The 55,796-nt window shown below is 59.6% G+C and carries 60 protein-coding genes, 1 tRNA gene and 1 pseudogene (2 of these 62 running past the window's edge); 52 read left to right on the top strand and 10 right to left on the bottom strand.

Going from position 1 to position 55,796, the window contains the following annotated elements; all coding sequences use genetic code 11:
* The 38 genes from rplJ to bfr all read left to right on the top strand — a co-directional run.
* On the top strand, nt 1-4 hold the final stretch of the coding sequence (rplJ, locus tag DMX11_RS15340) for a 50S ribosomal protein L10 (protein ID WP_003255497.1). 497 nt of this gene lie to the left of the window's left edge; only the last 4 of its 501 coding nucleotides appear in the window; its start codon lies beyond the left edge, outside the window; it ends in the stop codon at nt 2-4.
* 76 nt (nt 5-80) lie between these two features.
* Nucleotides 81-446 carry a 50S ribosomal protein L7/L12 gene (gene rplL / locus DMX11_RS15335; protein WP_003255496.1) on the top strand — a complete coding sequence of 122 codons (366 nt, stop codon included), beginning with the start codon at nt 81-83 and terminating at the stop codon, nt 444-446.
* Between the two features lie 219 nt (nt 447-665).
* Nucleotides 666-4,739, top strand: coding sequence for a DNA-directed RNA polymerase subunit beta (rpoB, locus tag DMX11_RS15330; protein WP_110745261.1), 4,074 nt, complete (start codon nt 666-668; stop codon nt 4,737-4,739).
* Between the two features lie 64 nt (nt 4,740-4,803).
* Complete coding sequence (gene rpoC / locus DMX11_RS15325) at nt 4,804-9,003, top strand: DNA-directed RNA polymerase subunit beta' (protein ID WP_110745260.1); 4,200 nt, start codon at nt 4,804-4,806, stop codon at nt 9,001-9,003.
* 211 nt (nt 9,004-9,214) lie between these two features.
* Nucleotides 9,215-9,586, top strand: coding sequence for a 30S ribosomal protein S12 (rpsL, locus tag DMX11_RS15320; RefSeq protein WP_003255492.1), 372 nt, complete (start codon nt 9,215-9,217; stop codon nt 9,584-9,586).
* 106 nt (nt 9,587-9,692) lie between these two features.
* Nucleotides 9,693-10,163, top strand: coding sequence for a 30S ribosomal protein S7 (gene rpsG, locus DMX11_RS15315; protein ID WP_003246741.1), 471 nt, complete (start codon nt 9,693-9,695; stop codon nt 10,161-10,163).
* 30 nt (nt 10,164-10,193) lie between these two features.
* Nucleotides 10,194-12,338 (top strand): elongation factor G, encoded by a 2,145-nt coding sequence (gene fusA, locus DMX11_RS15310; protein ID WP_110745259.1) that lies wholly within the window; start codon nt 10,194-10,196, stop codon nt 12,336-12,338.
* A 27-nt stretch (nt 12,339-12,365) separates the two neighbouring features.
* Entirely contained in the window at nt 12,366-13,559 is a 1,194-nt protein-coding gene (gene tuf, locus DMX11_RS15305; protein WP_003255489.1) for an elongation factor Tu, read from the top strand.
* Nucleotides 13,560-13,700: 141 nt separating this feature from the next.
* Nucleotides 13,701-14,012 carry a 30S ribosomal protein S10 gene (rpsJ, locus tag DMX11_RS15300; RefSeq protein ID WP_003186070.1) on the top strand — a complete coding sequence of 104 codons (312 nt, stop codon included), beginning with the start codon at nt 13,701-13,703 and terminating at the stop codon, nt 14,010-14,012.
* Between the two features lie 80 nt (nt 14,013-14,092).
* Complete coding sequence (rplC, locus tag DMX11_RS15295; protein WP_003255486.1) at nt 14,093-14,728, top strand: 50S ribosomal protein L3; 636 nt, start codon at nt 14,093-14,095, stop codon at nt 14,726-14,728.
* 12 nt (nt 14,729-14,740) lie between these two features.
* Complete coding sequence (rplD, locus tag DMX11_RS15290) at nt 14,741-15,343, top strand: 50S ribosomal protein L4 (protein WP_003255485.1); 603 nt, start codon at nt 14,741-14,743, stop codon at nt 15,341-15,343.
* Nucleotides 15,340-15,639 carry a 50S ribosomal protein L23 gene (gene rplW / locus DMX11_RS15285; RefSeq protein ID WP_003255484.1) on the top strand — a complete coding sequence of 100 codons (300 nt, stop codon included), beginning with the start codon at nt 15,340-15,342 and terminating at the stop codon, nt 15,637-15,639. The genes rplD and rplW overlap by 4 nt, the downstream gene beginning before the upstream one ends.
* Before the next feature lie 14 nt (nt 15,640-15,653).
* Entirely contained in the window at nt 15,654-16,478 is an 825-nt protein-coding gene (gene rplB / locus DMX11_RS15280) for a 50S ribosomal protein L2 (protein ID WP_003255483.1), read from the top strand.
* Between the two features lie 16 nt (nt 16,479-16,494).
* Nucleotides 16,495-16,770, top strand: a complete 276-nt coding sequence (gene rpsS, locus DMX11_RS15275) for a 30S ribosomal protein S19 (protein ID WP_003255482.1) — start codon at nt 16,495-16,497, stop codon at nt 16,768-16,770.
* An 11-nt stretch (nt 16,771-16,781) separates the two neighbouring features.
* The gene (gene rplV / locus DMX11_RS15270; RefSeq protein WP_003103908.1) at nt 16,782-17,114 is read left to right on the top strand and encodes a 50S ribosomal protein L22; all 333 of its coding nucleotides are present in this window, start codon (nt 16,782-16,784) and stop codon (nt 17,112-17,114) included.
* Nucleotides 17,115-17,127: 13 nt separating this feature from the next.
* Entirely contained in the window at nt 17,128-17,814 is a 687-nt protein-coding gene (gene rpsC, locus DMX11_RS15265) for a 30S ribosomal protein S3 (RefSeq protein ID WP_003255481.1), read from the top strand.
* A gap of 12 nt (nt 17,815-17,826) precedes the next feature.
* A complete protein-coding gene (gene rplP / locus DMX11_RS15260) occupies nt 17,827-18,240 on the top strand; it encodes a 50S ribosomal protein L16 (protein ID WP_003255479.1) in 414 nt (137 codons plus the stop codon).
* Complete coding sequence (gene rpmC, locus DMX11_RS15255; protein ID WP_002555481.1) at nt 18,240-18,431, top strand: 50S ribosomal protein L29; 192 nt, start codon at nt 18,240-18,242, stop codon at nt 18,429-18,431. The genes rplP and rpmC overlap by 1 nt, the downstream gene beginning before the upstream one ends.
* A 2-nt stretch (nt 18,432-18,433) precedes the next feature.
* Nucleotides 18,434-18,700 (top strand): 30S ribosomal protein S17, encoded by a 267-nt coding sequence (gene rpsQ, locus DMX11_RS15250; RefSeq protein WP_003255478.1) that lies wholly within the window; start codon nt 18,434-18,436, stop codon nt 18,698-18,700.
* A gap of 23 nt (nt 18,701-18,723) precedes the next feature.
* Nucleotides 18,724-19,092, top strand: a complete 369-nt coding sequence (gene rplN / locus DMX11_RS15245) for a 50S ribosomal protein L14 (protein WP_002555479.1) — start codon at nt 18,724-18,726, stop codon at nt 19,090-19,092.
* 11 nt (nt 19,093-19,103) lie between these two features.
* Nucleotides 19,104-19,418, top strand: coding sequence for a 50S ribosomal protein L24 (gene rplX, locus DMX11_RS15240; protein WP_003255476.1), 315 nt, complete (start codon nt 19,104-19,106; stop codon nt 19,416-19,418).
* A gap of 20 nt (nt 19,419-19,438) precedes the next feature.
* The gene (gene rplE, locus DMX11_RS15235; RefSeq protein WP_003255474.1) at nt 19,439-19,978 is read left to right on the top strand and encodes a 50S ribosomal protein L5; all 540 of its coding nucleotides are present in this window, start codon (nt 19,439-19,441) and stop codon (nt 19,976-19,978) included.
* Between the two features lie 13 nt (nt 19,979-19,991).
* Nucleotides 19,992-20,297, top strand: a complete 306-nt coding sequence (gene rpsN / locus DMX11_RS15230; RefSeq protein ID WP_009681970.1) for a 30S ribosomal protein S14 — start codon at nt 19,992-19,994, stop codon at nt 20,295-20,297.
* 209 nt (nt 20,298-20,506) lie between these two features.
* On the top strand, nt 20,507-20,899 hold the full coding sequence (gene rpsH / locus DMX11_RS15225) for a 30S ribosomal protein S8 (protein ID WP_019097628.1): 393 nt from the start codon (nt 20,507-20,509) through the stop codon (nt 20,897-20,899).
* A 12-nt stretch (nt 20,900-20,911) separates the two neighbouring features.
* Nucleotides 20,912-21,445 (top strand): 50S ribosomal protein L6, encoded by a 534-nt coding sequence (gene rplF, locus DMX11_RS15220; RefSeq protein ID WP_003255469.1) that lies wholly within the window; start codon nt 20,912-20,914, stop codon nt 21,443-21,445.
* A gap of 10 nt (nt 21,446-21,455) precedes the next feature.
* The gene (gene rplR / locus DMX11_RS15215) at nt 21,456-21,806 is read left to right on the top strand and encodes a 50S ribosomal protein L18 (RefSeq protein WP_003255467.1); all 351 of its coding nucleotides are present in this window, start codon (nt 21,456-21,458) and stop codon (nt 21,804-21,806) included.
* Nucleotides 21,807-21,809: 3 nt separating this feature from the next.
* Entirely contained in the window at nt 21,810-22,310 is a 501-nt protein-coding gene (gene rpsE / locus DMX11_RS15210) for a 30S ribosomal protein S5 (protein ID WP_003255465.1), read from the top strand.
* Between the two features lie 2 nt (nt 22,311-22,312).
* Nucleotides 22,313-22,489 carry a 50S ribosomal protein L30 gene (gene rpmD, locus DMX11_RS15205; RefSeq protein ID WP_003255463.1) on the top strand — a complete coding sequence of 59 codons (177 nt, stop codon included), beginning with the start codon at nt 22,313-22,315 and terminating at the stop codon, nt 22,487-22,489.
* Nucleotides 22,490-22,492: 3 nt separating this feature from the next.
* A complete protein-coding gene (gene rplO, locus DMX11_RS15200; protein WP_003255461.1) occupies nt 22,493-22,927 on the top strand; it encodes a 50S ribosomal protein L15 in 435 nt (144 codons plus the stop codon).
* Nucleotides 22,928-24,259, top strand: a complete 1,332-nt coding sequence (gene secY / locus DMX11_RS15195) for a preprotein translocase subunit SecY (protein WP_003257108.1) — start codon at nt 22,928-22,930, stop codon at nt 24,257-24,259.
* A 28-nt stretch (nt 24,260-24,287) separates the two neighbouring features.
* On the top strand, nt 24,288-24,404 hold the full coding sequence (gene rpmJ / locus DMX11_RS15190) for a 50S ribosomal protein L36 (protein WP_002555468.1): 117 nt from the start codon (nt 24,288-24,290) through the stop codon (nt 24,402-24,404).
* Nucleotides 24,405-24,535: 131 nt separating this feature from the next.
* Entirely contained in the window at nt 24,536-24,892 is a 357-nt protein-coding gene (rpsM, locus tag DMX11_RS15185) for a 30S ribosomal protein S13 (RefSeq protein ID WP_003255457.1), read from the top strand.
* Nucleotides 24,893-24,910: 18 nt separating this feature from the next.
* A complete protein-coding gene (rpsK, locus tag DMX11_RS15180) occupies nt 24,911-25,300 on the top strand; it encodes a 30S ribosomal protein S11 (protein WP_003255454.1) in 390 nt (129 codons plus the stop codon).
* A 15-nt stretch (nt 25,301-25,315) separates the two neighbouring features.
* On the top strand, nt 25,316-25,936 hold the full coding sequence (gene rpsD, locus DMX11_RS15175) for a 30S ribosomal protein S4 (protein WP_009681977.1): 621 nt from the start codon (nt 25,316-25,318) through the stop codon (nt 25,934-25,936).
* 22 nt (nt 25,937-25,958) lie between these two features.
* Complete coding sequence (gene rpoA / locus DMX11_RS15170) at nt 25,959-26,960, top strand: DNA-directed RNA polymerase subunit alpha (RefSeq protein ID WP_003255452.1); 1,002 nt, start codon at nt 25,959-25,961, stop codon at nt 26,958-26,960.
* 42 nt (nt 26,961-27,002) lie between these two features.
* Nucleotides 27,003-27,389: a 50S ribosomal protein L17 gene (rplQ, locus tag DMX11_RS15165; protein WP_003255451.1), complete on the top strand. Its 387-nt coding sequence runs from the start codon at nt 27,003-27,005 to the stop codon at nt 27,387-27,389.
* A gap of 172 nt (nt 27,390-27,561) precedes the next feature.
* A complete protein-coding gene (locus DMX11_RS15160; protein ID WP_110745258.1) occupies nt 27,562-29,001 on the top strand; it encodes a catalase in 1,440 nt (479 codons plus the stop codon).
* A 163-nt stretch (nt 29,002-29,164) separates the two neighbouring features.
* Nucleotides 29,165-29,629: a bacterioferritin gene (gene bfr / locus DMX11_RS15155; RefSeq protein WP_003255449.1), complete on the top strand. Its 465-nt coding sequence runs from the start codon at nt 29,165-29,167 to the stop codon at nt 29,627-29,629.
* Nucleotides 29,630-29,701: 72 nt separating this feature from the next.
* Here the strand turns inward: bfr and uvrA are convergent, their stop codons facing one another.
* Complete coding sequence (uvrA, locus tag DMX11_RS15150; RefSeq protein WP_177410748.1) at nt 29,702-32,536, bottom strand: excinuclease ABC subunit UvrA; 2,835 nt, start codon at nt 32,534-32,536, stop codon at nt 29,702-29,704.
* Nucleotides 32,537-32,665: 129 nt separating this feature from the next.
* Between uvrA and DMX11_RS15145 the strand changes: the two genes are divergently transcribed.
* From DMX11_RS15145 to DMX11_RS15100, 9 genes are all read left to right on the top strand, one after another.
* Nucleotides 32,666-34,060, top strand: a complete 1,395-nt coding sequence (locus DMX11_RS15145) for an MFS transporter (RefSeq protein WP_110745257.1) — start codon at nt 32,666-32,668, stop codon at nt 34,058-34,060.
* 9 nt (nt 34,061-34,069) lie between these two features.
* Entirely contained in the window at nt 34,070-34,618 is a 549-nt protein-coding gene (locus DMX11_RS15140; protein WP_110745256.1) for a single-stranded DNA-binding protein, read from the top strand.
* Nucleotides 34,619-34,985: 367 nt separating this feature from the next.
* Nucleotides 34,986-38,054 carry a formate dehydrogenase-N subunit alpha gene (fdnG, locus tag DMX11_RS15130; protein WP_146230363.1) on the top strand — a complete coding sequence of 1,023 codons (3,069 nt, stop codon included), beginning with the start codon at nt 34,986-34,988 and terminating at the stop codon, nt 38,052-38,054.
* Nucleotides 38,054-39,004, top strand: a complete 951-nt coding sequence (fdxH, locus tag DMX11_RS15125; protein ID WP_110745253.1) for a formate dehydrogenase subunit beta — start codon at nt 38,054-38,056, stop codon at nt 39,002-39,004. The genes fdnG and fdxH overlap by 1 nt, the downstream gene beginning before the upstream one ends.
* Nucleotides 39,001-39,657 (top strand): formate dehydrogenase subunit gamma, encoded by a 657-nt coding sequence (locus DMX11_RS15120; protein WP_110745252.1) that lies wholly within the window; start codon nt 39,001-39,003, stop codon nt 39,655-39,657. The genes fdxH and DMX11_RS15120 overlap by 4 nt, the downstream gene beginning before the upstream one ends.
* Nucleotides 39,658-39,661: 4 nt before the next feature.
* Nucleotides 39,662-40,582, top strand: coding sequence for a formate dehydrogenase accessory protein FdhE (gene fdhE / locus DMX11_RS15115; protein ID WP_110745251.1), 921 nt, complete (start codon nt 39,662-39,664; stop codon nt 40,580-40,582).
* Nucleotides 40,583-40,742: 160 nt separating this feature from the next.
* A complete protein-coding gene (gene selA, locus DMX11_RS15110; protein ID WP_110745250.1) occupies nt 40,743-42,170 on the top strand; it encodes an L-seryl-tRNA(Sec) selenium transferase in 1,428 nt (475 codons plus the stop codon).
* The gene (selB, locus tag DMX11_RS15105) at nt 42,167-44,089 is read left to right on the top strand and encodes a selenocysteine-specific translation elongation factor (protein ID WP_110745266.1); all 1,923 of its coding nucleotides are present in this window, start codon (nt 42,167-42,169) and stop codon (nt 44,087-44,089) included. Before selA ends, selB begins: the two co-directional genes overlap by 4 nt.
* Before the next feature lie 6 nt (nt 44,090-44,095).
* A tRNA-Sec gene (locus tag DMX11_RS15100) sits at nt 44,096-44,191 on the top strand.
* Between the two features lie 34 nt (nt 44,192-44,225).
* Here DMX11_RS15100 and DMX11_RS15095 read toward each other — a convergent pair.
* Both DMX11_RS15095 and DMX11_RS15090 read right to left on the bottom strand, forming a co-directional pair.
* Complete coding sequence (locus DMX11_RS15095; RefSeq protein WP_110745249.1) at nt 44,226-45,215, bottom strand: asparaginase; 990 nt, start codon at nt 45,213-45,215, stop codon at nt 44,226-44,228.
* 69 nt (nt 45,216-45,284) lie between these two features.
* A complete protein-coding gene (locus DMX11_RS15090) occupies nt 45,285-46,727 on the bottom strand; it encodes a sodium:alanine symporter family protein (protein WP_110745248.1) in 1,443 nt (480 codons plus the stop codon).
* A 177-nt stretch (nt 46,728-46,904) separates the two neighbouring features.
* Between DMX11_RS15090 and DMX11_RS15085 the strand changes: the two genes are divergently transcribed.
* The gene (locus tag DMX11_RS15085; protein WP_110745247.1) at nt 46,905-47,714 is read left to right on the top strand and encodes a helix-turn-helix transcriptional regulator; all 810 of its coding nucleotides are present in this window, start codon (nt 46,905-46,907) and stop codon (nt 47,712-47,714) included.
* A gap of 11 nt (nt 47,715-47,725) precedes the next feature.
* On the opposite strand, the gene DMX11_RS15080 is transcribed toward DMX11_RS15085, so the two are convergent.
* Together DMX11_RS15080 and DMX11_RS15075 are read right to left on the bottom strand one after the other, a co-directional pair.
* Nucleotides 47,726-48,571: an alpha/beta hydrolase gene (locus DMX11_RS15080; RefSeq protein WP_110745246.1), complete on the bottom strand. Its 846-nt coding sequence runs from the start codon at nt 48,569-48,571 to the stop codon at nt 47,726-47,728.
* A gap of 8 nt (nt 48,572-48,579) precedes the next feature.
* Nucleotides 48,580-48,993 (bottom strand): annotated as a pseudogene (locus DMX11_RS15075) (TSUP family transporter); the annotation flags it as partial.
* A 289-nt stretch (nt 48,994-49,282) separates the two neighbouring features.
* On the opposite strand from DMX11_RS15075, the gene DMX11_RS15070 reads away from it, so the two are divergent.
* Complete coding sequence (locus DMX11_RS15070; RefSeq protein WP_110745245.1) at nt 49,283-50,167, top strand: sugar nucleotide-binding protein; 885 nt, start codon at nt 49,283-49,285, stop codon at nt 50,165-50,167.
* Nucleotides 50,160-51,092, top strand: coding sequence for an NAD-dependent epimerase/dehydratase family protein (locus tag DMX11_RS15065; RefSeq protein ID WP_110745244.1), 933 nt, complete (start codon nt 50,160-50,162; stop codon nt 51,090-51,092). The genes DMX11_RS15070 and DMX11_RS15065 overlap by 8 nt, the downstream gene beginning before the upstream one ends.
* Nucleotides 51,093-51,204: 112 nt before the next feature.
* Here the strand turns inward: DMX11_RS15065 and DMX11_RS15060 are convergent, their stop codons facing one another.
* The 5 genes from DMX11_RS15060 to DMX11_RS15040 form a co-directional block, all read right to left on the bottom strand.
* Entirely contained in the window at nt 51,205-51,888 is a 684-nt protein-coding gene (locus tag DMX11_RS15060; RefSeq protein WP_016497769.1) for an OmpW family protein, read from the bottom strand.
* 109 nt (nt 51,889-51,997) lie between these two features.
* Nucleotides 51,998-52,510, bottom strand: a complete 513-nt coding sequence (locus DMX11_RS15055) for a DUF3299 domain-containing protein (RefSeq protein WP_110745243.1) — start codon at nt 52,508-52,510, stop codon at nt 51,998-52,000.
* A gap of 63 nt (nt 52,511-52,573) precedes the next feature.
* Nucleotides 52,574-53,839, bottom strand: a complete 1,266-nt coding sequence (locus DMX11_RS15050) for an ABC transporter permease (protein WP_110745242.1) — start codon at nt 53,837-53,839, stop codon at nt 52,574-52,576.
* A complete protein-coding gene (locus DMX11_RS15045) occupies nt 53,839-54,549 on the bottom strand; it encodes an ABC transporter ATP-binding protein (RefSeq protein WP_110745241.1) in 711 nt (236 codons plus the stop codon). The genes DMX11_RS15050 and DMX11_RS15045 overlap by 1 nt, the downstream gene beginning before the upstream one ends.
* Before the next feature lies 1 nt (nt 54,550).
* Nucleotides 54,551-55,126 carry a DUF2796 domain-containing protein gene (locus DMX11_RS15040; protein ID WP_110745240.1) on the bottom strand — a complete coding sequence of 192 codons (576 nt, stop codon included), beginning with the start codon at nt 55,124-55,126 and terminating at the stop codon, nt 54,551-54,553.
* 129 nt (nt 55,127-55,255) lie between these two features.
* Here DMX11_RS15040 and DMX11_RS15035 point away from each other — a divergent pair, with 129 nt between their 5' ends.
* Nucleotides 55,256-55,615, top strand: coding sequence for a hypothetical protein (locus tag DMX11_RS15035; RefSeq protein WP_110745265.1), 360 nt, complete (start codon nt 55,256-55,258; stop codon nt 55,613-55,615).
* Nucleotides 55,616-55,692: 77 nt separating this feature from the next.
* Nucleotides 55,693-55,796 carry the beginning of a hypothetical protein gene (locus DMX11_RS15030; protein WP_110745239.1) on the top strand. It continues 448 nt past the right edge of the window, so the window shows 104 of its 552 coding nt (coding positions 1-104); its start codon is at nt 55,693-55,695; its stop codon lies off the right edge, out of view.

The raw sequence follows: 55,796 nt of genomic DNA, 5'->3' as shown, positions 1-55,796 counted from the left end.
CTAAGGCGTGCGAACTCTTTCAAAATCATACGTTTAATTTGATGGCTGCGTAGGCTGTCACCCCAATACAGGATTGAGTCATGTCTCTGACTAACGAACAAATCATCGAAGCAATCGGCCAGAAAACCGTTCTGGAAGTTGTTGAGCTGATCAAAGCAATGGAAGAAACCTTCGGCGTTACCGCTGCTGTTGCCGCTGCTGGCCCAGCTGCTGCTGCTGCCGTTGTTGAAGAGCAGACCGAGTTCAACGTTGTTCTGGTTGAAGCCGGCGACAAGAAAGTGAACGTGATCAAGGCCGTTCGCGAGCTGACCGGTCTGGGCCTGAAAGAAGCCAAAGAGAAAGTCGATGGCGCTCCTCAGGTTGTAGCTGAAGGCGTTTCGAAAGAAGCCGCTGAAGACGCTAAGAAGAAGCTGGAAGAAGCAGGCGCTAAAGTCGAGCTGAAGTAATCTCGACTTTGCGATGCCAGCCTGAGCGTTGAGCAAAAGGCTGATGGCTGGTGGCTTATGCCACCGGCCTTTTTCCGTTATTGGTGGCTGGTCGTACCGGCCCCGATAACACGCTGCAAGACACCCATGTGGGTGCGCAAACCAAGGGGTTTGCACGATTTTCTGGCTGCTCCCGCCGGGAGAAGCCAAACAAGCAGGTGACCAAGCTGGGGAACGCTGATGGCTTACTCATACACTGAGAAAAAACGTATCCGCAAGGACTTTAGCAAGTTGCCGGACGTCATGGATGTGCCATACCTTCTGGCCATCCAGCTGGATTCGTATCGCGAATTCCTGCAAGCGGGAGCATCCAAGGATCAGTTCCGCGACGTCGGCCTGCACGCGGCCTTCAAATCGGTATTCCCGATCATCAGCTACTCCGGCAATGCTGCCCTGGAGTACGTAGGCTATCGCCTGGGCGAACCCGCCTTCGATGTGAAGGAATGTGTCCTGCGTGGCGTGACCTTCGCGGTCCCACTGCGGGTCAAGGTGCGCCTGATCATCTTCGACAAGGAATCGTCGAACAAAGCGATCAAGGACATCAAAGAGCAAGAAGTCTACATGGGTGAAATCCCCCTGATGACTGAGAACGGTACCTTCGTTATCAACGGTACCGAGCGTGTGATCGTTTCCCAGCTGCACCGTTCGCCTGGTGTGTTCTTCGACCACGACCGTGGCAAGACTCACAGCTCCGGCAAGCTGCTGTACTCCGCTCGCATCATCCCTTACCGCGGTTCTTGGCTGGACTTCGAGTTCGACCCGAAGGACTGCGTGTTCGTGCGTATCGACCGTCGCCGCAAACTGCCGGCCTCGGTGCTGCTGCGCGCTCTGGGTTACAGCACTGAAGAAGTGCTGAATACCTTCTACACCACTAACGTCTTCCACATTTCCGGCGAAAAACTCAGCCTGGAACTGGTGCCGCAGCGTCTGCGTGGTGAAGTCGCGGTCATGGACATCCATGACGAAACCGGCAAAGTCATCGTTGAGCAAGGCCGCCGTATCACGGCGCGCCACATCAACCAGCTGGAAAAAGCTGGCGTCAAGCAGCTGGACGTTCCTATGGAATACGTCCTTGGCCGCACCACTGCCAAGGCTATTGTGCATCCGGCTACCGGCGAGATTCTCGCCGAGTGCAACACCGAGATGACCACCGAGCTGCTGATCAAGGTCGCCAAGGCACAGGTTGTCCGCATCGAGACCCTGTACACCAACGACATCGATTGCGGTCCGTTCATCTCCGACACGCTGAAGATCGACACCACCAGCAACCAGCTGGAAGCCTTGGTCGAGATCTATCGCATGATGCGTCCAGGCGAGCCGCCAACCAAGGATGCTGCCGAGACCCTGTTCAACAACCTGTTCTTCAGCGCCGAGCGTTACGACCTGTCCGCCGTTGGCCGCATGAAGTTCAACCGTCGCATCGGTCGTACCGAGATCGAAGGTTCGGGCGTGCTGAGCAAGGAAGACATCGTCGAGGTGCTGAAGACCCTGGTCGATATCCGTAACGGCAAAGGCATCGTCGACGACATCGACCACCTCGGTAACCGTCGCGTTCGTTGCGTCGGCGAGATGGCCGAGAACCAGTTCCGCGTTGGCCTGGTGCGTGTTGAGCGCGCGGTCAAGGAACGTCTGTCGATGGCGGAAAGCGAAGGCCTGATGCCGCAAGACCTGATCAACGCCAAGCCGGTAGCGGCCGCGGTGAAGGAGTTCTTCGGTTCCAGCCAGCTGTCCCAGTTCATGGACCAGAACAACCCGCTCTCCGAGATTACCCACAAGCGCCGCGTCTCTGCACTCGGCCCTGGCGGTCTGACCCGTGAGCGCGCTGGCTTCGAAGTCCGTGACGTACACCCGACCCACTACGGTCGCGTGTGCCCGATCGAGACCCCTGAAGGTCCGAACATCGGTCTGATCAACTCCCTGGCAGCCTATGCCCGCACCAACCAGTACGGCTTCCTGGAAAGCCCGTACCGCGTGGTGAAGGAAGGCGTGGTCAGCGACGATATCGTGTTCCTGTCGGCCATCGAAGAAGCGGATCACGTCATCGCCCAGGCTTCGGCCGCGATGAACGAGAAGAAGCAGCTGATCGACGAGCTGGTAGCTGTTCGTCACCTGAACGAATTCACCGTGAAGGCGCCAGAAGACGTCACCCTGATGGACGTTTCGCCGAAGCAGGTTGTTTCTGTTGCTGCTTCGCTGATTCCGTTCCTCGAGCACGACGACGCCAACCGTGCGTTGATGGGTTCGAACATGCAGCGTCAGGCTGTACCCACCCTGCGTGCCGACAAGCCGCTGGTAGGTACCGGCATGGAACGCAACGTTGCCCGTGACTCCGGTGTCTGCGTTGTAGCTCGCCGCGGTGGTGTGATCGACTCGGTCGACGCCAGCCGTATCGTCGTTCGCGTCAATGACGACGAAGTCGAAACCGGTGAAGCAGGTGTAGATATCTACAACCTGACCAAGTACACCCGTTCGAACCAGAACACCTGCATCAACCAGCGTCCGCTGGTGAGCAAAGGTGACAAGGTTCAGCGCAGCGACATCATGGCGGACGGCCCGTCCACCGACATGGGTGAGCTGGCTCTGGGTCAGAACATGCGCATCGCGTTCATGGCGTGGAACGGCTTCAACTTCGAAGACTCCATCTGCCTGTCTGAGCGTGTGGTTCAGGAAGACCGCTTCACCACCATCCACATCCAGGAACTTACCTGTGTGGCGCGTGACACCAAGCTCGGCCCAGAGGAAATCACTGCGGACATCCCGAACGTGGGTGAGGCTGCACTGAACAAGCTGGACGAAGCCGGTATTGTCTATGTAGGTGCTGAAGTAGGCGCTGGCGATATCCTGGTCGGCAAAGTGACGCCTAAAGGCGAAACTCAGCTGACTCCGGAAGAAAAACTGCTGCGCGCGATCTTCGGCGAGAAGGCCAGCGACGTTAAAGACACCTCCCTGCGTGTGCCAACCGGCACCAAGGGTACCGTCATCGACGTACAGGTCTTCACCCGTGACGGCGTTGAGCGCGACAGCCGCGCCCTGGCCATCGAGAAGATGCAGCTGGACGAGATCCGCAAGGACCTCAACGAAGAGTTCCGCATCGTCGAAGGTGCAACCTTCGAGCGTCTGCGTTCTGCCCTGAACGGCCAAGTGGTCGACGGTGGTGCGGGCCTGAAGAAAGGCACCGTGATCACTGACGAAGTGCTGGACGGTCTGGAGCACGGCCAGTGGTTCAAACTGCGCATGGCTGAAGATGCACTGAACGAGCAGCTGGAAAAAGCTCAGCAGTACATCGTCGACCGTCGCCGTCTGCTGGACGACAAGTTCGAAGACAAGAAGCGCAAGCTGCAGCAGGGCGATGACCTGGCACCGGGCGTACTGAAGATCGTCAAGGTGTACCTGGCAATCCGCCGTCGCATCCAGCCGGGTGACAAGATGGCCGGCCGTCACGGTAACAAAGGTGTTGTCTCGGTCATCATGCCGGTTGAAGACATGCCGCACGATGCCAACGGTACTCCGGTCGACGTCGTACTGAACCCGCTGGGCGTACCTTCGCGTATGAACGTTGGTCAGATCCTCGAAACCCACCTGGGCCTGGCGGCCAAGGGGCTGGGCGAGAAGATCGACCGCATGCTCGAAGAACAGCGTAAAGCTGCTGAGCTTCGCGTGTTCCTGACCGAGGTCTACAACGAGATCGGCGGTCGTCAGGAAAACCTCGAAGAGTTCACCGACGCAGAGATCCTGGCTCTGGCCCACAACCTGAAGAAAGGCGTGCCGATGGCTACTCCGGTCTTCGATGGTGCCAAAGAGCGCGAGATCAAGGCCATGCTGAAACTGGCAGACCTGCCAGAAAGCGGCCAGATGGTGCTGTTCGATGGCCGTACCGGCAACAAGTTCGAGCGTCCTGTGACCGTTGGTTACATGTACATGCTCAAGCTGAACCACTTGGTGGACGACAAGATGCACGCGCGTTCCACTGGTTCCTACAGCCTGGTTACCCAGCAGCCGCTGGGTGGTAAGGCGCAGTTCGGTGGTCAGCGTTTCGGGGAGATGGAAGTGTGGGCGCTGGAAGCATACGGCGCGGCATACACCCTGCAAGAAATGCTCACAGTGAAGTCGGACGACGTGAACGGCCGTACCAAGATGTACAAGAACATCGTGGATGGCGATCACCGTATGGAGCCGGGCATGCCCGAGTCCTTCAACGTGTTGATCAAAGAGATTCGTTCGCTCGGTATCGATATCGATCTGGAAACCGAATAACACGTGACGCGAAGGGGAGTGGGGCAGGTAATGCCCGCTCCCTGCTCCGCCAGGAGGAAAGGCCTTGAAAGACCTACTGAATTTGCTGAAAAACCAGGGTCAAGTCGAAGAGTTCGACGCCATCCGCATCGGTCTGGCGTCGCCTGAAATGATCCGTTCGTGGTCGTTCGGTGAAGTTAAGAAGCCGGAAACCATCAACTACCGTACGTTCAAGCCTGAGCGTGACGGCCTGTTCTGCGCCAAGATCTTTGGCCCAGTCAAGGACTACGAGTGCCTGTGCGGCAAGTACAAGCGCCTCAAGCACCGCGGTGTAATCTGCGAGAAGTGCGGCGTTGAAGTTGCCCTGGCCAAGGTTCGTCGTGAGCGCATGGCGCACATCGAACTGGCCTCGCCGGTTGCCCACATCTGGTTCCTGAAGTCGCTGCCGTCCCGTATCGGCCTGCTGATGGACATGACCCTGCGTGATATCGAGCGCGTGCTCTATTTCGAGAGCTATGTCGTTATCGACCCGGGCATGACTACCCTGGAAAAGGGCCAGCTGCTGAACGACGAGCAGTACTTCGAAGCGCTGGAAGAGTTCGGTGACGACTTTGACGCCCGCATGGGTGCCGAGGCTGTCCGCGAGCTGCTGCACGCTATCGACCTGGAGCACGAGATTGGCCGCCTGCGCGAAGAAATTCCGCAGACCAACTCGGAAACCAAGATCAAGAAGCTTTCCAAGCGCCTGAAGCTGATGGAAGCTTTCCAGGGCTCGGGCAACCTGCCAGAGTGGATGGTCCTGACCGTCCTGCCAGTACTGCCGCCGGACCTGCGTCCGCTGGTGCCGCTGGATGGTGGCCGCTTCGCGACCTCCGACCTGAACGACCTGTATCGTCGGGTGATCAACCGTAACAACCGTCTGAAGCGCCTGCTGGATCTGTCGGCGCCGGACATCATCGTGCGCAACGAAAAGCGCATGCTGCAGGAAGCGGTTGACGCCCTGCTGGACAACGGCCGTCGCGGTCGCGCCATCACTGGCTCGAACAAGCGTCCGCTGAAGTCCCTGGCCGACATGATCAAAGGTAAGCAAGGTCGCTTCCGTCAGAACTTGCTCGGTAAGCGTGTGGACTACTCCGGCCGTTCGGTAATTACCGTAGGCCCGACCCTGCGTCTGCACCAGTGCGGTCTGCCAAAGAAGATGGCCCTCGAGCTGTTCAAGCCGTTCATTTTCGGCAAGCTGGAAATGCGTGGTCTGGCGACCACCATCAAGGCCGCCAAGAAAATGGTCGAGCGTGAGCTGCCAGAGGTGTGGGACGTTCTCGCCGAAGTGATTCGCGAACACCCCGTACTGCTCAACCGTGCTCCGACCCTGCACCGTCTGGGTATCCAGGCCTTTGAACCGGTACTGATCGAAGGTAAGGCTATCCAGCTGCACCCGCTGGTCTGCGCCGCGTATAACGCCGACTTCGACGGTGACCAGATGGCGGTCCACGTGCCTCTGACCCTGGAAGCCCAGCTCGAAGCACGTGCGCTGATGATGTCGACCAACAACATCCTGTCGCCAGCCAACGGTGAGCCAATCATCGTTCCGTCGCAGGACGTTGTACTGGGTCTGTACTACATGACCCGTGAAGCCATCAACGCCAAGGGTGAGGGTCGCGTGTTCGCCGACCTGCAGGAAGTCGACCGCGTATTCCGCGCCGGCGAAGCTGCCCTGCACGCAAAGATCAAGGTTCGTATCAACGAAACTGTGAAAGAGCGTGATGGTTCGGTGGTCAAGAATACCCGCATCGTCGACACCACTGTCGGCCGTGCGTTGCTGTTCCAGGTTGTACCGGCAGGCCTGCCGTACGACGTGGTCAACCAGCCAATGAAGAAAAAGGCGATCTCCAAGCTGATCAACCAGTGCTATCGCGTGGTTGGTCTGAAAGAGACCGTTATCTTCGCTGACCAGCTGATGTACACCGGTTTCGCTTACTCGACCATTTCCGGCGTTTCCATCGGTGTTAACGACTTCGTTATCCCGGACGAGAAAGCCCGCATCATCGGTAACGCTACCGACGAAGTGAAGGAAATCGAGAGCCAGTACGCCTCCGGCCTGGTAACCCAGGGCGAGAAGTACAACAAGGTCATCGACTTGTGGTCGAAGGCGAACGACGAAGTGTCCAAGGCGATGATGGCCAACCTCTCGAAAGAGAAGGTCATCGACCGCGAAGGCAAGGAAGTCGAGCAAGAGTCCTTCAACTCGATGTACATGATGGCTGACTCGGGTGCGCGGGGTTCCGCAGCCCAGATCCGTCAGCTGGCCGGTATGCGTGGCCTGATGGCCAAGCCGGACGGCTCCATCATCGAGACGCCAATCACTGCGAACTTCCGTGAGGGTCTGAGTGTACTCCAGTACTTCATCTCGACTCACGGTGCTCGTAAGGGTCTGGCGGATACCGCACTGAAGACCGCTAACTCCGGTTACCTCACTCGTCGTCTGGTAGACGTTGCCCAGGATCTGGTAGTAACCGAGATCGACTGCGGCACCGACCAGGGCCTGCTGATGACGCCGCACATCGAAGGCGGTGATGTTGTAGAGCCGCTGGGTGAGCGTGTACTGGGTCGTGTGATTGCCCGTGACGTGTTCAAGCCAGGCACCGAGGACGTCATCGTTCCGGCCGGTACCCTGGTTGATGAGCAGTGGGTCGAGTTCATCGAGCTGAACAGCATCGATGAAGTTGTCGTGCGTTCGCCGATCAACTGCGAAACCCGCTACGGCATCTGCGCCAAGTGCTACGGCCGTGACCTGGCTCGTGGTCACCAGGTGAACATCGGTGAAGCTGTCGGCGTTATCGCTGCTCAGTCGATCGGTGAGCCGGGTACCCAGCTGACCATGCGTACGTTCCACATCGGTGGTGCTGCAAGCCGTACTTCGGCTGCGGACAGCGTCCAGGTCAAGAACGGCGGTATGGTGCGCCTGCACAACCTCAAGCAGGTTGAGCGTGCCGACGGTAACCTGGTTGCCGTGTCGCGTTCCGGTGAGTTGGCCATCGCCGACGAATTCGGTCGTGAGCGTGAGCGCTACAAGCTGCCTTACGGTGCGGTGATTTCGGTCAAGGAAGGTGAAAAGGTCGAAGCTGGCGCCATCGTCGCCAAGTGGGACCCGCACACCCACCCGATCGTTACTGAACTGAAAGGTACCGTGACCTTCGTGGGCATGGAAGAAAACATCACCATCAAGCGTCAGACCGATGAGCTCACCGGCTTGACCAACATTGAAGTACTGGACGTCAAGGATCGCCCTGCCGCAGGCAAGGAAATCCGTCCGGCCATCAAGATGGTCGATGCTGCTGGCAAGGATCTGTACCTGCCAGGTACCGACGTACCTGCCCAGTACTTCCTGCCGGCCAACGCCCTCGTTGGTGTTGCCGACGGCGCGCAGATCGGTGTTGGTGACGTTATTGCGCGTATCCCGCAAGAAACGTCGAAGACCCGTGACATCACCGGTGGTCTGCCGCGAGTTGCCGACTTGTTCGAAGCGCGTCGTCCGAAAGAAGCCTCGATTCTGGCTGAAGTCAGCGGCACCATCGCATTCGGTAAAGAGACCAAGGGCAAGCGTCGCCTGGTCATCACTCCGACCGACGGTAGCGATCCGTACGAAGAGCTGATTCCGAAGTGGCGCCACCTGAACGTCTTCGAAGGTGAGCAGGTAAACCGCGGTGAAGTAATCTCCGACGGCCCGAGCGATCCGCACGACATCCTGCGTCTGCTGGGTGTGAGCGCGCTGGCGAAGTACATCGTCAACGAGATTCAGGACGTTTACCGTCTGCAAGGCGTGAAGATCAACGACAAGCACATCGAGACCATCCTGCGTCAGATGCTGCGCAAGGTCGAGATCTCCGAGTCGGGCGATTCCAGCTTCATCAAGGGCGACCAGATGGAACTGACCCAGGTACTGGTAGAGAACGAGCGTCTCGCCGGCGAGGACAAGTTCATCTCCAAGTTCACCCGTGTGCTGCTGGGTATCACCAAGGCGTCGTTGTCGACCGAGTCGTTCATCTCCGCGGCTTCCTTCCAGGAAACCACCCGCGTACTGACCGAGGCGGCGGTAACCGGCAAGCGCGACTACCTGCGCGGCCTGAAAGAGAACGTGGTCGTGGGTCGTCTGATCCCGGCTGGTACTGGTCTGGCTTACCACAGCGAGCGCAAGCGTCGCCGTGATGCCGACAAACCGCTGCGTGTGAGCGCCAGTGAGGTGGAAGCCGCACTGACCGAAGCACTGAATTCCAGCGGTAACTAAGTACAGGGCAGGGCCCCGGCAAGCCTCGAACGGGCATCGGCGACATGAAATGTTGCCGATGATCGGGCGGGGAGGGCCGGGGCCTCGTCTTGACTGGGTGCAAGATCCTCTTTAGACTTTTGTACCCTTAAATTTGGTGAGGCTCCGTCTCGCCAATTTTTGGCTTTCTTGCAAGACAATAGAGTCGCAAGACAATCAGTGGAGCTAGTAGATGGCAACTATCAACCAGCTGGTACGTCAGCCGCGTAAGCGTTCGGTCGAGAAGTCCGACGTTCCTGCGCTGCAGAACTGCCCGCAACGTCGTGGCGTGTGCACCCGTGTGTACACCACCACGCCGAAAAAACCTAACTCGGCACTGCGTAAAGTATGCCGTGTGCGTCTGACCAACGGTTTCGAGGTTTCCTCGTACATCGGCGGTGAAGGCCACAACCTGCAAGAGCACAGCGTCGTCCTGATCCGTGGCGGCCGTGTAAAAGACTTGCCAGGTGTTCGTTACCACACCGTTCGCGGCTCTCTGGATACTTCGGGCGTTAAAGGCCGTAACCAGGGTCGTTCGAAATACGGTACCAAGCGTCCGAAGTAATCGGCCGTTTGCAGACATCCATTTTTTTGAGTCGATAAGAGTAAGGTCGGGCAGGGGTCGAAGACCCACGTCCCGGGCTAACCTGAAGACCGTTTGAGGGCTTATCATGCCAAGACGTCGTGTAGCAGCAAAACGTGAGATCCTTGACGATCCGAAGTACGGATCCCAGATCCTCGCCAAGTTCATGAACCACGTGATGGAAAGCGGCAAGAAGGCTGTAGCCGAGCGCATCGTTTACGGTGCTCTGGATACCGTCAAAGCACGCAAGAACAGCGACCCCCTGGAAATCTTCGAGAAAGCTCTCGACGCCATCGCTCCGCTGGTCGAAGTAAAGTCCCGTCGTGTCGGCGGTGCCACTTACCAGGTTCCGGTTGAAGTTCGTCCATCCCGTCGTAACGCTCTGGCAATGCGCTGGCTCGTAGACTACGCCCGCAAGCGCGGCGAGAAGTCGATGGCTCTGCGCCTGGCCGGCGAGCTGCTGGATGCTGCCGAAGGCAAGGGTGCTGCAGTCAAGAAGCGTGAAGACGTTCACCGTATGGCTGAAGCCAACAAAGCGTTCTCGCACTACCGCTTCTAATTCAAGCATCAATCATTTTGCGAGGGCTTTATGGCTCGTACTACAGCAATTAACCGCTACCGTAACATCGGTATCTGTGCCCACGTTGACGCGGGCAAGACTACCACTACCGAGCGGATCCTGTTCTACACAGGTCTGAGCCACAAGATGGGCGAGGTGCATGACGGCGCCGCGACCACCGACTGGATGGTGCAGGAGCAGGAGCGCGGTATCACCATTACCTCCGCTGCCGTTACCACCTTCTGGAAAGGTTCGGTTGGTCAGTATGACAACTACCGTGTAAACGTCATCGATACCCCTGGCCACGTTGACTTCACCATTGAAGTAGAGCGTTCGCTGCGCGTACTCGACGGCGCGGTCGTTGTGTTCTGCGGTACCTCCGGCGTTGAGCCTCAGTCCGAAACCGTATGGCGTCAAGCCAACAAGTACGGCGTTCCACGTGTTGTTTACGTGAACAAGATGGACCGTGCCGGTGCAAACTTCCTGCGCGTCGTAGGTCAGATCAAGAACCGTCTGGGTCACACCCCAGTGCCGGTTCAGCTGGCCATCGGTTCGGAAGATAACTTCCAGGGTCAGGTCGACCTGATCAAGATGAAGGCTATCTACTGGAACGAAGACGACAAAGGCACCACCTACCGCGAGGAAGAGATTCCTGCGGACATGCTCGAGCTGGCCGAAGAATGGCGCGCGAACATGGTGGAAGCTGCTGCCGAAGCCAACGAAGAGCTGATGAACAAGTACCTTGAAGAAGGTGAGCTGACCGTCGAAGAGATCAAGGCAGGCCTGCGTGCGCGCACCCTGGCCAGCGAGATCGTTCCGGCTGTCTGCGGTTCGTCGTTCAAGAACAAGGGCGTTCCCCTGGTTCTCGACGCTGTCATCGACTACCTGCCTGCTCCGACCGAGATTCCTGCCATTCAGGGTATCAACCCGGATGACAAGGAGCTGGACAAAGAAGATCCGGCTGTTCGTAAGGACGAGCGTCACGCAGACGACAACGAGCCGTTCTCGGCTCTGGCGTTCAAGATCGCGACCGACCCGTTCGTAGGTACTCTGACCTTCGTTCGCGTCTACTCGGGTGTTCTGAAGTCCGGTGACTCGGTAATCAACTCGGTCAAGGGCAAGAAAGAGCGCGTTGGTCGTATGGTGCAGATGCACGCCAACCAGCGTGAAGAGATCAAGGAAGTGCTCGCTGGCGACATCGCGGCGCTGATCGGCATGAAAGATGTGACCACCGGCGAAACCCTGTGCGACATCGATAAGCCAATCATCCTTGAGCGTATGGACTTCCCTGAGCCGGTGATTTCGCTCTCCGTTGAGCCGAAAACCAAGGCTGACCAGGAGAAGATGGGTATCGCTCTGGGCAAGCTGGCCCAGGAAGACCCGTCGTTCCGCGTCAAGACTGACGAAGAAACCGGCCAGACCATCATCTCCGGTATGGGTGAGCTGCACCTGGACATCCTCGTTGACCGCATGAAGCGCGAGTTCAACGTCGAAGCCAACATCGGCAAGCCGCAGGTTTCGTACCGCGAGAAAATCACCAAGTCCGGCGTTGAGATCGAAGGCAAATTCGTTCGTCAGTCGGGTGGTCGTGGTCAGTTCGGTCACTGCTGGATCCGTTTCTCGGAGCCAGATCAGGACGACAAGGGCAACATCACCGAAGGTCTGGTGTTCTCCAACGAAGTCGTTGGTGGTGTGATTCCTAAGGAATTCATCGCTCCGATCCAGAAGGGTATCGAAGAACAGATGAAAAACGGCGTTGTTGCCGGTTATCCTCTGATCGGCCTGAAGGCCACGGTATTCGACGGTTCGTACCACGACGTCGACTCCAACGAAATGGCGTTCAAAATCGCCGCTTCGATGGCAACCAAGCAGCTGGCCCAGAAGGGCGGCGGCGTGGTTCTCGAGCCGATCATGAAGGTCGAAGTTGTAACCCCGGAAGACTACCTGGGTGACGTGATGGGTGACCTGAACCGTCGTCGTGGTCTGGTCCAAGGTATGGATGAGTCGGTCTCTGGCCGCGTCGTCCGCGCCGAAGTACCGCTCGGAGAGATGTTCGGTTACGCAACCGACGTTCGTTCCATGTCTCAGGGTCGCGCAAGCTACTCCATGGAATTCTCCAAATACGCCGAGGCTCCGTCGAACATCGTCGAAGCGCTCATTAAAAAACAAGGCTAATCCCCTTTAGGCAAGAGGTTCACTGTCGTGGCTAAAGAAAAATTTGATCGTTCCCTTCCCCACGTTAACGTCGGCACCATCGGCCACGTTGACCACGGTAAGACCACTCTGACCGCAGCTCTGACTCGCGTTTGCTCCGAAGTTTTCGGTTCGGCAATCGTTGAGTTCGACAAGATCGACTCGGCTCCGGAAGAAAAAGCGCGCGGTATCACCATCAACACCGCTCACGTTGAGTACAACTCGACCATTCGTCACTACGCTCACGTTGACTGCCCAGGTCACGCTGACTACGTGAAGAACATGATCACCGGTGCTGCCCAGATGGACGGCGCGATCCTGGTTTGCTCGGCCGCCGATGGTCCGATGCCACAAACCCGTGAGCACATCCTGCTGTCCCGTCAGGTAGGCGTTCCGTACATCGTGGTCTTCCTGAACAAGGCTGACCTGGTAGACGACGCTGAGCTGCTGGAACTGGTCGAGATGGAAGTTCGCGACCTGCTGTCCACCTACGACTTCCCAGGCGACGACACCCCGATCATCATCGGTTCGGCTCGTATGGCGCTGGAAGGCAAAGACGACAACGAAATGGGCACTACCGCTGTCAAGAAGCTGGTAGAAACTCTGGACAGCTACATTCCTGAGCCAGTTCGTGCCATCGACCAGCCATTCCTGATGCCGATCGAAGACGTATTCTCGATCTCGGGTCGTGGTACCGTTGTTACCGGTCGTATCGAGCGTGGTATCGTCCGCGTTCAGGATCCGCTGGAAATCGTTGGTCTGCGTGACACCACCACCACCACCTGCACCGGTGTTGAGATGTTCCGCAAGCTGCTGGACGAAGGTCGTGCTGGCGAGAACTGCGGCGTTCTGCTGCGTGGTACCAAGCGTGACGACGTTGAGCGTGGCCAGGTTCTGGTTAAGCCAGGTTCGGTCAAGCCGCACACCAAGTTCACCGCAGAAGTCTACGTACTGTCGAAGGAAGAAGGCGGTCGTCACACTCCGTTCTTCAAAGGCTACCGTCCACAGTTCTACTTCCGTACCACTGACGTGACCGGTAACTGCGAACTGCCGGAAGGCGTTGAAATGGTAATGCCAGGTGACAACATTCAGATGACTGTTACCCTGATCAAGACCATCGCAATGGAAGACGGTCTGCGCTTCGCTATCCGTGAAGGCGGTCGTACCGTCGGCGCCGGCGTTGTGGCCAAAATCATCGAGTAATCACTCGACCGATTGAAAAAACCCCCGCTCAGCGGGGGTTTTTTTTATTGGGTTGACACTAAATGGGGGCGTCTATAGAATCACGCCTCCTTTTAGCGGGCGTAGTGCGTCCGTTGGGAACAGCCTGGAGTCTGAAATCCAATGCAAAATCAGCAAATCCGTATCAGGTTGAAGGCTTTCGACCATCGCCTGATCGACCAATCCACCCAGGAAATCGTGGAAACCGCGAAACGTACTGGTGCACAAGTGCGTGGTCCAATTCCACTGCCTACCCGCAAAGAGCGTTTCACCGTTCTGGTTTCCCCGCACGTCAACAAAGACGCGCGTGACCAGTACGAGATTCGCACTCATAAGCGTGTTCTGGACATCGTCCAGCCAACGGATAAAACCGTTGACGCGCTGATGAAGCTTGATCTGGCGGCAGGTGTGGAAGTACAGATCAGCCTCGGCTAAGACTTCGGTCTAGTCGTGTAACGCTCTGAAATGGGCGGCCATAGCGGGTGAAAGCCCCGTACACTCATGAGGTTTACAACATGACTATTGGTGTAATCGGTCGCAAGTGCGGTATGACCCGCATTTTCACCGAAGAAGGTGTCTCCATTCCGGTCACGGTCATTGAGATCGAGCCGAATCGCGTCACCCAGTTCAAAACTGAAGAAACCGATGGCTACCGTGCAGTGCAAGTCACTGTCGGCGAGCGTCGTGCTTCGCGTGTGACTGCCGCTCAGGCAGGCCACTTCGCCAAGGCCAACGTTGCCGCTGGTCGCGGTGTTTGGGAGTTCCGTCTTGAAGAAGGCGATTTCCAGGCTGGCGATCTGATCAAAGCTGAACTCTTCACTGCAGGCCAGCTGGTTGACGTTACTGGTCAGTCCAAAGGTAAAGGCTTCGCCGGTACCATCAAGCGCTGGAACTTCCGTGGTCAGGACAACACCCACGGTAACTCCGTGTCGCACCGTGTTCCTGGTTCCATCGGCCAGTGCCAGACTCCTGGTCGTGTGTTCAAGGGCAAGAAAATGTCCGGTCACATGGGCGCCGAGCGCGTGACTGTTCAGTCCCTGGAAGTAGTTCGCGTAGACGCTGAACGCAACCTGCTGCTGATCAAGGGTGCCGTACCTGGCGCTACTGGCGGCGACGTGGTTGTACGTCCAGCTGTCAAGGCTCGCGGTTAAGGGGAAACTGACATGCAACTTAATGTAAATGACGCTCAGGCGATCGAAGTTTCCGAACTGACTTTCGGTGGCGAATTCAACGAGACGCTGGTTCACCAAGCAGTCGTGGCCTACATGGCTGGCGGCCGTCAGGGTACCAAGCAGCAGAAGACCCGTTCCGACGTGGCTGGTGGCGGTAAGCGCCCATGGCGTCAGAAGGGTACTGGCCGTGCTCGTGCTGGTACCACTCGTGGTCCGATCTGGCGTGGCGGTGGTGTAACCTTCGCAGCTCGCCCTCAAGATCACTCGCAAAAGCTCAACAAGAAGATGTATCGCGCAGCTCTGCGCTCCATCCTCGCTGAGCTGGTGCGTAGCGACCGTCTGGTCGTGGTTCAGGACTTCGCTGTTGAAGCACCGAAAACCAAAGATCTGCTGAACAAGCTGAACGGCATGGGTCTGAGCGACGTATTGATCGTTTCCGACGCTGTTGATCAGAACCTGTACCTGGCTGCTCGTAACCTGCCGCACGTCGACGTACGTGACGTACAAGGTTCCGACCCGGTCAGTCTGATCGCATACGAGAAAGTGTTGATCACTGTCTCGGCCGTGAAGAAATTCGAGGAGCTGCTGGGATGAACCAGGAACGCGTATTCAAAGTCCTCCTTGGCCCGCACGTTTCCGAGAAGGCTACCGTTCTGGCTGAGAAAAAAGGCCAGTTCGTATTCAAGGTTGCTACTGATGCAACCAAGCTGGAAATCAAGAAAGCTGTCGAAGGCCTGTTCAACGTAAAAGTTGAAAACGTGTCGACTGTTAACGTTCTGGGTAAAACCAAGCGTACCGCACGTGGTCTGGGCAAGCGTAATGACTGGAAGAAGGCGATCGTCTCCCTTCAGCCAGGCCAAGATCTCGATTTCAGCAGCAGTGCTGAGTAAGGAAGGGGTGCATCATGGCAATCGTTAAATGCAAACCGACTTCCCCTGGCCGCCGTTTCGTGGTCAAGGTGGTCAACAAGGAGCTGCACAAAGGCGCTCCTCACGCACCGCTGATCGAGAAAAAATCGAAGTCTGGTGGTCGTAACAACAATGGCCGCATTACCACTCGTCACGTTGGTGGTGGTCACAAGCAGCATTACCGTCTGGTCGACTTCCGTCGCAACGACAAAGATGGCATTCCAGCCACTGTCGAGCGTATCGAATACGATCCAAACCGTACTGCTCACATCGCCCTGCTGTGCTACGCAGACGGTGAGCGTCGCTACATCATCGCGCCTAAAGGCGTGAGCGCTGGCGACCAGCTGATCGCAGGTGCCCTGGCCCCAATCAAGGCCGGTAACTCCCTGCAGCTGCGCAACATTCCAGTAGGTAGCACCATTCACGGCATCGAACTGAAGCCGGGTAAAGGTGCTCAGATCGCTCGTTCCGCTGGTGCTTCGGCTCAGCTGATCGCTCGCGAAGGTGTCTACGTGACCCTGCGTCTGCGCTCTGGTGAAATGCGTAAAGTCCTGGCTGAGTGCCGTGCGACCCTGGGCGAAGTCTCGAACTCCGAGCACAGCCTGCGTTCGCTGGGTAAAGCTGGTGCCAAACGCTGGCGCGGCGTTCGCCCAACCGTTCGTGGTGTTGCCATGAACCCGGTTGACCACCCACACGGTGGTGGTGAAGGTCGTACCTCCGGTGGTCGTCATCCGGTATCGCCATGGGGCTTCCCAACCAAGGGTGCTAAAACCCGTGGTAATAAGCGTACCGACAACATGATCGTCCGTCGTCGCAAGTAACTAGAGGGATACGACAGTGCCACGTTCTCTGAAAAAAGGTCCTTTTATCGATCTTCACCTGTTGAAGAAGGTCGAAGTGGCGGTGGAGAAGAACGATCGCAAGCCAGTTAAAACCTGGTCGCGTCGCTCGATGATCCTGCCACAAATGGTCGGTCTGACCATCGCGGTTCACAACGGTCGCCAGCATGTCCCAGTTCTCGTGAACGAAGACATGGTCGGCCACAAACTGGGCGAGTTCGCCGGTACCCGCACCTATCGCGGGCACGTGGCTGACAAGAAAGCCAAGCGTTAAGGGGTAAGGAAATGGAAGTAGCCGCTAAGTTGTCGGGCGCTCGCATCTCCGCCCAGAAAGCCCGCTTGGTCGCCGACCAGATCCGCGGGAAGAAGGTGGGCGAAGCGCTCAACCTGTTGGCCTTCAGCAGCAAAAAAGCCGCTGAAATCATGAAGAAAGTCCTCGAGTCGGCCGTAGCCAACGCCGAACACAACGAAGGCGCAGACGTTGATGACCTGAAGGTCTCCACCGTCTTCGTCAACGAAGGGCGTTCGCTGAAGCGCATCATGCCACGTGCCAAAGGCCGTGCTGATCGCATCGTCAAGCGGTCTTGCCATATCACTGTCAAGGTTGCGGACAAGTAACGGAGTCGATCAGATGGGTCAGAAAGTACATCCCACTGGCATTCGCCTGGGAATCGTCAAGGAGCACACCTCCGTCTGGTACGCAGACGGTGCTACTTACGCAGATTACCTGTTGAAGGATCTGAAAACGCGTGAGTACCTCCAAGACAAACTAAAAAGCGCGTCCGTAAGCCGTATCGATATTCATCGTCCGGCTCAAACTGCACGCATCACCATCCACACCGCTCGTCCAGGTATCGTTATCGGGAAGAAAGGTGAAGATGTCGAGAAGCTGCGTCAGGACCTGACCAAGCAGATGGGTGTGCCTGTGCACATCAACATCGAAGAGATCCGCAAGCCGGAACTCGACGCTATGCTGGTTGCGCAGAGCGTAGCTCAGCAGCTGGAACGCCGCGTAATGTTCCGTCGCGCCATGAAGCGCGCCGTACAGAACGCCATGCGTATTGGTGCCAAGGGCATCAAGATCCAGGTGAGCGGTCGTCTCGGCGGTGCTGAGATTGCTCGTACCGAGTGGTATCGCGAAGGTCGTGTGCCTCTGCACACCCTGCGTGCCGATATCGACTACAACACCTACGAAGCTCACACCACTTACGGTGTGATCGGTGTGAAGGTTTGGATCTTCAAAGGCGAAGTTATTGGTGGTCGCCAAGAAGAACTGAAACCACAAGCACCAGCGCCTCGTAAAAAAGCTGCTAAGTAAGGGGTACGCCAAATGTTGCAACCAAAGCGTACAAAATTCCGCAAGCAGATGACTGGCCACAACCGTGGTCTGGCACTGCGCGGTAGCAAAGTCAGCTTCGGCGAATTCGCCCTGAAAGCTGTTGCTCGCGGTCGCCTCACCGCTCGCCAGATCGAGTCCGCACGTCGTGCGCTGACCCGTCACGTTAAACGTGGCGGCAAGATCTGGATCCGTGTGTTCCCGGATAAGCCGATCTCCAAGAAACCTCTCGAGGTTCGTATGGGTAAAGGTAAGGGCTCCGTGGAATACTGGGTTGCCCAGATCCAGCCAGGTAAAGTCCTGTACGAGATCGAGGGTGTTTCTGAAGAGCTGGCGCGCGAAGCTTTCGCCCTGGCTGCTGCAAAGCTGCCTCTCGCCACCTCCTTTGTTAAGCGGACGGTGATGTGATGAAAGCGAATGAACTTCGTGAAAAATCGGCACAGCAACTGAACGAGCAACTGCTCGGCTTGCTGCGCGACCAGTTCAATCTGCGTATGCAGAAAGCAACTGGCCAGTTGGGGCAGTCGCACCTGCTCTCGCAAGTTAAGCGTGACATCGCTCGCGTGAAAACTGTGCTCAACCAGCAGGCAGGTAAGTGATCATGGCTGAAGCTGAAAAAACCGTCCGTACGCTGACTGGCCGTGTCGTCAGCGACAAAATGGACAAGACCATCACCGTTCTGATCGAGCGTCGCGTAAAGCACCCGATCTACGGTAAATACGTTAAGCGTTCGACTAAGCTGCACGCGCACGACGAAGCCAACCAGTGCAAGATCGGCGACAAGGTTTCCATTCGCGAAACCCGTCCGCTGGCCAAGACCAAGTCCTGGGCACTGGTTGAAGTCCTCGAACGCGCTGTTGAAGTCTAAGGGCTAGGGGTCGGAGAAATTTTATGATTCAGACTCAATCCATGCTCGATGTGGCCGATAACAGCGGCGCTCGTCGCGTCATGTGCATCAAGGTGCTCGGCGGTTCGCACCGCCGTTACGCCGGCATCGGTGACATCATCAAAGTAACCGTCAAGGAAGCGATTCCTCGCGGCAAGGTCAAAAAAGGCCAGGTGATGACTGCTGTTGTCGTCCGTACCCGTCACGGTGTACGTCGCGCTGACGGTTCCATCATTCGTTTCGACGGCAACGCTGCTGTTCTGCTGAACAACAAGCAAGAGCCGATCGGCACTCGCATCTTCGGGCCAGTGACCCGTGAACTTCGTACTGAGAAGTTCATGAAGATCGTCTCGCTCGCCCCTGAAGTGCTGTAAGGAGATCCGACATGCAAAAGATTCGTCGTGACGACGAGATCATCGTGATCGCCGGCAAAGACAAAGGTAAGCGCGGTAAGGTGCTGAAGGTTCTGGCTGATGACCGTCTGGTTATCGGTGGCGTGAACCTGGTCAAGCGTCATACCAAGCCTAACCCGATGGCGGGCGTTCAGGGCGGTATCGTCGAGAAAGAAGCGCCTCTGCACGCTTCCAACGTTGCCATCTTCAACGGCGAAACCAACAAGGCTGACCGCGTTGGTTTCAAAGTAGAAGACGGTAAAAAAATTCGTGTCTTCAAGTCGACCCAAAAAGCGGTTGATGCTTGAACACTGCTAGGTAGAAGACCATGGCACGACTGAAAGAGATTTACCGGAACGAAATCGCTCCTAAGCTTAAGGAAGAACTTAAGCTGTCGAACGTGATGGAAGTTCCGCGCGTTACCAAGATCACCCTGAACATGGGTCTGGGCGAAGCGATCGGCGACAAGAAAGTCATCGAGCACGCTGTTGCCGACCTGGAGAAGATCACCGGTCAAAAGCCGGTCGTGACTTTCGCTCGCAAATCCATCGCTGGCTTCAAAGTCCGCGAAGGCTGGCCGATCGGCGTCAAGGTGACCCTGCGTAGCGACAAGATGTACGAATTCCTGGACCGCCTGCTGGCGATCTCCCTGCCTCGGGTTCGCGACTTCCGCGGCCTGAATGCCAAGTCCTTCGATGGCCGTGGCAACTACAGCATGGGCGTGAAAGAGCAGATCATCTTCCCGGAAATCGATTACGACAAGATCGATGCTCTGCGCGGTTTGGACATCACCCTGACCACCACTGCTCGTTCGGACGACGAAGGCCGCGCTCTGCTGCGTGCTTTCAAGTTCCCGTTCCGCAACTGATTGGAGTAGGAAAATGGCCAAGAAGAGCATGAAAAACCGCGAGCTGAAGCGTCAGCTCACGGTAGCCAAGTTCGCTAAGAAGCGTGCTGAGCTGAAAGCGACCATCGTCAACGTCAACGCCTCTCCTGAAGAGCGTTTCGCTGCCGTTGTCGCTCTGCAGAAGCAGCCACGTGACGCTAGCGCCTCGCGCCTGCGCAACCGTTGCCGCCTGACCGGTCGTCCTCACGGTGTATACCGTAAGTTCGGCCTGGGCCGTAACATGCTGCGTCAAGCTGCAATGCGCGGCGACGTACCAGGTCTGGTCAAGGCCTCCTGGTAATCGCAGTAGGCAGATTCCCGGCGGAAGGGGAGCAATCTTCCGACCGTCGGTGACCTCGCCAACAAACAAGCCCCTATATGGGGCTTGTTTCGTTTCTGCCTTGTGTCTAGAATGACCGGCTCACCTGAGCCTGGGTTTTTTACCCAATCCGCTCGGGTGGTTGTCATAGCCGCAAGGCTAATAATTCTTGTATCAGGAGCATCTAGCCCATGAGTATGCAGGACCCGTTAGCGGACATGCTAACTCGCATCCGTAATGCCCAGATGGCTGAAAAGTCCGTCGTAAGCATGCCTTCGTCTACCCTGAAGGTCGCGGTTGCCAAAGTTCTGAAGGACGAAGGTTACATCGCTGGCTACCAGGTAACTGGTGAGGCCAAGCCTTCCCTGTCGATCGAACTGAAGTACTTCGAAGGCCGTCCGGTCATCGAAGAACTGAAGCGCTCCAGCCGTCCAGGCCTGCGCCAGTACAAGTCCGTCACTGAGCTGCCGAAAGTACGTGGCGGCCTGGGCGTGTCTATCGTCTCCACCAACAAAGGTGTGATGACTGATCGCGCTGCGCGCGCTGCCGGTGTCGGCGGCGAAGTTCTGTGCACAGTGTTCTAAGGGGAGATAGACATGTCTCGCGTCGCTAAGAACCCCGTTAAGCTGCCATCCGGTGTCGAAGTCAAATTCGCCGGCCAGCAGCTTTCGGTGAAGGGTGCCAAAGGCACTCTCGAACTGAACGTTCACTCGTCTGTTGAAGTTACCGAAGAGTCTGGTGAGCTGCGTTTCGTCGCTCGCAATGGTGACCAGCAAGCTCGTGCCATGGCCGGTACTACCCGTGCTCTGGTCAACAACATGGTCCAAGGCGTAAGCCAAGGCTTCGAGCGCAAGCTCCAGCTGGTCGGTGTTGGTTACAAGGCACAGGCTAAAGGCACCGTCCTGAACCTGGCCCTGGGCTTCTCTCACCCAGTGGACTACGAACTGCCAGCCGGTATCACCGCTGAAACGCCTAGCCAGACCGACATCCTGATCAAGGGTATCGACAAGCAGCTGGTAGGTCAGGTGGCCGCTGAAATCCGCGACTTCCGTCCGCCAGAGCCTTACAAAGGCAAAGGTGTGCGTTACGCGGACGAAGTAGTCCGTCGTAAAGAAGCCAAGAAGAAGTAGGGCCTAGTAAATGACCGACAAAAAAGTTATTCGACTGCGTCGCGCTCGCAAAGCACGTCTCAAGATGCACGAACTCGAAGTCGTGCGCCTGTGCGTGTTCCGCTCCTCGCAGCACATCTATGCCCAGGTCATTTCGGCCGACGGCAGCAAGGTTCTGGCAAGCGCCTCGACCTTGGACAAAGACCTGCGTGATGGCGCCACTGGCAACATCGACGCGGCCACTAAGGTTGGCAAGCTGGTAGCTGAGCGTGCGAAAGCCGCCGGTGTATCTCAAGTTGCCTTTGACCGTTCCGGCTTCAAGTACCACGGCCGCGTCAAAGCGCTGGCTGATGCTGCTCGTGAAGGCGGGCTGGAGTTCTAAGTTATGGCAAATAACGATCAAAAGCGCGACGAAGGCTACATCGAGAAGCTGGTTCAAGTTAACCGCGTTGCCAAAACCGTAAAAGGCGGCCGTATCTTCACCTTCACCGCGCTGACCGTGGTTGGTGATGGTAAGGGTCGTGTCGGCTTCGGCCGTGGCAAATCGCGCGAAGTACCAGCCGCGATCCAGAAAGCCATGGAAGCTGCACGCCGCAACATGATCCAGGTTGACCTGAAGGGCACCACCCTGCAGTACGCCACCAAGGCTGCCCACGGCGCCTCGAAGGTTTACATGCAGCCTGCCTCGGAAGGTACCGGTATCATCGCCGGTGGCGCAATGCGTGCTGTCCTGGAAGTTGCTGGTGTTCAGAACGTTCTGGCCAAGTGCTACGGTTCGACCAACCCAGTGAACGTGGTTTACGCCACCTTCAAGGGTCTGAAAGCCATGCAATCTCCTGAATCCATTGCTGCCAAGCGCGGCAAGAGCGTTGAGGAGATCTTCTGATCATGGCAACCGTAAAAGTAACGCTGATCAAGAGCGTCTCGGGCCGTCTGCCTAACCACAAACTGTGTGTTAAAGGCCTGGGTCTGCGTCGCATCGGTCACACTGTAGAAGTCCAGGATACTCCCGAGAACCGCGGGATGATCAACAAGGCTTACTACATGCTGAAGGTCGAGGGTTAATCGATGAAACTCAATGATCTGAGTCCAGCGCCGGGTTCCCGTCGCGAGAAGCATCGTCCAGGTCGTGGTATCGGTAGCGGTCTGGGTAAGACTGGCGGCCGTGGCCACAAAGGTCAGACTTCCCGTTCGGGTGGTTCGATCGCTCCTGGCTTCGAAGGCGGTCAACAGCCGCTGCACCGTCGTCTGCCGAAGTTCGGCTTCGTTTCCCTGAAAGCCATGGACCGCGCCGAAGTGCGTCTGTCCGAGCTGGCCAAAGTGGAAGGCGACGTGATCTCCGTGCAATCCCTGAAGGATGCCAACGTGATCAACCAGCACATTCAGCGTGTGAAAATCATGCTGTCTGGCGAAGTTACTCGCGCAGTCACCATCAAGGGTATCGCAGCCACCAAGGGTGCGCGTGCGGCTATCGAAGCAGCTGGCGGCAAATTCGAGGAATAAATGGCTAAGCAAGGTGCTCTCTCTTCGCTCGGTAAGGGCGGGATGTCGGAACTCTGGGCTCGTCTGCGCTTTCTGTTCATGGCGATCATCGTCTATCGGATAGGTGCGCATATCCCGGTTCCCGGCATCAATCCGGACCGTCTGGCGGATCTGTTTCGGCAGAATGAGGGGACCATTCTTAGCTTGTTCAACATGTTTTCCGGTGGCGCGCTTGAGCGCATGAGCATCTTTGCACTGGGGATCATGCCGTACATTTCGGCATCGATCATCATGCAGCTGATGACGGCGGTCAGCCCGCAACTGGAGCAGTTGAAGAAGGAAGGTGAAGCTGGCCGTCGCAAGATCAGCCAGTACACCCGCTACGGCACCGTTATCCTGGCACTGGTTCAAGCCATTGGCATGTCCATTGGCCTGGCCAACCAGGGCGTGGCGTTTTCTGTAGGTCTTGGCTTCCATGTCGTTGCCGTCTCCACCTTTGTGGCAGGCGCGATGTTCATGATGTGGCTGGGCGAGCAGATCACCGAGCGCGGTGTGGGCAACGGTATCTCGATGTTGATCTTCGCAGGTATCGTTGCCGGTCTTCCGAGAGCAATCGGGCAGTCTTTCGAGTCTGCACGCACAGGCGATATCAACATTTTCGCCCTGGTCGCAATCGGTTTGCTGGCAGTAGCGATTATCGGTTTCGTGGTGTTCATCGAGCGTGGTCAGCGTCGTATCGCCGTTCACTACGCCAAGCGTCAGCAGGGCCGCAAGGTCTTCGCTGCGCAGACCAGCCACTTGCCGTTGAAGGTGAACATGGCGGGGGTTATCCCGGCCATTTTCGCGAGCAGCATTCTGCTGTTCCCGGCTTCGCTGGGTGCCTGGTTCGGTCAGTCCGAGGGTATGGGCTGGCTGCAGGACATCTCGCAGTCGATCGCTCCTGGTCAGCCGTTGAACATTCTGCTGTTTAGTGCAGGGATCATTTTCTTCTGCTTCTTCTACACAGCGTTGATGTTCAACCCGAAAGACGTAGCGGAAAACCTGAAGAAGTCCGGTGCCTTTATTCCGGGTATCCGTCCTGGTGAGCAGTCGGCGCGCTACATTGATGGCGTTCTGACCCGTTTGACCATGTTCGGTGCTCTTTACATGATGGCCGTCTGCCTTCTGCCCCAGTTCCTGGTGGTGGCAGCAAATGTGCCGTTCTACCTTGGCGGGACCTCGTTGCTGATTGTGGTAGTGGTTGTGATGGACTTCATGTCCCAAGTACAATCGCACCTCGTTTCGCACCAGTACGAATCCCTGATGAAGAAAGCCAACCTGAAAGGCTACGGTGGCAGCGGTTTGCTGCGCTGATACGCCCCTAAGGTTCGAGGAGTCGGTAATGAAAGTTCGTGCATCGGTGAAAAAGCTGTGCCGTAACTGCAAGATCATCCGTCGCGAAGGCGTCGTACGAGTGATCTGCAGCGCGGAACCGCGTCACAAACAGCGCCAAGGCTGAGTGTGATCTGCGCTTCAAACCCAGCAGCTAGTGTGCTGCTGGGTTGATTATTCGTTTCTACAGCGATATTATCTCGCGCCCTATTTCTTGGCTTCCGGGGCGTAGGTAGCTGTCAATTGGAGTCCCACTGAATGGCCCGTATTGCAGGCGTCAACATTCCAGATAACAAGCATACTGTTATCTCGCTGACCTACATCTATGGTGTCGGTCGCACAACTGCACAGAAGATCTGTGCAGACGCTGGTGTAAACCCAGCCGCTAAGATCAAGGATCTGAGCGACGAGCAAATCGAAACCCTGCGTGGCGAAGTCGCGAAGTTCACCACCGAAGGTGACCTGCGTCGTGACATCAACATGAAGATCAAGCGCTTGATGGACCTGGGTTGCTACCGCGGCCTGCGTCATCGTAAAGGTCTGCCGGTTCGCGGTCAGCGCACCAAGACCAACGCACGCACCCGTAAGGGCCCGCGTAAGCCGATCCGCAAGTAATCGCCCAGGAATATAGACATGGCAAAACCTGCTGCTCGTCCTCGTAAGAAAGTCAAAAAGACAGTGGTTGATGGCATCGCCCACATCCATGCTTCTTTCAACAACACCATCGTGACCATCACCGACCGTCAGGGCAATGCTTTGTCCTGGGCGACCTCCGGTGGTTCGGGTTTCCGTGGTTCGCGCAAATCCACCCCGTTCGCAGCCCAGATCGCTGCTGAGCGTGCTGGTCAAGCTGCGCTGGAATACGGTCTGAAGAACCTCGACGTCAACGTCAAGGGTCCAGGTCCAGGTCGTGAGTCCGCCGTTCGTGCACTGAACAGCTGCGGCTACAAGATCGCCAGCATCACCGACGTGACGCCTATCCCGCACAACGGGTGCCGTCCGCCGAAGAAGCGTCGCGTGTAATCAGGAGACAGAAGAATGGCACGTTACATTGGTCCAAAATGCAAACTGTCTCGTCGTGAAGGCACCGATCTGTTCCTGAAGAGCGGCGTTCGCGCTCTGGAATCGAAGTGCAACATCGAAGCAGCCCCAGGTATCCACGGCCAGCGCCGTGGCCGTCAGTCCGACTACGGCACCCAGCTGCGTGAGAAACAAAAAGTCCGTCGTATCTACGGTGTTCTGGAGCGTCAGTTCCGCGGTTACTACCAAGCTGCTGCCTCGAAAAAAGGCGCAACTGGTGAGAACCTGCTGCAACTGCTCGAGTGCCGTCTGGATAACGTCGTTTACCGTATGGGCTTCGGCTCGACTCGTTCCGAGTCCCGTCAGCTGGTTTCGCACAAAGCGATCAGCGTCAACGGTAAGACTGTAAACATTCCATCCTACCAAGTTCGTCCGGGTGACGTGGTCGCGGTTCGCGAGAAGTCGCTGAGCCAGCTGCGCATTGTTCAAGCCCTTGAACTGTGCGCCCAGCGTGGCCGCGTTGAGTGGGTTGATGTGGATGCTGCTAAAAAGTCGGGCGTTTTCAAGAACGTTCCTGCTCGCAGTGACCTGTCTGCCGACATCAACGAGAACCTGATTGTCGAGCTCTACTCCAAGTAAGGGCTAGAAAATAGGTGCATCCATGCAGATTTCGGTAAATGAGTTCCTGACTCCCCGCCATATTGATGTGCAGGTAGTCAGTCCGACCCGCGCCAAGATCACGCTCGAGCCTCTCGAGCGTGGTTTCGGCCATACCCTGGGCAACGCGCTGCGCCGCATCCTGTTGTCCTCCATGCCTGGCTGTGCAGTAGTCGAGGCCGAGATCGATGGCGTACTCCATGAGTACTCCGCGATCGAAGGTGTTCAGGAAGACGTAATTGAAATCCTGTTGAACCTGAAAGGCCTGGCTATCAAACTGCACGGTCGTGACGAAGTTACGCTGACCTTGTCGAAAAAGGGTTCGGGGGTGGTTACCGCTGCCGATATTCAGCTGGATCACGATGTCGAGATCGTCAACCCCGATCACGTAATCGCGAACCTGGCGTCGAACGGCGCCCTGAACATGAAGCTCACTGTAGCTCGTGGTCGTGGTTACGAGCCGGCTGACTCCCGTCAAACCGACGAAGACGAAAGCCGTAGCATTGGCCGTCTCCAGTTGGACGCTTCGTTCAGCCCCGTGCGTCGTATCGCCTATGTGGTCGAAAACGCCCGTGTTGAACAGCGTACCAACCTGGACAAACTGGTCATTGATCTGGAAACCAACGGCACCCTGGATCCTGAAGAGGCTATCCGCCGCGCTGCGACCATCCTGCAACAGCAGCTGGCCGCGTTCGTCGACCTCAAAGGTGACAGCGAGCCTGTCGTAGTCGAGCAGGAAGACGAGATCGATCCGATCCTGCTGCGTCCGGTTGACGACCTGGAACTGACTGTACGTTCGGCCAACTGCCTCAAGGCGGAGAACATCTACTACATCGGCGACCTGATTCAGCGTACCGAAGTAGAGCTGTTGAAGACTCCTAACCTGGGCAAGAAGTCCCTGACTGAAATCAAGGACGTCCTGGCCTCTCGTGGTCTGTCTCTCGGCATGCGCCTCGACAACTGGCCGCCTGCAAGTCTTAAGAAAGACGACAAGGCGACCGCCTGATCGTCGTAATCACCGAACGTAGTGTTTGGTAAGGAATGAATCATGCGTCATCGTAAAAGTGGACGTCACCTGAGCCGTACCAGCTCTCACCGCAAGGCTATGTTCCAGAACATGGCAGTGTCGCTGATCGAGCACGAGCTGATCAAAACCACCCTGCCGAAAGCCAAGGAACTGCGCCGCGTTGCCGAGCCGCTGATCACCCTGGCCAAGGAAGACAGCGTTGCTAACCGTCGTCTGGCCTTCGATCGTACCCGTTCGAAGTCCGCTGTTGGCAAACTGTTCAACGACCTGGGCAAGCGTTACGCCACCCGTCAGGGCGGCTACCTGCGCATCCTGAAGTGCGGTTTCCGCGCTGGCGACAACGCGCCTATGGCGTACGTCGAGCTGGTTGATCGTCCGGTCGGCGGTGCTGTAGAAGCTGCTGAGTAAGACGTTCTGTCTGCTACAAAGAACCGGGCCTAGTGCCCGGTTTTTTGTGTCTGCAGATATTGTTTATTTCTATTGATACAAGTCATGTAATGAATTTGTCCCTGCAGTCTTGCTCATCGATACTCTCTCCATAGCCGTTTAGCCGGCGTTTCAAGACCGATAAGGAGAGCCCATGAGCAAGATTCTCACCACCGCTAGCGGTGCCCCTGTAGCCGACAACCAGAATTCCCGCTCCGCCGGCCCACGAGGCCCGCTGCTGCTCGACGATTTTCACCTGATCGAGAAGCTCGCTCATTTCAACCGTGAGAACATTCCTGAACGCCGCGTTCACGCCAAAGGTTCAGGGGCCTATGGCTCATTTACCGTTACCCGCGACGTTACTGCCTACACCAGCGCCAAGTTGTTCGAGCGAGTTGGCAAGCAAACCGAGACTTTCCTGCGGTTCTCCACGGTCGGTGGTGAACGTGGTTCTGCTGATACCGAGCGTGACCCGCGTGGCTTTGCTGTTAAGTTCTATACCGAGGAAGGCAACTGGGACATCGTCGGCAACAACACGCCGGTGTTCTTCATTCGCGACCCGTTGAAGTTCCCCGACTTTATCCACACCCAGAAGCGTCATCCGCAGTCCAACCTGAAGAACGCCCAGATGATGTGGGAGTTCTGGTCGCATTCGCCCGAGGCGCTGCATCAGGTAACCATCCTCTTCTCTGACCGCGGCATCCCGGACGGTTATCGCCACATGCACGGCTTCGGTAGTCACACCTACAGCCTGATTAATGCCAAAGGCGAGCGGACCTGGGTGAAATGGCACTTCAAGACCCAGCAAGGCATCAAGAATCTTGCTCCGGCAGATGCCGCACGCCTGGCAGGTACCGACCCGGACTACGCCCAGCGCGACCTGTTCGAGGCCATCGAGCGTGGCGACTTCCCGCGCTGGACCGTTTGCATCCAGGTCATGAGCGAGGCCGAGGCTGCCAACCGCACCGAGAACCCCTTCGATGTCACCAAGACCTGGTCGCAGAAGGACTATCCGCTGATTGAAGTGGGTGTGCTGGAACTCAACCGCAACCCGCTCAACTACTTCGCCGAAGTCGAGCAGGCAGCGTTTGGGCCGAGCAATATGGTGCCAGGGGTGGGACTCTCGCCAGACCGGATGCTGCAGGGGCGTGTATTCGCCTATGCCGATGCCCACCGCTACCGTGTGGGTACCAATCATCAACAGCTGCCGGTGAATGCGCCGCGCTGCCCAGTCAACAGCTATCAACGCGACGGCTCCATGGCCACCGGCAGTTACGGCAGCGCGCCGAACTACGAGCCTAACAGCTACGCCGATGCGCCGAAGCAGTCACCGCGGCACGCCGAGCCGGCACTGGCGCTCAACGGTGCGGCAGACCGTCATGACCACCGCGAGGATACCGACTACTACAGCCACGCCGGCGCGCTGTTCCGCCTGATGAATGACGAGCAGAAGGCCCTGCTGATCAGCAATATCGCCGGTAGCATGGTCGGTGTCAGCGAGGATGTCGTCCAGCGCCAGTTGCAGTACTTCTTCAAGGCCGACCCAAGCTACGGCGAAGGGATTGCAAAGGCATTGGGTATCAATCTTCGCTAAGTCGAAGTGAGAAGTAGAACCGCCCTCATTTGGGCGGTTTTTCAATGAATATCACTACTGTTTAACCGTTTTTTTACCTCTGATTGCGCGTTTTTCAGTGACCGTAGGCAAAAGCTGGTTCACACTATGTGGCATAGATGTTTTCACATGGAGAAGCAGGGCGATGCAAGGCCACCCGGACGTAATCAACTACCTCGTCACGCTGCTGAAGGGCGAACTGGCGGCACGCGACCAGTACTTCATTCATTCGCGCATGTACGAAGACTGGGGCCTGTCCAAGCTCTATGAGCGCATCAACCACGAGATGGAGGAGGAGACGCAGCACGCTGATGCCCTGATGCGTCGCATCCTCATGCTTGAGGGTACCCCAGACATGCGTGCGGACGACCTGGAGGTCGGCAGCACCGTGCCGGAAATGATCGAGGCAGACCTAAAGCTTGAGTACAAAGTGCGCGGCGCATTGTGCAAGGGCATCGAGCTGTGTGAGCTGCACAAGGATTACGTCAGCCGTGACATCCTGCGTGCGCAGCTGGCCGATACCGAAGAAGATCACACCTACTGGCTGGAGAAGCAGCAGGGCCTGATCAAGGCCATTGGCCTGGAAAACTACCTGCAATCGCAAATGTAAGTTATCCACAAGCCCATGAAAAAGCCCCTGGCACCCTCGGTGCCAGGGGCTTTTTCATGGTGGCCGCAGCCGTCAGGCGCGATCCCGCTCCAGCAGCGGTTTCAGGTAATGACCGGTGTAGGACTGTTTCATCTCACTCAGTTCTTCCGGCGTACCGCAGGCAATGATCTGCCCACCCTTGGAGCCGCCTTCCGGTCCAAGGTCCACCAGCCAGTCGGCAGTCTTGATCACATCCAGGTTGTGCTCGATCACCACCACGGTATTGCCGTGGTCGCGCAGGCGATGCAGCACGTCCAGCAGTTGCTGGATATCGGCAAAGTGCAGGCCCGTAGTCGGCTCATCAAGAATGTACAGGGTCTTGCCGGTGTCGCGCTTGGACAATTCGCGTGAAAGTTTGACGCGTTGCGCTTCGCCGCCGGAGAGCGTCGTTGCCGACTGCCCCAGCTTGATGTACGAGAGACCAACATCCATCAATGTTTGCAGCTTGCGCGCCAGCGCCGGCACCGCATCGAAGAACTCGCGTGCATCCTCGATAGTCATTTCCAGCACTTCGTGGATGTTCTTGCCCTTGTATTTGATCTCGAGGGTCTCGCGGTTGTAGCGCTTGCTCTTGCATACGTCACACGGTACGTAGATGTCCGGCAGGAAATGCATTTCCACCTTGATCAGGCCATCGCCTTGGCAGGCTTCGCAGCGGCCACCCTTGACGTTGAACGAGAAGCGCCCCGGGCCATAACCGCGCGAGCGCGACTCTGGTACCCCGGAGAACAGCTCACGGATCGGGGTGAAGATACCGGTGTAGGTCGCCGGGTTAGAGCGCGGCGTGCGACCGATCGGGCTCTGGTCGATGTCCACCACCTTGTCCAGGTGTTGCAGGCCGTCCATGCTGGCATGCGGCGCTGCTTCCAGGCTGCTTGCGCCATTGAGGGCAGTTGCCGCCAACGGGAACAGCGTGTTGTTGATCAGGGTCGACTTGCCTGAGCCGGACACGCCGGTTACGCAGGTCAACAAGCCGATCGGCACTTCCAGGTCGACGTTCTGCAAGTTGTTGCCACGTGCGCCTTTGAGCTTGAGCTGCAGCTTCTTGTTGCGCGGCGTGCGCTTGGCCGGCACGACGATCTTCTTGCGCCCGGACAAGTACTTGCCAGTCAGCGAGTCCGGGTGGTCCATAACCTCCTGGGGCGAGCCCTCGGCAACGATCTGCCCGCCATGCACACCGGCGCCAGGGCCGATATCCACCACGTAGTCAGCCAGCCGGATGGCATCTTCGTCGTGCTCCACCACGATCACCGTGTTACCCAGATCGCGCAGGTGATTGAGGGTGGCCAGCAGGCGGTCGTTGTCGCGCTGATGAAGACCGATGGACGGTTCATCGAGGATGTACATCACGCCCACCAGGCCCGCGCCTATCTGGCTGGCCAGGCGGATACGCTGGGCTTCACCACCCGACAAGGTATCGGCACTGCGATCCAGGGTCAGGTAGTCGAGGCCGACGTTGACCAGGAATTGCAGGCGCTCGCAGATTTCCTTCAGGATCTTCGCCGCGATCTCGCCACGGCGCCCGGTCAGGGTCAGTTCACCGAAATAGTTGCTGGCTTCACCGATCGGCAGGTTGGTCACGGCAGGAAGGGTCTTTTCTCCTACCCAGACGTGACGTGCTTCACGGCGCAGACGGGTACCACGGCAATCCGGGCAGGGTTGCGTGCCAAGGAACTTGGCCAGCTCCTCACGCACGGTAGCCGATTCGGTCTCGCGGTAGCGGCGCTCCAGGTTTGGCACGATGCCTTCGAACGGGTGCGATCGCTTGACGATATCGCCACGGTCGTTGAGGTATTTGAAATCGACACTCTGCTTGCCACTGCCCTGCAGGATCACCTTCTGGTGCTCGGCCGACAGCTCGCCGAACGGCTCATCCAGGCTGAAGCCATAATGCGCAGCCAGCGAGCCGAGCATCTGGAAGTAATACACGTTGCGGCGGTCCCAGCCGCGGATCGCACCTTCGGCCACGGTGAGTTCGGTGTTGACCAGGCGCTTGGTGTCGAAGAACTGCTTCACTCCCAGGCCATCGCAGGTCGGGCATGCGCCAGCCGGGTTGTTGAAGGAAAACAGCTTTGGCTCAAGCTCGCTGATTGCATGGCCGCACACCGGGCAGGCGAAGCGCGCGGAGAAGATCGTTTCTTCGCCTTCTTCATCGTCCATCGGCGCCACCAAGGCGATACCGTCCGCCAGCTTCAGCGCGGTCTCGAACGACTCGGCCAGGCGCTGCTGCAGGTCAGCGCGGACCTTGAAGCGGTCCACCACCACATCGATGCTGTGCTTTTTCTGCTTGTCCAGCTTGGGCAGTTCATCAAGCTCGTAGAGCTTGCCGTTGACCCGAGCGCGCACGAAGCCCTGGGCGCGCAGCTCGTCGAACACCGCCAGGTGCTCACCCTTGCGCTCACGCACCACCGGTGCCAACAGCATCAGTTTGCTGCCTTCCGGGCGCTCCAGCACCAGGTCGACCATCTGGCTGATCGTTTGCGCTTCGAGTGGGATATCGTGGTCCGGGCAGCGTGGGGTGCCTACCCGGGCGTACAGCAGGCGCAGGTAGTCGTAGATTTCGGTGATGGTGCCGACCGTGGAGCGCGGGTTGTGCGAGGTCGACTTCTGTTCGATGGAGATGGCCGGCGAGAGGCCTTCGATAGTGTCGACGTCGGGCTTTTCCATCATCGACAGGAACTGCCGGGCATAGGCCGACAGCGATTCTACGTAGCGGCGCTGGCCTTCGGCGTACAGGGTGTCGAACGCCAGGGACGATTTGCCGGAACCGGACAGGCCGGTGATCACGATCAGCTTGTCCCGGGGCAGAGTCAGGTCGATGTTCTTCAGGTTGTGGGTGCGTGCCCCACGAATCAGGATCTTGTCCACTACGGCCTCGCTTGGCGGGCATAAACAAGGAAGTATACGGCGCCCTGCCAGTACGCGGCAAAGCGTCGCGTAGATGCCGTCAAGCTGTCGGACTGATAGAATCGCCGCCGGTTCACACGAGGTTACTCCATGCACGACACCCACAACGAGCGCATGAGCAGCGGCGAAACCCGCGCTGCTGGCGGCCTGGCCCTGGTCTTTGCCTTTCGTATGCTGGGCATGTTCATGGTCTTGCCGGTACTGGCCACCTACGGCATGGACCTGGCCGGTGCCACGCCTGCGCTGATTGGCCTGGCGATTGGTGCCTATGGCCTGACCCAGGCGGTATTGCAGATACCGTTCGGGATGATTTCCGACCGCATCGGCCGCCGCCCGGTCATTTACCTGGGGCTGGTGATCTTTGCCCTGGGCAGTGTGCTGGCGGCCCAGGCCGACTCCATCTGGGGCGTGATCGCCGGGCGTATCCTGCAGGGCGCCGGGGCGATTTCTGCCGCGGTCATGGCCCTGCTGTCCGACCTCACCCGTGAGCAGCACCGGACCAAGGCCATGGCCATGATCGGCATGAGCATCGGTTTGTCGTTCGCTGTGGCCATGGTCGTTGGGCCATTGCTGACAAGTGCCTTTGGTTTGTCAGGATTGTTCCTGGCCACTGCCGGGCTTGCTCTGGTCGGCATCCTGCTGGTCGCTTTTGTCGTGCCCAACACGCACAGCATTTTGCAGCACCGCGAGTCGGGTGTGGCACGCCAGGCCATCGGCCCGACCCTGCGCCATCCGGACCTTCTGCGCCTGGACGTGGGCATCTTCATCCTGCATGCCATCCTCATGGCCAGCTTTGTCGCGCTGCCGCTGGCCTTCGTCGAGCGCGGCGGGCTGCCCAAGGAGGAGCACTGGTGGGTATACCTGACCGCGCTGTTCATCTCATTTTTTGCAATGGTCCCGTTCATCATCTACGGCGAAAAAAAGCGCAAGATGAAACGTGTGTTGGCGGGTGCGGTCAGTGTCCTGCTGCTGACAGAGGTATACTTCTGGGAGTGGGCTGACGGTTTGCGCGGACTGGTGATTGGCACCGTGGTATTCTTCACCGCATTCAACCTGCTGGAGGCGTCGCTGCCTTCGCTGGTCAGCAAGGTGTCGCCTGCCGGTGGCAAGGGCACTGCAATGGGGGTGTATTCCACCAGCCAGTTCCTTGGCGCGGCGCTGGGCGGGATTCTTGGTGGCTGGTTGTTCCAGCACGGTGGGCTGGACACGGTGTTCCTCGGTTGCGCGGTGCTGTGTGCCATCTGGCTGATCGTTGCCTTGCGCATGAACGAGCCACCGTATGTGACCAGCCTGCGCATGCCGCTGACGCCAGAGGCAGTCCGGGAAGCTGGCCTGACCGAGCGCCTGATGGCCGTGCCGGGTGTAACCGACGCCGTGGTGGTAGCAGAAGAAGCCGCCATCTATATCAAACTGGATACGAAAATTTTGGACCGCGCGACCCTCGAGCGACTGGTGAATCCAGCCTCTTCGGCGTGCGAAGCCTAGGAGAACGTTATGGCCCGTGGGGTTAACAAAGTCATTCTGGTCGGCACCTGTGGCCAGGATCCCGAAGTCCGCTACCTGCCCAACGGTAACGCCGTGACCAACCTGAGCCTGGCCACCAGTGAGCAGTGGACTGACAAGCAGTCGGGCCAGAAGGTCGAGCGTACCGAGTGGCACCGCGTGTCGCTGTTCGGCAAGGTTGCCGAAATCGCCGGCGAATACCTGCGCAAAGGCTCGCAGTGCTACATCGAAGGCAAGCTGCAGACCCGCGAGTGGGAAAAAGACGGTATCAAGCGCTACACCACCGAGATCATCGTCGACATCAACGGCACCATGCAGCTGCTCGGCGGTCGTCCGCAGGGCCAGCAGCAGGGCGGCGACCCGTACAACCAGGGTGGCGGCAACTATGGTGGCGGCCAGCAGCAACAGTACAACCAGGCCCCGCCACGCCAGCAGGCCCAGCGCCCGCAACAGTCGCAGCAGCAGCGCCCGGCGCCGCAGCAGCCAGCACCTCAGCCGGCGGCTGACTTCGACAGCTTCGATGACGATATTCCGTTCTGATCAGAGCGGTAAGGCGTCTAGCTGAATCAGAAACCCAAGGCACTAGTCTTGGGTTTTTTTATGGCCGGTGGAACCCCAAAGATTGTGAGGGCCATCAGGTGCTCGCCATAACTGATCCAGCGCCTATGAAATCGAGGGCCGCCCGCGTGGTGCTCGATCTCACAAGCGCCATAGAACCTGAGGTAGGCACCCGGCAGCGCCAACGCCTCCAGACACAATCAATCCCTCGCACCCCTGACCCATGTCATCGCACCTTCTCGATTCTTGACTAGTCTTACCTACTGGCAGCCTTCCATTGGCTGCCACCGTGACTACCAAGAGGCGCCGGCCATGTTCCGTGCGTCCACTACCTGATCAGGAGTGCACGATGGACCTGAACCGTCGGCAGTTCTTCAAGGTCGCCGCCGTCGGCCTTGGAGGCTCGAGCCTTGCGGCGTTGGGCATGGCCCCAACGCCGGCATTCGCCGAGCAGGTGCGCCACTTCAAGCTGGCGCATACCAAGGAGACCCGTAACACCTGCCCTTACTGCTCGGTCGGCTGCGGCCTGATCCTGTACAGCCAGGGAGATGCGGGCAAAAACGTCAAACAGAACATCATTCATATCGAAGGGGACGCCGACCACCCGGTCAACCGCGGTACCCTGTGCCCGAAAGGTGCCGGCCTGCTGGACTTTATCCACAGCCCGAGCCGCCTGCAGTACCCGGAAGTACGCAAGCCGGGCAGCAAGGAGTGGGTACGGGTCGGCTGGGACGAAGCGCTCGACCGTGTCGCCGACCTGATGAAGAAGGACCGCGACGCCAACTTCATTGAGAAGAATGCCCAGGGGCAAACGGTCAACCGCTGGCTCACTACCGGCTTCCTCGCTGCTTCCGCCGCCTCCAGCGAGGCTGGCTACCTGACCCACAAGGTCGTCCGCGCAACAGGCATGCTGGGGTTCGATAACCAGGCTCGTGTCTGACACGGCCCGACGGTGGCAAGTCTTGCCCCGACGTACGGCCGTGGCGCCATGACCAACCACTGGTCCGATATCGCCAACGCGAATCTGGTCCTGGTGATGGGTGGCAACGCAGCAGAAGCGCATCCGTGCGGCTTCAAGTGGGTGACCGAGGCTAAAGCGCATAACAAGGCGCGGCTGATCGTGGTCGATCCGCGGTTTACCCGTACCGCTTCGGTGGCGGACTATTACGCGCCGATTCGTACTGGCACCGATATCGCCTTCATGGGCGGGCTTATCAACTACCTGATCAGCAACGACAAGATCCAGCACGAATACGTGCGCAACTACACAGACGTGTCGTTCATCGTCAAAGAAAACTATGGCTTCGAGGATGGGCTGTTCAGCGGCTACGACGAGGCCAAGCGCGTGTATGCCGACAAGTCGGGCTGGGGTTACGAGCTGGGTGAGGACGGCTTTGCCAAGGTCGACCCGACCCTGCAGCACCCACGCTGCGTGTTCCAGCTGATGAAGCAGCACTACAGCCGCTACACCCCGGAACTGGCCAGCATGACCTGTGGCATGCCGCAGGATGCCATGATGAAGGTCTGGGAAGAGATCGCCACCTGCTCGGTACCGGGCAAGACCATGACGATTCTCTACGCGCTGGGTTGGACGCAGCACTCGATCGGTGCGCAGATCATCCGCAGTGCGGCCATGGTCCAGTTGCTGCTGGGCAACGTCGGTATGCCGGGCGGCGGGGTGAACGCTTTGCGTGGGCACTCCAACATCCAGGGCCTGACTGACCTCGGCCTACTGTCCAACTCGCTGCCGGGCTACCTGACGCTGGCTGGCGATGCGGAGCAGGACTACGCCGCCTATATCGACAAGCGTGCTTCCAAGCCACTGCGCCCGGGGCAGCTTTCGTACTGGCAGAACTACGGCAAGTTCCACGTCAGCCTGATGAAAGCCTGGTATGGCGCCAACGCCACGGCAGAAAACAACTGGGGCTACGACTGGCTGCCCAAGCTTGATGTGCCGGCATACGACGTGCTGCGCATGTTCGAGATGATGAGCCAGGGCAAGGTCAACGGCTACATGTGCCAAGGCTTCAATCCGATCGCTGCGCTGCCGGACAAGAACCGCGTCACGGCGGCGCTTGCCAAGCTCAAGTGGCTGGTGGTGATGGACCCGCTGGCCACCGAAACCTCGGAGTTCTGGCGCAATGCCGGGCCGTTCAACGATGTCGACACGGCCAACATCCAGACCGAAGTAATTCGCCTGCCCACCACCTGCTTTGCCGAGGAAGACGGTTCGCTGGTCAACAGCAGCCGCTGGCTGCAGTGGCATTGGAAGGGTGCCGACGGCCCGGGCGAGACCCGTACCGATGTGCAAATCATGAGTGAGCTGTTCCTGCGCCTGCGCCAACGCTACCAGGCTGAGGGCGGTGCATACCCTGACGCGATGATGAACATCAGCTGGCCCTACAAGATTCCAGACGAGCCATCCCCGGAGGAACTGGCCAAGGAAATGAACGGTTGGGCGGTCACCGACCTGACCGACGCCACAGGCGCCACGCTCAAGGGCGGCCAGCAGCTATCGGGCTTCGGTCAGCTGAAGGACGATGGCAGTACCGCGTCCGGGTGCTGGATCTTCGCCGGCTGCTGGACCGAGCAGGGCAACCAGATGGCCCGCCGCGACAACAGCGACCCGTACGGCATGCATCAGGTGCAGAACTGGGCCTGGGCATGGCCGGCCAACCGCCGCATCCTCTACAACCGTGCCTCCAGCGACCCGCAGGGCAAGCCATGGGACCCGGAGAAGAAGCGCCTGGTGTGGTGGAACGGCAAAGCCTGGACCGGTACCGACGTGCCCGACTTCAAGGTCGACTCGCCACCCGAGGCAGGGATGAACCCGTTCATCATGAACCCCGAAGGGGTGGCACGCTTCTTCGCCATCGACAAGATGGCCGAAGGCCCGTTCCCCGAGCACTACGAGCCGTTCGAAACGCCGATTGGCATCAACCCGCTGCACCCGCAGAACAAGAAGGTGATCAGCAATCCGGCGGGGCGTATCTTCGACTCGGTGTGGGAAACCCTCGGCAAGCACGACGAGTTCCCGTACGCGGCGACCACGTACCGGCTGACCGAGCACTTCCACTTCTGGAGCAAGCATTGTCGGCTCAACGCCATCGCTCAGCCTGAGCAGTTCGTCGAGATTGGCGAGGTGCTGGCCAACGAAAAAGGCATCAAGGCTGGCGACCGGGTGCGGGTGTCGAGCAAGCGTGGGCATATCGATGCCGTGGCAGTGGTGACCAAACGTATACGGCCGCTGCAGGTCAACAACCAAACCGTGCACCAGATCGGCATCCCGCTGCACTGGGGCTTCACCGGTGCCACCCGGCATGGCTACCTGACCAACACCCTGGTGCCATTCCTCGGTGACGGCAATACGCAGACGCCAGAGTCCAAGTCCTTCCTCGTCAAAGTGGAGAAACTCTGATGGCCAGCCAAGACATCATCGCCCGCTCGGCCACCACCACCGTACCGCCCTCGGTACGCCAGCAGGAGGAAGTCGCCAAGCTGATCGACACCACCAAGTGCATTGGCTGCAAGGCCTGCCAGGTGGCGTGTTCGGAGTGGAACGAACTGCGTGACGAGGTCGGCCACAACCACGGCACCTACGACAACCCCCAGGACCTCACCGCCGAGACCTGGACCTTGATGCGTTTTACCGAGCACGAGCGCGACGATGGCAACCTGGAATGGTTGATTCGCAAGGACGGCTGCATGCACTGCGCCGAGCCCGGGTGCCTGAAAGCCTGCCCAAGCCCGGGGGCAATCATCAAGCACGCCAATGGCATCGTCGACTTCAATCAGGACCACTGCATCGGTTGTGGTTACTGCATCACTGGCTGCCCGTTCAATATCCCGCGCATCTCGCAGAAGGACCACAAGGCGTACAAGTGCACCCTGTGTTCCGACCGCGTGACCGTGGGCCTGGAGCCCGCCTGCGTGAAGACCTGCCCGACCGGGGCAATCGTGTTCGGCAGCAAGGACGAGATGAAAGTGCATGCGGCCGAGCGCATCGTCGACCTCAAGTCGCGCGGCTACGACAATGCCGGGCTGTATGACCCGGACGGCGTCGGGGGCACCCATGTGATGTACGTGTTGCACCATGCCGACACGCCGAAGTTGTACGCCGGCCTGCCGGACCAGCCGGTGATCAGCCCGCTGGTGGGGTTGTGGAAAGGCTTTACCAAGCCGCTGGCGCTGTTGGCGATGGGCGCAGCAGTACTGGCGGGGTTCTTCCACTATGTGCGAATCGGGCCACAGCGTGTGGAGGAGGATGAGCACCCGGCCACGCCAGACCCAAGCGTGCATCAGGTAGACCCAGCGGTGCATGTCTATGATCCGACCAAGCCCGGTGGGCAAGGGGAGCAGCGGCCATGAACGACAACAAACCGATCCTGCGCTACAACGCCAATGAGCGCAGTAACCACTGGGTGGTGGCGATCCTGTTCATTCTCGCCGGGCTGTCGGGGCTGGCGCTGTTCCACCCGGCGCTGTTCTGGCTCAGCAACCTGTTCGGCGGCGGGCCGTGGACACGCATCCTGCACCCTTTCATCGGGGTGGCGATGTTCGTGTTCTTCCTCGGCCTGGTGCTGCGCTTCTGGCGGGCCAACTTCATCACCGCCAATGACCGCCTGTGGCTGCGCCGGGTGGACCGGGTGATGCGCAACGAGGAGGAGGGCGTACCGCCAGTCGGCAAATACAATGCTGGCCAGAAGCTGCTGTTCTGGACGCTGCTGGTGTGCATGCTGGTGCTGCTGGTGAGTGGCGTGGTGATCTGGCGCGCGTATTTCAGCCATTGGTTCGGCATCGAAGTCATTCGCCTGTCGGCGTTGTTGCACGCACTGGCGGCGTTCGTGCTGATCCTCAGCATCATCGTGCACATCTACGCCGGTATCTGGATCAAAGGCTCGATCGGCGCCATGCTGCACGGCTGGGTCAGCCGTGCCTGGGCCCGCAAGCACCATGAGTTGTGGTACCGCGAAGTGACCGGCGACAAGACGCCGGGCAATCACGGACGAAAAGAAGGATGAGCGCTTGAGCACGATACTCGAACCCGGGCAGATTGAAGCGTCGGCGGTGATGCCGCCGTTTCTCCACCTGCCTCCTGCCAACCTGTTCGATCTGCGCGCTGCGCGCCTGGAGCAACTGGCACACGGCAATGCCCTTGGCGACTACCTGCAGTTGATCGCGCGGCTTTGCCGGATTCAACAGCAGCTTGTGGATAACCCTCCTGGCGACCTACCCGTAGCCGAGGAACGCCAGCGCCTGTGCATAAGTCATGGTTTGCCGCCGCTGGCGGCTGACAGCCTGGTTCGTGAGGGCCCGTGGCTGGTCTGGTTGCAGGCCCTTCTCGAGCAGTTGCGTGGGGAAACTACTGGCCCGCTGGGCGAGGCTTTGCACGTGCTGCGCAGCAGTGATGAAAATCAGCGCAAGGGGTGGGGCGTTGCCTTGCTCGCAGGCCAATACGATGCGGTGCCGGCGGCGCTGGTGCCGTTCCTTGGCGCCGCGCTGCAGGCTGCATGGTCAAGCTGGCTGCTGGCGCTGCCCACACCCGAGCTCAAGCCAGCAAGTAGCCTGGCCCAGTGCCCGGCTTGTGGTGCGCCGGCGATGGCCGGCGTGGTGCGCAACCGCGGCAAGCACAATGGGCTGCGTTACCTGGCCTGTTCGTTATGTGCCTGTGAGTGGCATGTGGTGCGGGTCAAGTGCGTGTACTGCGATTCAAGCAAGGATTTGCGTTACACCAGCCTTGAAGATGACCGCCATGCGCCGGGCAAGGCGCCGCTGCGGGCCGAGTGCTGCCCGGGTTGCGAGAGCTATCTGAAGCAGAATTACCTGGAGAACGATGCGCTGGCCGAACCGCTGGCCGACGACCTGGCCAGCCTGGCGCTGGACATGCGCCTGGACGAGGAGGGCTTCCACCGCCTGGCACCCAACCTGATGCTTGCGCCTGGGTAGTGGGTGAGTGTCTACACTGAAGTACCGAGTCGCCTTGTTCGCGGGTAAACCCGCTCCCACAAAGACCTGCAGGCCTCAAGACTTGCAGACGATCCTGTGCGAGTGGGCATGGCCGCGAAAGGGCCGGAACAGACAACGGATCAGTCCAAGGTAGTACCGCATGTCCAACAGCCTCGCCAGCGACATCCCACGCTTGCCCTCCATCGACACCCTCCTGCGCCACCCGGCCTGCCTTCCCCTGATAGACCGCCATGGCCGCGAAGCAGTCCTGGCCACCCTGCGCCAGCTACTCGACGACCTGCGTGAACCGGTGCGTAATGGCGAACTCGACTGTGCCGAGCTGGCCCCGGAAGTTCTCCTTGGCCGTTGCGGTGAACGTCTCGTCGTCCAGCAACGCAGCCATGTCCGCCGCGTCTTCAACCTCACCGGCACCGTGCTGCATACCAACCTCGGCCGTGCCTTGCTGCCGGAGGAGGCCATCGAGGCCATGCAGACTGCCGCTCGCTACCCGCTCAACCTGGAGTTCGACCTGGCCAGCGGCAAGCGCGGCGACCGCGACGACCTGATCGAAGGGCTGATCCGTGAGCTGACCGGCGCCGAAGCCGTCACCGTGGTCAACAACAATGCCGCTGCCGTGCTGTTGGCGCTCAACAGTCTTGGCGCGCGCAAGGAGGGCATCATCTCCCGCGGCGAGCTGATCGAGATTGGCGGCGCCTTTCGCATCCCTGACATCATGGCCCGCGCCGGTGTGAAGTTGCACGAAATCGGCACCACCAACCGCACCCATGCCCGTGACTACGAAGCCGCCATCGGCCCGCGCACCGGCCTGCTGATGCGTGTGCATTGCAGCAACTACAGCATTCAGGGTTTCACCACCCAGGTGCCCACCGCCGAGCTGGCGCGCATCGCCCACCAGCACGACCTGCCGCTGCTCGAAGACCTCGGCAGCGGTAGCCTGCTCGACCTCACCCGCTGGGGCCTGCCCGCCGAGCCGACGGTGCGCCAAGCCCTGGCAGATGGCGCCGATATTGTCACCTTCAGCGGCGACAAGCTGCTGGGTGGGCCACAAGCCGGGATCATCGTCGGCCGCAAGGCGCTGATCGCCAGGATCAAGAAGAACCCACTCAAGCGTGCACTGCGCGTCGACAAGATCACCCTTGCGGCACTGGAGGCGGTGTTGGCGCTGTACCGCAACCCGGATCGCTTGGCCGAGCGCCTGCCCAGCTTGCGCCTGCTGACCAGAAGCCAGGTCGAGATCCAGGCCCAGGCCGAGCGCCTGATGCCCGAAATGCAGGCATGTCTTGGCGAGCAATGGGCCGTCAGCGTAGAACCTGCGTTGGGCATGATCGGCAGTGGCAGCCAGCCGGTGGCGCGCCTGCCCAGTGCGGCCTTGTGCCTGCGCCCGCAGGTGTCGAAGAAGTTGCGCGGGCGCAGCCTGCATGTGCTGGAGCGAGCCATGCGTGGCCTGCCGGTACCGGTGCTGGGCCGCATCGACGACGATGCCCTATGGCTGGACCTGCGCCAGCTGGATGACGAAGCCCAGTGGCTGGCGCAGTTGCCCGCCCTGCAGTTGGGGCCGGTGCAGTGATCGTAGGTACCGCTGGCCACATCGACCATGGCAAGACCGCACTGCTGAAGGCGCTGACCGGGCAGGCCGGTGACCAGCGCCAGGAGGAGCGCGACCGCGGCATGACCATCGACCTTGGCTACCGCTATGCCGCGCTGAGTGAAGGCGCACCGCTTACCGGCTTTATCGATGTGCCAGGGCACGAGCGGTTTATCCACAACATGCTGGCCGGAGCCCATGGCATCGACCTGGTATTGCTGGTGGTGGCTGCCGACGACGGGGTCATGCCGCAGACCCGCGAGCACCTTGCGATCATCGAGCTGTTGGGCATTCCTCAAGCGCTGGTGGCAATCAGCAAATGCGACCGGGTCGAGCCGGCGCGTCTGGCGGAGGTGCAGTTGCAAGTCAGTGAACTGCTGGCGCCGGGCCCGTATGCCGGAGCGCGGCAGTTTCCCTTGTCGAGCCTCAGCGGGGAAGGCGTCGACGCGTTGCGCCAAGCCTTGCTGGAGGCTGAGAGCACTGTGCGGCAACGCAGCGTGCGCGGCAGTTTTCGCCTGGCTGTCGACCGCGCCTTCGCCGTTACTGGTGCCGGCGTGGTAGTTACCGGCACTGCGCTGGCCGGGCGGGTGAGTGCCGGCGATACCTTGTTGCTGGGCAAGGCCGGCAAAGCGGTGAGGGTGCGCGGCCTGCACGCGCAGAACCAGGCCGCATTGGTGGCTGAAGCCGGCCAACGGGTGGCGCTGAATATCGCTGCCGAACGCTTGGCTGCAGAGCAGGTGCACCGTGGCGACTGGCTGGTATCCGAATGGCTGCATGCGCCCAGCGTGCGGGTGGATATCGAGCTCAACCTGTTGCCGGACGAGCCCCGAACGTTCGAACACTTCAGTGCCGTGCATGTGCACCTGGGCACCCAGGATGTGACGGCCCGGGTTGCTTTGCTGGAAGGCGAAACCCTGACGGCCGGGCGACGCATGTTTGCCCAGTTACTGCTCAACGCGCCGCTGCAGGCAGTGCATGGTGACCGCCTGGTGCTGCGCGACCAGCGTGCCCAGCGCACCTTGGGCGGCGGCAGGGTACTCGACCCATTCGCACCAAGCCGCCAACGCCGTAGCGAAGAGCGTTTGCGCCAGTTGCAGGCGCTGCGCGATGCCGAAGACCTTGAGCAGGCACTGCCGGCACTGCTCGCCAGCGCTCCGGGTGGCCTCGACCCGCAGCGCCTCGAGCGGCAGTTCAATCGCTTGCGCGAAACCTGGCAATTGCCTGAGGACGTGTTGGTGGTGGCCACGCGACAGGGCCAACTGCTGTTCGCCATCGCCCAGTGGCAAGCGCTGAAGCAGCAGGTGCTGGAGCAGCTGGCGCGTTTTCATGAGCAGGAGCCCGATCAACTAGGACCGGATCGTGACCGCCTGCGTCGCTTTGCTGCCTTGCCTCTGGAGAGGCCAGCATTCGTCAGCCTGCTGGATGAGCTGCTTGATGAAAGCCTCATTGCCAGCAGCGGGCCTTGGCTGCATTTGCCCGATCACAAGGTACAGTTGAGCGAGGCTGACAGCGCCATGTGGGCGCGTTTGCAGCCGAAGTTGCTGGCGGGGCAATACGATCCGCCTTGGGTCAGAACATTGGCCAGTGAGGAAAACTGTGCTGAAGCCGATGTGCGCCTGCTGCTGCGCAAGCTTGCCCGGCTGGGCATGGTGCATCAGGTGGTACGCGACTTGTTCTACCCCGAGGCGACGCTACAGCGCATGGCAGAGCTGCTGCTGGGGCAGGCCAGGGACACGCCGATAGTGCAGGTTGCCGCGTTTCGCGATATGTTGGGCATCGGTCGCAAGCGCAGTGTGCAGATTCTGGAATACTTCGACCGCATCGGCCTGACCCGCAGGGTGGCCGACCAGCGTCACATCCGCGCCGACAGCGCCCTGGCCCAGCAGCAGGCCAGGCACTGAGTTCAAGGAAGGCAATCGCGCCCGGTGGCGCGGCCGGGCTTCAAACCCGGTTGGGGACGGCAGCCGTTCCCGGGCAGGTTCGACTCCCGCTGCCTTCCGCCATTTTTACCCGCAAAGAAAGCCTCAAGGGTGAACCCTAAGCCCGCTCGCCGCACAGATCCAGCGCAAACCACTGTTCTGCGGCATCTACATCCAGCCCAGCTCCCAGCAACGCGAGCATCTTGCCCAGCGCCGCCTCGCGGGTCATGCCACCACCGCTGACCAGCCCAGCGCCACGCAGTCGGTTACCTGCGGCATAGGTATCGAACACCACCGAGCCTTCAGGGCATTGGCTGATCGCCGCCAGGAGCACACCGCGCTGACGCGCCGCACGCAACACCTCCAGCAACGGCAAGTCGTCCGACGGCCCGGTACCGCTGCCATAGCACTCCAGCAGCAAGCCTTGCACACCACTGTCCAGCACACCTTGCAGGTGCCCGGCCTGCAAGCCTGGGAATACCGGCAATACAGCCAGGTTGACCGGCTGACGTGGCTGCTTGTAGCCAAGCTCGGCGGGGATTGCCTCGGCCCGCTCACTGCCGCGATGGCGCGGCAGTGCAACGAACGCATCGAACGCCTCGCTTCGCAGTTTCGAAGCCCGGCAGCCATGCAGCAACTGACCATGGAAGTACAGCTGCACGCCATCTTCCACGCCTTGTTCGAACTGGCGCAGCGCACCACACAGGTTGGGCCAGGCATCGCTGCCAGGGGCGCCGGCCGGCAACATCGAGCCGGTAATCAGCACCGGTGCTGGCAGGCCCAGCAGCAGGAACGACAATGCCGCTGCACTGTAGGCCATGCTGTCGGTGCCATGCAGCACCAGCACGCCATCATGGCCAGCCACATCCACTGCGGTGACGATGGCATCGCGCATCGCCAGCCAGTTGTGCTGTTGCATGTTGGCGCTGTCGAGCAGCGGGTTCAGCTCTTGCAGGGTCCATTGCACCTGGGGCGCATCGGCCATCTGGGCGAAGTGTTCACGCATTCGCGCTTCGAAGCCACCGGCCGGCGCCAGGCCTTCGGGGGTTTCGAGCATGCCGATGGTGCCACCGGTATAGAGAACGAGAAGATTCTTGACTGCACGCATGGAAAGCATCCGTAGCGGTGAGCGGAGAAAAGCCGCCCACGGACGGGGCGGCTTGGGCAGGGGAGGATATCAGCGCTGCGGCTGAGCTTGGCCAACGGCTTTGTCAGCGGCTGTTTCCACCTGCGGGTTGGCAGGCCAGGCGTTGCGATCCAGGTCCAGGTCGGCGAACTTGGTCGAGTCGAACACGGGTTGCTGGACGCCGGCCTTGCGCTGGTCGTCGTAGTCGCGCATTACCCGCAGACCCACCTTGAACAGCAGGGCCAGGGCTATCAGGTTGACGAACGCCAGGCAGGTCATGGTGATGTCGGCGAAGGCGAACACGGTCGACAGGTCCTGCATCGAACCCCATACCACCAGTGCCAGTACCAGGCCACGGAACACCATCAGCACCACGCGGTTGCGGCTGAGGAACTGCAGGCTGTTTTCGCCCAGGTAGTAGTTGTAGAGGATGCAGGTGAACACGAACAGCGACAGCGCCACGCTGACGAACACACGGCCCCAGTCACCGACCACGGCGGCCAGCGAGTTCTGGGTCAGGACAATTCCGTCACCTTCAAAGCCTGGGGTGTAGAAGCCCGACAGCAAGATCAGCAGTGCGGTGCAGGTGCAGATCACGAAGGTGTCGAGGAACACGCTGAACGCCTGGACCACGCCCTGCGCGCCAGGGTGTTTCACGGCCGCCACGGCGGCGACGTTCGGTGCACTGCCCAGGCCTGCTTCGTTGGCGAACACACCACGCTTCACACCCATGACGATGGCGCTGCCGAGCAGGCCGCCGAAGGCTGGGTCGAGGCCGAAGGCGCTCTTGAAGATGGTTTCCAGCATGGCCGGCACGTGTTCGATCTGGGTGCCGATCACATACAGGGTCACGCCAATGTAGGCCAGGGTCTTGACCGGTACCAGCAGGTCCGACACTGCAGCGATGCGCTTGATGCCACCGATGAAGGTGACAGCCAGCAGCACGGCCAGAACGAGACCGGTGTGGCTTGGGGCAAAGTCAAAGGCGTTCTGCAGCGAGTGGGTCACGGTGTACGACTGCAGGCCGATGAAGGCGAAGCCGTAGGTGACCAGCAGCAAGATCGAGAACACGATGGCCATGCTTTTCAGCTTCAGGCCGTGCTGGATGTAGTAGGCCGGGCCGCCACGGTACAGGCCGTCGCCATCAGCGCGTTTGTACACCTGGGCCAGGGTACATTCGAAGAAGCTGCTGGACATGCCGACCAGTGCGGTGACCCACATCCAGAACACCGCACCTGGGCCACCCAGGGTGACTGCGATACCGACACCGGCGATGTTGCCGGCGCCCACGCGGCCGGCCAGGCTCAGCATAAGGGCCTGGAAGGAGCTCAGCTGGCCTGCCTGGCCACGCAGCGATTCCTTGAATACAGCGAACATGTGGCCGAAATGGCGGAACTGGACGAAGCGGGAGCGGATGGTGAAATAGCTACCCAGCCCTACGATCAGCACGATGAGGAGTTTCCCGGAAAGGAAATCGTTGAGTACTTCGAGCATTGGAAAATGACCTCGATTCTTATTCTTCGTGTGGAAAGACCAGCGGACGGCAGGCGCACCGCTATTCGTTGGGCGCATGGTTGGCCATGACAAGAGAGGTTACAATTTCGCGGATTGCTCTGACTTGATGCGACCTGATGCTACAATGGCGTCATTCGCGTCACCTGGATTCCTGACATGAGCGATCATTTCGCTACCAATCTGAAACTGGCCTGCAGCCACTACCGCTCTATTTCCGAAGTTTGCCGCCAGCTTTCGATCAACCGGGCACAGTTCAACAAGTACCTGAGCGGGCAGAGCCGTCCGACGGCTTTCAACCTCAAACGCATCGGCGATTTCTTCGGCGTCGAAGATTACGAGCTGAACCTGCCAGCCGATCAGTTCGCCCGCCTGATCGGTGCCCGCGTGTCGACGCTGACCGAGCAGCCCAGCGATCCAATCAGCGAGCTGTTCCGCCCGCTGCATGAGCACGCCGGTAACTTGTCGCGCTATTGCGGTTACTACTTCGAGTATTCCAACTGCATGTCGGTACCGGGCACGATCCTGGTGTCGCTGGTGCACCTGTGGGAAGAGCGCGGCCGCTTCCTGTTCGAGCGCCAGGAGCGTCAAGAGCGTTCCAGCGCTACCGACCAGCATGCCGAAGTCCGTTGCCGCTACCTGGGCGCGGCATTCCAGCTGCAGGACCGAGTGTTCCTCATCGACTATGAGTCGCTGACCTTCAACGAGATGAGTCAGACCATTCTCATTCCCAGCTTCAAAAGCCGCATCACCCGCCTGAACGGGCTGAAGGCCGGTGTCTCCAGCGGCGACCGGCGCAACCCGGCCTGTACCCGGGTGGTGTGGGAGTACCTGGGCGAGGAGATCAATCGCATCAATGCCTACCGGCAGGTGAAACTGTACCGGCCGGATGATCCTCGTATAGATGACGATGTGCGCGAGCGGTTGAGCGTGGGGCCGTTGCGCAATGGTCTGTTCGAGATCGAGTAATGCTAAACGCCTTAAGCACTGTCGAGGATGAACGATACTACTGCGTCCGCAACCTGGTCCGCTATTGTTGGAGTACTGCGCAAATGAGCTGCGATGCCATGGTCGCAGTCGGTAAGAAACAGGCATTGCAAACGCGCCGCTGAAACTGCTCGCATCAAGGCGAGGGTAACTTCTTCAGGAATCGGGCTGTAGCGTTCAGTGCCAGCAAGCCACAAATTGCCAGCGCTGGTGCCGGGGCCTTTGCCGAATCTCTGGGAGTTGAGCCCGTCGTACTCGCCGATCACCATCAATACTCTTCCACGAAACTGGTTGAGGAAGGTGTAGCTATCGCTCTCCAGAAAACCGAAAGGCTTGTTGATGGCGGCAGTGAATGCCGGGCCGAACGGCGCCTGGTGGGCATCGTCTGGATAAACTGCAGGGCAGATCAATACGATGCTGTCCACTTGTGGCAACTGTGCTGCAAGCTTAAGCGTAATTGCCGCGCCAAGGCTGTGGCCGATGAGCGTTCGGCATCGAGGCGCGATATGCGCGTGGAAACGCTTTGCTTCATCAAGGTTCGTAGCCAGTGACGGCGCCATTGCGCCTGGCTCGCTGGCGAGGCTATGACCTGACAGATTGCCAGTGAGTGAACCAATGCCTGCGGTTTGCAGGCGATAAAGCAGTGGGTTGAGCCGGGTAAAGTCCGAACGCGCGCCCCCCAAAACGAATGCGGGGGCTGCGCGCTCGATATCAGGTAACAGCAATCGCGCCTGTTGCTGGTAGTTTTCAAAGACTTCATTGATGAACAGCTCTTTGCCCGGGGCGGGCTCGTCAAACTGCCACTTCACGCGCTGCGGGGAAGCCTTTTGAATGTGCATGGTGCTCTCTAGAAGAACTGGTTGAGCCATTCGCCGAGCGGGTTGCCGGTATCGAGCAGCAGTTTGAGTGCCATGATGCAGCAGCCGCTGACCAGCAGCGGTTTTATGAGGCGTGAGCCGAAGCGTACTGCGCAGCGTGCCCCCAATTGCGCGCCCAGAAAGGCGGCGAGCGCCATTGCCAGCGCCAGCGGCCAGATGATCGCCCTTCTTAGAGAAAAGACTGACAATGCGCCTAGGTTACAGGCTGCGTTCAAAAGCTTGCTGGTGCATACGGCTTGAATGAGGTGCTGGCCCAAGAGGACCACGCAGGCCAGCATGAAGAACGAGCCGACTCCAGGGCCGAAGATGCCGTCATAAAAGCCAATGATTGGTGCAGCCGTCACGCAGAATAGGCTAGTCGATACCTTCGCCTTGCGCGCTTGAATCCAGGTAGGCAGCTTCCGTATGAGGCATTGAACAGTCCTTGTCGTTTTTGTGTGAAACTCCCTGGCTGGCAAGTGGGGAGTCGACTATTCAATGGCGTTATGCCGTGATGTGGTAGTCAGCCCATGCCTCGTATGTCGTAGGAAATTTCTGTCTGCGGCGGTATTGAGCGGTGAAACTGTGGAATCGCGCCCTGTGGCATCGAACGGGTCCGGTGTTGGACTTCCCGGGCAGGAAACCGCAAAATGGCCCCTTTCCTTCAACAACCTCTCCGGATCTGCTGACTCTATGCGTATGCGCCTAATGCTGTTGGGTGGTGGCAATGCCCTCGGGCAAGCGCTGATTCGTCTTGGGGCCGAGGAGGACATCGCATTTCTGGCGCCGCGCCCGCCCGAGAATGGCTGGACGCCGTCCAGCCTTACGCAGTTGCTCGACGACCACCGCCCCGACGCCCTGGTCAATCTGGCCTATTATTTCGACTGGTTCCAGGCCGAGTCGGTCAGCGAGCCGCGCCTGGCGCTACAGGAGCGGGCGGTGGAACGGCTGGCAGAGCTGTGCCAGCACCATCAGATCACCCTGGTGCAGCCTTCCAGCTACCGGGTGTTTGATGGGGCGCGAGCCACGGCCTACAGCGAGAAAGACGAGCCCGTGCCGTTGGGCTTGCGTGGTCAGGCGCTGTGGCGCATCGAGCAGAGCGTGCGCGCGGCCTGCCCGCAGCATGTGCTGCTGCGCTTTGGCTGGTTGCTCGACGAAAGCATCGATGGCTCGCTGGGCCGTTTCCTGACACGTGCCGAGCAACCGCAGGAATTGCTGTTGGCCGATGACCGGCGTGGCAACCCTACCCCGGTCGACGATGCCGCTCGGGTGATCCTGTCGGTGCTCAAGCAACTCGACTGCAGTGCGCCGCTGTGGGGCACCTACCATTACGCCGGCAACGAGGCGACTACGCCGCTGGCGCTGGGCCAGGCGATTCTCGCCGAGGCCGGTCAGTACCGCCAACTGGCGGTGCAGGCACCCACCCCGCAGGCCCATGCCGCGCGCCCGGACGCCAGCGAAGAGCCACAGCACGCGGTATTGGCCTGCAAGAAAATCCTTCATACCTTCGGCATCAAGCCGCGTGCCTGGCGCGCGGGCTTGCCGCCTCTACTGGACCGGTTCTACCGCCATGGCTGACGCCCCCATCCTGATCACCGGCGGTGCCGGCTTCATTGGCTCCCACCTGTGCGATGCGTTGTTGGACAAAGGCTACGCCGTACGCATTCTCGACGACTTCTCCACCGGCCGGCGAAGCAATCTGCAGGTCGACCACCCACGGCTGGAACTGATCGAAGGTGATGTTGCCGATGCAGGGCTGGTCACTCAGGCGGCGGCTGGCTGCCGTGCTGTGGTGCATCTGGCAGCGGTAGCGTCGGTTCAGGCCTCGGTCGAAGACCCGGTGCGTACCCACCAGAGTAACTTCATCGGTACCCTCAACGTTTGCGAAGCCATGCGCGTGCATGGCCTGCGTCGGGTGCTGTTTGCCTCCAGCGCAGCGGTGTACGGCAACAATGGTGAAGGGGAGTCGATTGCCGAAGACACGCCCAAGGCGCCGTTGACCCCTTATGCCGTGGACAAGCTGGCCAGTGAGCAGTACCTGGACTTCTACCGTCGCCAGCATGGCCTGGAGCCGGTGGTGTTTCGCTTCTTCAATATCTTCGGGCCACGGCAGGACCCTTCCTCACCGTATTCCGGGGTGATCAGCATCTTCTGCGAGCGCGCTGTGCAGGGCTTGCCGATTACAGTGTTCGGTGACGGCGAGCAGACCCGTGACTTCCTTTACGTGGGCGACCTGGTGCAGGTGATGGTGCAGGCACTGGAGCAGCCGCAGGTTGAGGAGGGGGCGGTGAACATCGGGCTGAACCAGGCGACCTCACTGAACCAGTTGCTGGCTGCGCTGGAGAAGGTTGTGGGGAGCTTGCCAGCGATCAGCTATGCGGCGGCGCGATCGGGTGATATCCGCCATTCGCGAGCGGAGAACCAGCGCCTGCTGGCGCGGTTCGATTTTCCGCAGGCGACGCCGATGGTCGAGGGTTTGGCGCGGCTGCTGGGCAAAAGCTGATTCCCATTGGGGCGCTCTGCGCCCTGGCCATGGCGATCAGCGCGGCGGCTTTTGGCTGCTGGCTATGGCCGCAGAAAACAAGGGCGGCCGAAGCCGCCCTGCAGTGTGCCGCTCAGAACTTGTAGCCGAGGCCGACCATGTACACCCATGGGTCGACGTCGACGTCGACCTTGGTCTTGCTATAGCCCAGCGCAGTCGGGCCGTTGACGCTGGCCTTGGTGTCGATGTCGACGTACCAGACCGAAGCGTTGACCAGCAGGTTTTCGGTGAGCATGTAGTCCATACCCAGCTGGCCGGCGATGCCGACAGAGTCCTGCAGCTTCAGGTTGCTGAAGCCTTGCTGCTTGCGGGCGCTGCTCAAGTCTTCATCGAAGAACAAGGTGTAGTTGATGCCGACACCGGCATATGGCTGGAACCTGGAGTTCGGCTCCATCGGGTAGTACTGCAGCGACAGTGTCGGCGGCAGTTGCTTGATGTCGGCCAGCTTGCCGTCCAGGCCGCCGCCCAGGCCCTTGACGCCGACGGTGTGCTTGAACGGGGTGGCTGCCAGCAGTTCCAGGCCGATGTGGTCGGTGAGCATGTAGGCGAAGGTCAAGCCCAGCTGGGTGTCGCTATCCAGAGTCGCCTTGGTGCCCGAAACCTTGTTGCCGTCGAATTTCAGGTCGCCACTGCTTTCGTTCGGTGCGGTGGTGATGGCACCAGCGCGCAGGATCATGTCTCCGGCCTGGTAGGCATGGGCGGCAGGGGCGGCGAGCGCAAGGGCCACAAGTGAGGCGCCGAGCAAGGACTTGTTCATGGAAGCTCCCAAAGGACGTGAGTAATCGAGTAGTCCAATGGTACGGAGCCGTCTAAACGGATTGTTTGACCCAGCTCAAAGAAGCGTCGTTACAAATTCGAAGCGGTTCTCATTTCAGCTCATAAACGTATATTTTCTCCGCTTCCATCTGGTAGCCGGCATCGGCTAGCTCGCTGCTGGAGGCTCTAACCTGCATCTTTCCTTCAATCCAGTAAGGCTGGTAAAGGTCTTCGACGCGCACACCCATTTCGCTGAAAATGTGCACGATCTGGTTCGACGGCGGCGGTGGTACGTGGATGCACGCGCCGTAGTAGGGGACAAGCAAGAACTCCGTGGTGCGGCCTTCTTCGCTGACTTCCAGCGGCACGATGTAGCCGGGCAGCTTGATTTGCTGGCCGTCGAGGCTTTGCACCACAGGCGCATCAGGCGCCTGTTGGCGTGCGGCAGGCGCGGACTCGGCAGACAAGGCGTTGCTGAGCTGCGACATGTCGTGCAGCGGGGTGAGTTGCGGCGGGATGACCGGTGCACCTTCAGGGATCAGCGCGGGCCAGTCCAGCTCCTTGGGCTCGGCGGCCCATAGAGGCATGGCTGCCAGCAACAGCAGGGCCAGCAGCATATGCATTGCCGGCCTCTTCGCGGGCGTGCCCGCGAAGCAGGTGGTGAGGTGTCTGATCATTCCGCGTACTCAGAGGTGGATGGACAGGCCATCGGCCAGCGACTGCCGATAAGCCCGCCACGCCGGCACGCTGCCCATCAGCAACGCCGCCCCCAGGATGATAGCCAGCAAGGTCCACTCATGCGCGCTCGGCAGTGCCAGGGGCAGATACAAACCGTAGTTGGCCTGCACATACCCCTGCGCCAGGGCGATCCCTGCATAGAGCAAACCCAGCCCGGCGAAAATGCCGACAGCCGCCAGCGACAGCGCCTCCAGTACCAGCAGCCCGGCGATATGCCACGGCCGGGCCCCGACCGAACGTAGTATCGCCATCTCCCGGCGGCGCTCGTTGAGGCTGGTGAGAATCGCCGTAAGCATCCCGATCAAGCCCGTCAGCACCACGAACAGCGACACCACGAACAGCGCCTGCTCCGCGGTGCCCATCAAGCTCCACAACTCCTGCAAGGCCACGCCAGGCAGGATCGCCAGCAATGGCTCACTGCGATACTCGTTGATCTCCCGCTGCAGGCTGAAGGTGGCGATCTTGTTGTTCAGGCCCAGCATGAACGCGGTAATGGCGGCAGGTTGCAGGTCCATCGTACGCGCCTGATCGGCGCTGATCCGCCCGGCACCGCGGGCCGGTACACCGTTGTGCCAGTCAATATGGATCGCCTCCATGCCGGCCAGGCTGATATGCAGGGTGCGGTCGACGGGGGTGCCGGTGCGCTTGAGTACGCCGACGACGGTAAACGGCTTGTCGTCGTGCTTGACCAGACTGATTGCGGCCACACCGTGGGCCAGCACCAGCTTGTCACCCAGCTTGTAGTGCAATGCCTCGGCCACTTCGGCGCCGAGCACTACCTCGAACGGGTCGTTGGCAAACTCACGCCCTTGGCTCAGTTCCAGATGCTGGCGGCGGCCGTACTGGTAGCGGCTGAAGTAATCTGTGGTGGTGCCCATCACTCTGTAGCCGCGGTGCGAGTCGCCCAGCGAGATCGGAATTGCCCACTTCACCCGTGGGTCGTGTGCATAGTGCTGGAAGCTGTCCCAGCGGATGTTGTTGGTGGCGTTGCCGATGCGGAACACCGAATACAGCAACAGGTTCACCGAGCCAGAGCGCGCACCGACGATCAGGTCGGTACCACTGATGGTGCTGGCGAAGCTGGCACGAGCCTCGGTACGAACCCGCTCCACAGCCAGCAGCAGGCACACCGACAGGGCGATGGCGAAGGCCGTGAGGCAGGCGGTAAAGCGGCGATTGGCCAGGCTGGCCAAGGCAAGGCGGAGTAGGTACATCAGGCCTCCCGGGGCTTGGCGGCACGGTTGAGTTCAGCCAGGGACAGGTGGCGGTCGAACAGCGGCGCCAGGCTCTGGTCGTGGCTGACGAACAGCAGGCTGGAACCGGCGGCGCGGCATTCGGCGAACAGCAGGTGGATGAACGCTTCGCGGGTATCGGCATCCAGCGCCGAGGTCGGCTCGTCGGCAATCACAAGTTCGGGCTGGCCGATCAGTGCGCGGGCAGCGGCAACCCGCTGCTGCTGGCCGATCGAAAGGCTGTCGGCGCGGCGCGCGAGCAGCGCCGGATCGCCCAGCCCCAGGTGCGCCAACAACGTGCTGGCGGCCTGGTCGACACTGCCATGGCGCTGCTCGGCGCGGGCCTTGCGGCTGTTCGAGAAACGGCAGGGTAGCTCGACGTTCTCACGCACTGACAGGAACGGCAGCAGGTTGAACTGCTGGAAGATGTACCCGGTGTGGTCGACCCGGAAGCGGTCACGGGCGCCTTGGCCAAGGCTGCCAAGATCCTGGCCGAGCAAATGGATGCTGCCCTGATCGGGTACGGTTACCCCGCCCAGCAAACCTAGCAGCGTGGTCTTGCCACTGCCGCTGGGGCCTTTCAGGAACAACGCTTCGCCGGCATCCAGGCGGAACGCCGGAATATCCAGCAGCGGCGCCTGGCGGGGCCAGGCGAACACCAGGTCCTGCAGTTCAATCAACGCCTGGCTCATTTCAGAAGGCGACCACAGCCTTGGCTGGCGAGGTCTCGACGCCTTTCTGGCCATTCGGGCCGATCAGTTGCACATTGATTTTCTGCGTGGCCGGGAAGGTCTTGTACAGCGGGGTGAGGTCGATCTGGGCCAGTTTTTCCGGGGTGGCGCAGGTCAGCTGGTAGTGGGCATTGATGTCGCTGTGCACGTGGCCTTTCTCATGTTCGTCACCGTCGTCGTCCGCTTTGGCGGCGTCACCGAACAGCGGGCTTTCCAGTTCCTGCTGGTCTTCCTTGCAGCCTGCGGCCGCCGCGAGGCCGAACAGCTTCAAGGGTTGTTCCAGTTGCTGGCGCACGGCGGCGACCTTGGCCTTGTCGGCATCGCTGCTGGCGGCATGCTCGAAGCCGACCAGGTTCATGGCCGGGCTGTCCAGTTCCAGCTCCAGGGTATTGCCATCGAGCACGGCGTTGAGCTTGGCCACGCCATGCTCATGGGCGCCGAGGGTCCCATGGGCGTGATCGTGATCATGGTCATCGTGGGCATGGGCCACGGCCAGTGGCAGCAAGGCGAGGGACAGGGCGAGTAGCAGGCGACGCATGGACAACTCCGAGGCGGGCTGTAAGATTTAGTTATGTTATAACAAGTTTTCTGCCGGCCGCCAGCCTGGGTGGTGCAGGTTTCATGTTCCTGTAGCATGGGGGCATTGACCTTGTTCAAAGGATGCATCGTGAGAATTCGTGGACAGATTGGTGACTGGCCGGTGGACCTGACCATTGAGCTGGCGCCTGAAGAGTGGGCGCAGCTGGGGCGAGAAGTGCCGAAACAGGAAGTGACTGCAGAAGCAACCCCGATGATCACCGGTGCGCCTGGTCAGGAAGATGGGCAGTGGGCACGCGCGCGTGAGCTACTGCGGCAGGCTGGGCACCTCAGAGGCCCCCAGTTGCTGGAGCAACTGGAGGCGCTGGTAGGTAGTGTCGGCGCGGGTAAACGACTGTTGGTCAGGCTGCGACATAGTCCGGATGTGAGGGTGGAGAGCGCCGGTGATGCGCCGGTTTACCATTGGGTTGGCCCAGGCAAGGCCAACTGACCTGTCATTTTTGCCAGTTGCGCAGTATTGACGTGCTGGTACAAGTTACCAGCACGTCAATATCACCGGTGGCCAAAGTGGATATCAACGAAGTCGTAAGTGGAGAAACGCTCTCCGGTGTAGACAACCTCTACGGCTGGCCTTTCATACTGTTTTTCAATAGGGTTGAGTTCAATCGATA

It is taken from the genome of Pseudomonas sp. LB-090624, from assembly GCF_003205205.1.
Classification (GTDB): Bacteria; Pseudomonadota; Gammaproteobacteria; order Pseudomonadales; family Pseudomonadaceae; genus Aquipseudomonas.
Note: the sequence above shows the minus strand (reverse complement) of the source record. Positions and strands in the feature narration are given on the sequence as shown.

Excerpts from the sequence above, each read along its gene's own strand:
- rplL (WP_003255496.1), top strand. The coding sequence starts at position 81 with ATGTCTCTGACTAACGAACAAATCATCGAAGCAATCGGCCAGAAAACC.
- rpoB (WP_110745261.1), top strand. The coding sequence starts at position 666 with ATGGCTTACTCATACACTGAGAAAAAACGTATCCGCAAGGACTTTAGC.
- rpsL (WP_003255492.1), top strand. The coding sequence starts at position 9,215 with ATGGCAACTATCAACCAGCTGGTACGTCAGCCGCGTAAGCGTTCGGTC.
- rpsG (WP_003246741.1), top strand. The coding sequence starts at position 9,693 with ATGCCAAGACGTCGTGTAGCAGCAAAACGTGAGATCCTTGACGATCCG.
- fusA (WP_110745259.1), top strand. The coding sequence starts at position 10,194 with ATGGCTCGTACTACAGCAATTAACCGCTACCGTAACATCGGTATCTGT.
- rpsJ (WP_003186070.1), top strand. The coding sequence starts at position 13,701 with ATGCAAAATCAGCAAATCCGTATCAGGTTGAAGGCTTTCGACCATCGC.
- rplC (WP_003255486.1), top strand. The coding sequence starts at position 14,093 with ATGACTATTGGTGTAATCGGTCGCAAGTGCGGTATGACCCGCATTTTC.
- rplD (WP_003255485.1), top strand. The coding sequence starts at position 14,741 with ATGCAACTTAATGTAAATGACGCTCAGGCGATCGAAGTTTCCGAACTG.
- rplW (WP_003255484.1), top strand. The coding sequence starts at position 15,340 with ATGAACCAGGAACGCGTATTCAAAGTCCTCCTTGGCCCGCACGTTTCC.
- rplB (WP_003255483.1), top strand. The coding sequence starts at position 15,654 with ATGGCAATCGTTAAATGCAAACCGACTTCCCCTGGCCGCCGTTTCGTG.
- rplV (WP_003103908.1), top strand. The coding sequence starts at position 16,782 with ATGGAAGTAGCCGCTAAGTTGTCGGGCGCTCGCATCTCCGCCCAGAAA.
- rpsC (WP_003255481.1), top strand. The coding sequence starts at position 17,128 with ATGGGTCAGAAAGTACATCCCACTGGCATTCGCCTGGGAATCGTCAAG.
- rplP (WP_003255479.1), top strand. The coding sequence starts at position 17,827 with ATGTTGCAACCAAAGCGTACAAAATTCCGCAAGCAGATGACTGGCCAC.
- rpmC (WP_002555481.1), top strand. The coding sequence starts at position 18,240 with ATGAAAGCGAATGAACTTCGTGAAAAATCGGCACAGCAACTGAACGAG.
- rpsQ (WP_003255478.1), top strand. The coding sequence starts at position 18,434 with ATGGCTGAAGCTGAAAAAACCGTCCGTACGCTGACTGGCCGTGTCGTC.
- rplN (WP_002555479.1), top strand. The coding sequence starts at position 18,724 with ATGATTCAGACTCAATCCATGCTCGATGTGGCCGATAACAGCGGCGCT.
- rplX (WP_003255476.1), top strand. The coding sequence starts at position 19,104 with ATGCAAAAGATTCGTCGTGACGACGAGATCATCGTGATCGCCGGCAAA.
- rplE (WP_003255474.1), top strand. The coding sequence starts at position 19,439 with ATGGCACGACTGAAAGAGATTTACCGGAACGAAATCGCTCCTAAGCTT.
- rpsN (WP_009681970.1), top strand. The coding sequence starts at position 19,992 with ATGGCCAAGAAGAGCATGAAAAACCGCGAGCTGAAGCGTCAGCTCACG.
- rpsH (WP_019097628.1), top strand. The coding sequence starts at position 20,507 with ATGAGTATGCAGGACCCGTTAGCGGACATGCTAACTCGCATCCGTAAT.
- rplF (WP_003255469.1), top strand. The coding sequence starts at position 20,912 with ATGTCTCGCGTCGCTAAGAACCCCGTTAAGCTGCCATCCGGTGTCGAA.
- rplR (WP_003255467.1), top strand. The coding sequence starts at position 21,456 with ATGACCGACAAAAAAGTTATTCGACTGCGTCGCGCTCGCAAAGCACGT.
- rpsE (WP_003255465.1), top strand. The coding sequence starts at position 21,810 with ATGGCAAATAACGATCAAAAGCGCGACGAAGGCTACATCGAGAAGCTG.
- rpmD (WP_003255463.1), top strand. The coding sequence starts at position 22,313 with ATGGCAACCGTAAAAGTAACGCTGATCAAGAGCGTCTCGGGCCGTCTG.
- rplO (WP_003255461.1), top strand. The coding sequence starts at position 22,493 with ATGAAACTCAATGATCTGAGTCCAGCGCCGGGTTCCCGTCGCGAGAAG.
- secY (WP_003257108.1), top strand. The coding sequence starts at position 22,928 with ATGGCTAAGCAAGGTGCTCTCTCTTCGCTCGGTAAGGGCGGGATGTCG.
- rpmJ (WP_002555468.1), top strand. The coding sequence starts at position 24,288 with ATGAAAGTTCGTGCATCGGTGAAAAAGCTGTGCCGTAACTGCAAGATC.
- rpsM (WP_003255457.1), top strand. The coding sequence starts at position 24,536 with ATGGCCCGTATTGCAGGCGTCAACATTCCAGATAACAAGCATACTGTT.
- rpsK (WP_003255454.1), top strand. The coding sequence starts at position 24,911 with ATGGCAAAACCTGCTGCTCGTCCTCGTAAGAAAGTCAAAAAGACAGTG.
- rpsD (WP_009681977.1), top strand. The coding sequence starts at position 25,316 with ATGGCACGTTACATTGGTCCAAAATGCAAACTGTCTCGTCGTGAAGGC.
- rpoA (WP_003255452.1), top strand. The coding sequence starts at position 25,959 with ATGCAGATTTCGGTAAATGAGTTCCTGACTCCCCGCCATATTGATGTG.
- rplQ (WP_003255451.1), top strand. The coding sequence starts at position 27,003 with ATGCGTCATCGTAAAAGTGGACGTCACCTGAGCCGTACCAGCTCTCAC.
- DMX11_RS15160 (WP_110745258.1), top strand. The coding sequence starts at position 27,562 with ATGAGCAAGATTCTCACCACCGCTAGCGGTGCCCCTGTAGCCGACAAC.
- bfr (WP_003255449.1), top strand. The coding sequence starts at position 29,165 with ATGCAAGGCCACCCGGACGTAATCAACTACCTCGTCACGCTGCTGAAG.
- DMX11_RS15145 (WP_110745257.1), top strand. The coding sequence starts at position 32,666 with ATGCACGACACCCACAACGAGCGCATGAGCAGCGGCGAAACCCGCGCT.
- DMX11_RS15140 (WP_110745256.1), top strand. The coding sequence starts at position 34,070 with ATGGCCCGTGGGGTTAACAAAGTCATTCTGGTCGGCACCTGTGGCCAG.
- fdxH (WP_110745253.1), top strand. The coding sequence starts at position 38,054 with ATGGCCAGCCAAGACATCATCGCCCGCTCGGCCACCACCACCGTACCG.
- DMX11_RS15120 (WP_110745252.1), top strand. The coding sequence starts at position 39,001 with ATGAACGACAACAAACCGATCCTGCGCTACAACGCCAATGAGCGCAGT.
- selA (WP_110745250.1), top strand. The coding sequence starts at position 40,743 with ATGTCCAACAGCCTCGCCAGCGACATCCCACGCTTGCCCTCCATCGAC.
- DMX11_RS15095 (WP_110745249.1), bottom strand. The coding sequence starts at position 45,215 with ATGCGTGCAGTCAAGAATCTTCTCGTTCTCTATACCGGTGGCACCATC.
- DMX11_RS15090 (WP_110745248.1), bottom strand. The coding sequence starts at position 46,727 with ATGCTCGAAGTACTCAACGATTTCCTTTCCGGGAAACTCCTCATCGTG.
- DMX11_RS15085 (WP_110745247.1), top strand. The coding sequence starts at position 46,905 with ATGAGCGATCATTTCGCTACCAATCTGAAACTGGCCTGCAGCCACTAC.
- DMX11_RS15080 (WP_110745246.1), bottom strand. The coding sequence starts at position 48,571 with ATGCACATTCAAAAGGCTTCCCCGCAGCGCGTGAAGTGGCAGTTTGAC.
- DMX11_RS15070 (WP_110745245.1), top strand. The coding sequence starts at position 49,283 with ATGCGTATGCGCCTAATGCTGTTGGGTGGTGGCAATGCCCTCGGGCAA.
- DMX11_RS15065 (WP_110745244.1), top strand. The coding sequence starts at position 50,160 with ATGGCTGACGCCCCCATCCTGATCACCGGCGGTGCCGGCTTCATTGGC.
- DMX11_RS15060 (WP_016497769.1), bottom strand. The coding sequence starts at position 51,888 with ATGAACAAGTCCTTGCTCGGCGCCTCACTTGTGGCCCTTGCGCTCGCC.
- DMX11_RS15055 (WP_110745243.1), bottom strand. The coding sequence starts at position 52,510 with ATGCATATGCTGCTGGCCCTGCTGTTGCTGGCAGCCATGCCTCTATGG.
- DMX11_RS15050 (WP_110745242.1), bottom strand. The coding sequence starts at position 53,839 with ATGTACCTACTCCGCCTTGCCTTGGCCAGCCTGGCCAATCGCCGCTTT.
- DMX11_RS15045 (WP_110745241.1), bottom strand. The coding sequence starts at position 54,549 with ATGAGCCAGGCGTTGATTGAACTGCAGGACCTGGTGTTCGCCTGGCCC.
- DMX11_RS15040 (WP_110745240.1), bottom strand. The coding sequence starts at position 55,126 with ATGCGTCGCCTGCTACTCGCCCTGTCCCTCGCCTTGCTGCCACTGGCC.